The 57,671-nt window shown below is 57.5% G+C and carries 45 protein-coding genes (1 of these 45 running past the window's edge); 37 read left to right on the top strand and 8 right to left on the bottom strand.

Annotated features, from left to right (window positions below; all coding sequences use genetic code 11):
- From RB620_RS26770 to RB620_RS26730, 9 genes are all read left to right on the top strand, one after another.
- A protein-coding gene (locus RB620_RS26770) for a hypothetical protein (protein WP_308099759.1) crosses the window boundary here: on the top strand, positions 1-1,541 show its 3' portion. The gene continues 1,699 nt to the left of window position 1, outside the view; only the last 1,541 of its 3,240 coding nucleotides appear in the window; the start codon falls outside the window, past its left edge; it ends in the stop codon at positions 1,539-1,541.
- 63 nt (positions 1,542-1,604) lie between these two features.
- The gene (locus RB620_RS26765; RefSeq protein ID WP_308099758.1) at positions 1,605-2,231 is read left to right on the top strand and encodes a CIS tube protein; all 627 of its coding nucleotides are present in this window, start codon (positions 1,605-1,607) and stop codon (positions 2,229-2,231) included.
- A 5-nt stretch (positions 2,232-2,236) separates the two neighbouring features.
- On the top strand, positions 2,237-3,316 hold the full coding sequence (locus RB620_RS26760; protein WP_308099757.1) for a phage late control D family protein: 1,080 nt from the start codon (positions 2,237-2,239) through the stop codon (positions 3,314-3,316).
- Positions 3,313-4,038, top strand: a complete 726-nt coding sequence (locus RB620_RS26755) for a phage baseplate assembly protein V (RefSeq protein ID WP_308099755.1) — start codon at positions 3,313-3,315, stop codon at positions 4,036-4,038. The genes RB620_RS26760 and RB620_RS26755 overlap by 4 nt, the downstream gene beginning before the upstream one ends.
- A 38-nt stretch (positions 4,039-4,076) precedes the next feature.
- Positions 4,077-4,478: a GPW/gp25 family protein gene (locus tag RB620_RS26750; protein ID WP_308099754.1), complete on the top strand. Its 402-nt coding sequence runs from the start codon at positions 4,077-4,079 to the stop codon at positions 4,476-4,478.
- An 18-nt stretch (positions 4,479-4,496) separates the two neighbouring features.
- Complete coding sequence (locus tag RB620_RS26745) at positions 4,497-7,601, top strand: baseplate J/gp47 family protein (RefSeq protein WP_308099753.1); 3,105 nt, start codon at positions 4,497-4,499, stop codon at positions 7,599-7,601.
- 19 nt (positions 7,602-7,620) lie between these two features.
- Positions 7,621-9,843, top strand: coding sequence for a putative baseplate assembly protein (locus RB620_RS26740; RefSeq protein ID WP_308099752.1), 2,223 nt, complete (start codon positions 7,621-7,623; stop codon positions 9,841-9,843).
- 126 nt (positions 9,844-9,969) lie between these two features.
- Positions 9,970-12,027: a phage tail protein gene (locus RB620_RS26735; protein ID WP_308099751.1), complete on the top strand. Its 2,058-nt coding sequence runs from the start codon at positions 9,970-9,972 to the stop codon at positions 12,025-12,027.
- Between the two features lie 29 nt (positions 12,028-12,056).
- Positions 12,057-13,724 carry a hypothetical protein gene (locus tag RB620_RS26730; RefSeq protein WP_308099750.1) on the top strand — a complete coding sequence of 556 codons (1,668 nt, stop codon included), beginning with the start codon at positions 12,057-12,059 and terminating at the stop codon, positions 13,722-13,724.
- A gap of 160 nt (positions 13,725-13,884) precedes the next feature.
- On the opposite strand, the gene RB620_RS26725 is transcribed toward RB620_RS26730, so the two are convergent.
- On the bottom strand, positions 13,885-15,741 hold the full coding sequence (locus tag RB620_RS26725) for an MORN repeat-containing protein (RefSeq protein ID WP_308099749.1): 1,857 nt from the start codon (positions 15,739-15,741) through the stop codon (positions 13,885-13,887).
- A gap of 1 nt (position 15,742) precedes the next feature.
- Positions 15,743-16,129 (bottom strand): DUF4280 domain-containing protein, encoded by a 387-nt coding sequence (locus tag RB620_RS26720; protein ID WP_308099747.1) that lies wholly within the window; start codon positions 16,127-16,129, stop codon positions 15,743-15,745.
- Between the two features lie 193 nt (positions 16,130-16,322).
- On the opposite strand from RB620_RS26720, the gene RB620_RS26715 reads away from it, so the two are divergent.
- The 4 genes from RB620_RS26715 (at position 16,323) to RB620_RS26700 (ending at position 25,236) form a co-directional block, all read left to right on the top strand.
- A complete protein-coding gene (locus tag RB620_RS26715; protein ID WP_308099746.1) occupies positions 16,323-19,091 on the top strand; it encodes a HAMP domain-containing protein in 2,769 nt (922 codons plus the stop codon).
- Positions 19,092-19,123: 32 nt separating this feature from the next.
- Positions 19,124-19,621, top strand: a complete 498-nt coding sequence (locus tag RB620_RS26710; protein WP_308099745.1) for a GNAT family N-acetyltransferase — start codon at positions 19,124-19,126, stop codon at positions 19,619-19,621.
- Positions 19,622-19,631: 10 nt separating this feature from the next.
- Positions 19,632-22,661, top strand: a complete 3,030-nt coding sequence (locus RB620_RS26705) for an Npt1/Npt2 family nucleotide transporter (RefSeq protein ID WP_308099743.1) — start codon at positions 19,632-19,634, stop codon at positions 22,659-22,661.
- Between the two features lie 520 nt (positions 22,662-23,181).
- Positions 23,182-25,236, top strand: a complete 2,055-nt coding sequence (locus tag RB620_RS26700) for a GxGYxYP domain-containing protein (RefSeq protein ID WP_308099742.1) — start codon at positions 23,182-23,184, stop codon at positions 25,234-25,236.
- Between the two features lie 97 nt (positions 25,237-25,333).
- Here RB620_RS26700 and RB620_RS26695 read toward each other — a convergent pair whose 3' ends face one another.
- Positions 25,334-25,645 carry a hypothetical protein gene (locus tag RB620_RS26695; RefSeq protein WP_308099740.1) on the bottom strand — a complete coding sequence of 104 codons (312 nt, stop codon included), beginning with the start codon at positions 25,643-25,645 and terminating at the stop codon, positions 25,334-25,336.
- Between the two features lie 32 nt (positions 25,646-25,677).
- The gene (locus RB620_RS26690; protein ID WP_308099738.1) at positions 25,678-27,057 is read right to left on the bottom strand and encodes a Glu/Leu/Phe/Val family dehydrogenase; all 1,380 of its coding nucleotides are present in this window, start codon (positions 27,055-27,057) and stop codon (positions 25,678-25,680) included.
- A gap of 166 nt (positions 27,058-27,223) precedes the next feature.
- Here RB620_RS26690 and RB620_RS26685 point away from each other — a divergent pair, with 166 nt between their 5' ends.
- Entirely contained in the window at positions 27,224-27,619 is a 396-nt protein-coding gene (locus RB620_RS26685; protein ID WP_308099736.1) for a gamma-glutamylcyclotransferase family protein, read from the top strand.
- An 84-nt stretch (positions 27,620-27,703) separates the two neighbouring features.
- Here the strand turns inward: RB620_RS26685 and RB620_RS26680 are convergent, their stop codons facing one another.
- Entirely contained in the window at positions 27,704-27,862 is a 159-nt protein-coding gene (locus RB620_RS26680; RefSeq protein ID WP_308099734.1) for a hypothetical protein, read from the bottom strand.
- A 156-nt stretch (positions 27,863-28,018) separates the two neighbouring features.
- Between RB620_RS26680 and RB620_RS26675 the strand changes: the two genes are divergently transcribed.
- From RB620_RS26675 to zapA, 6 genes are all read left to right on the top strand, one after another.
- Positions 28,019-29,356 (top strand): copper resistance D family protein, encoded by a 1,338-nt coding sequence (locus RB620_RS26675; RefSeq protein WP_308099732.1) that lies wholly within the window; start codon positions 28,019-28,021, stop codon positions 29,354-29,356.
- A gap of 25 nt (positions 29,357-29,381) precedes the next feature.
- Positions 29,382-30,239: a sensor histidine kinase gene (locus RB620_RS26670; RefSeq protein WP_308099730.1), complete on the top strand. Its 858-nt coding sequence runs from the start codon at positions 29,382-29,384 to the stop codon at positions 30,237-30,239.
- Positions 30,240-30,307: 68 nt separating this feature from the next.
- A complete protein-coding gene (locus tag RB620_RS26665; RefSeq protein ID WP_374121467.1) occupies positions 30,308-30,949 on the top strand; it encodes a LuxR C-terminal-related transcriptional regulator in 642 nt (213 codons plus the stop codon).
- Between the two features lie 445 nt (positions 30,950-31,394).
- Positions 31,395-32,429, top strand: coding sequence for a phenylalanine--tRNA ligase subunit alpha (gene pheS / locus RB620_RS26660; protein WP_308099726.1), 1,035 nt, complete (start codon positions 31,395-31,397; stop codon positions 32,427-32,429).
- Between the two features lie 22 nt (positions 32,430-32,451).
- On the top strand, positions 32,452-34,893 hold the full coding sequence (pheT, locus tag RB620_RS26655; protein WP_308099724.1) for a phenylalanine--tRNA ligase subunit beta: 2,442 nt from the start codon (positions 32,452-32,454) through the stop codon (positions 34,891-34,893).
- 194 nt (positions 34,894-35,087) lie between these two features.
- Entirely contained in the window at positions 35,088-38,291 is a 3,204-nt protein-coding gene (gene zapA, locus RB620_RS26650) for a cell division protein ZapA (RefSeq protein ID WP_308099722.1), read from the top strand.
- Between the two features lie 101 nt (positions 38,292-38,392).
- Here the strand turns inward: zapA and RB620_RS26645 are convergent, their stop codons facing one another.
- The 3 genes from RB620_RS26645 to RB620_RS26635 form a co-directional block, all read right to left on the bottom strand.
- Complete coding sequence (locus RB620_RS26645) at positions 38,393-39,073, bottom strand: SDR family NAD(P)-dependent oxidoreductase (RefSeq protein ID WP_308099720.1); 681 nt, start codon at positions 39,071-39,073, stop codon at positions 38,393-38,395.
- Between the two features lie 219 nt (positions 39,074-39,292).
- Positions 39,293-39,685: a cupredoxin domain-containing protein gene (locus RB620_RS26640; RefSeq protein WP_308099718.1), complete on the bottom strand. Its 393-nt coding sequence runs from the start codon at positions 39,683-39,685 to the stop codon at positions 39,293-39,295.
- A 212-nt stretch (positions 39,686-39,897) separates the two neighbouring features.
- A complete protein-coding gene (locus RB620_RS26635; protein WP_308099770.1) occupies positions 39,898-40,257 on the bottom strand; it encodes a phage holin family protein in 360 nt (119 codons plus the stop codon).
- A gap of 200 nt (positions 40,258-40,457) precedes the next feature.
- On the opposite strand from RB620_RS26635, the gene RB620_RS26630 reads away from it, so the two are divergent.
- From RB620_RS26630 to RB620_RS26550, 17 genes are all read left to right on the top strand, one after another.
- Positions 40,458-42,830: an endonuclease MutS2 gene (locus RB620_RS26630; protein WP_308099717.1), complete on the top strand. Its 2,373-nt coding sequence runs from the start codon at positions 40,458-40,460 to the stop codon at positions 42,828-42,830.
- A gap of 14 nt (positions 42,831-42,844) precedes the next feature.
- Positions 42,845-43,270 carry a DUF350 domain-containing protein gene (locus RB620_RS26625; protein ID WP_308099716.1) on the top strand — a complete coding sequence of 142 codons (426 nt, stop codon included), beginning with the start codon at positions 42,845-42,847 and terminating at the stop codon, positions 43,268-43,270.
- A gap of 446 nt (positions 43,271-43,716) precedes the next feature.
- On the top strand, positions 43,717-44,262 hold the full coding sequence (locus RB620_RS26620) for a hypothetical protein (RefSeq protein ID WP_308099714.1): 546 nt from the start codon (positions 43,717-43,719) through the stop codon (positions 44,260-44,262).
- Positions 44,263-44,382: 120 nt separating this feature from the next.
- Positions 44,383-45,579 (top strand): MFS transporter, encoded by a 1,197-nt coding sequence (locus RB620_RS26615; RefSeq protein WP_308099713.1) that lies wholly within the window; start codon positions 44,383-44,385, stop codon positions 45,577-45,579.
- 27 nt (positions 45,580-45,606) lie between these two features.
- Positions 45,607-46,527: a cysteine synthase A gene (gene cysK / locus RB620_RS26610; protein WP_308099712.1), complete on the top strand. Its 921-nt coding sequence runs from the start codon at positions 45,607-45,609 to the stop codon at positions 46,525-46,527.
- A gap of 105 nt (positions 46,528-46,632) precedes the next feature.
- Positions 46,633-47,733 carry a GerAB/ArcD/ProY family transporter gene (locus tag RB620_RS26605; RefSeq protein WP_308099710.1) on the top strand — a complete coding sequence of 367 codons (1,101 nt, stop codon included), beginning with the start codon at positions 46,633-46,635 and terminating at the stop codon, positions 47,731-47,733.
- On the top strand, positions 47,714-49,249 hold the full coding sequence (locus tag RB620_RS26600; RefSeq protein ID WP_308099707.1) for a spore germination protein: 1,536 nt from the start codon (positions 47,714-47,716) through the stop codon (positions 49,247-49,249). The genes RB620_RS26605 and RB620_RS26600 overlap by 20 nt, the downstream gene beginning before the upstream one ends.
- On the top strand, positions 49,246-50,406 hold the full coding sequence (locus RB620_RS26595; RefSeq protein WP_308099705.1) for a Ger(x)C family spore germination protein: 1,161 nt from the start codon (positions 49,246-49,248) through the stop codon (positions 50,404-50,406). The genes RB620_RS26600 and RB620_RS26595 overlap by 4 nt, the downstream gene beginning before the upstream one ends.
- Before the next feature lie 339 nt (positions 50,407-50,745).
- Positions 50,746-50,967, top strand: a complete 222-nt coding sequence (locus tag RB620_RS26590) for a hypothetical protein (protein WP_308099703.1) — start codon at positions 50,746-50,748, stop codon at positions 50,965-50,967.
- A 43-nt stretch (positions 50,968-51,010) separates the two neighbouring features.
- Positions 51,011-51,400 (top strand): spore coat protein, encoded by a 390-nt coding sequence (locus tag RB620_RS26585; protein ID WP_308099701.1) that lies wholly within the window; start codon positions 51,011-51,013, stop codon positions 51,398-51,400.
- A 99-nt stretch (positions 51,401-51,499) separates the two neighbouring features.
- Complete coding sequence (locus RB620_RS26580; protein WP_308099698.1) at positions 51,500-51,991, top strand: Lrp/AsnC family transcriptional regulator; 492 nt, start codon at positions 51,500-51,502, stop codon at positions 51,989-51,991.
- 17 nt (positions 51,992-52,008) lie between these two features.
- Positions 52,009-53,223, top strand: a complete 1,215-nt coding sequence (locus RB620_RS26575) for an aminotransferase class I/II-fold pyridoxal phosphate-dependent enzyme (protein ID WP_308099696.1) — start codon at positions 52,009-52,011, stop codon at positions 53,221-53,223.
- Between the two features lie 95 nt (positions 53,224-53,318).
- Positions 53,319-53,909: a cob(I)yrinic acid a,c-diamide adenosyltransferase gene (locus RB620_RS26570; RefSeq protein ID WP_308099694.1), complete on the top strand. Its 591-nt coding sequence runs from the start codon at positions 53,319-53,321 to the stop codon at positions 53,907-53,909.
- 9 nt (positions 53,910-53,918) lie between these two features.
- Positions 53,919-54,896 carry an RluA family pseudouridine synthase gene (locus tag RB620_RS26565; protein WP_308099692.1) on the top strand — a complete coding sequence of 326 codons (978 nt, stop codon included), beginning with the start codon at positions 53,919-53,921 and terminating at the stop codon, positions 54,894-54,896.
- A gap of 73 nt (positions 54,897-54,969) precedes the next feature.
- Entirely contained in the window at positions 54,970-55,344 is a 375-nt protein-coding gene (locus RB620_RS26560; RefSeq protein ID WP_308099690.1) for an arsenate reductase family protein, read from the top strand.
- Positions 55,341-56,570: an aminotransferase class I/II-fold pyridoxal phosphate-dependent enzyme gene (locus tag RB620_RS26555; RefSeq protein WP_308099689.1), complete on the top strand. Its 1,230-nt coding sequence runs from the start codon at positions 55,341-55,343 to the stop codon at positions 56,568-56,570. Before RB620_RS26560 ends, RB620_RS26555 begins: the two co-directional genes overlap by 4 nt.
- A gap of 72 nt (positions 56,571-56,642) precedes the next feature.
- Entirely contained in the window at positions 56,643-57,509 is an 867-nt protein-coding gene (locus RB620_RS26550; protein ID WP_308099687.1) for a 5'-3' exonuclease, read from the top strand.
- Positions 57,510-57,671 lie beyond the last annotated feature (162 nt).

Here is a 57,671-nt window from a genome sequence, read left to right as displayed (position 1 = left end):
GCCAGCGTTCGGCAACAGGGATTACGCCAAGCGTGTCCGCAGCGGATGTGTATTCGCGGACGAGCATCCGGGACTTTCTTCCCTTGATAGCAGCGCTGAAGCAGCGTCGCGGCCATTCGGCGGCACCTCGTTCGCAGGGCCAAAAAAAGATTGGCCCGGACGCGTTCGCCTCGAGCTTGGACCGGCAAGCATCGCTGCCGATTGCGGCGCGTCGCTCGGCTGCGCGGCCGGATAAACCGGGTGCGGCGAACGAGAGCGGCGCGGCCGCGCCGGTCAGCGGGCGCCCAGGATCAGGCGCGGGGACGATTCAGCATGTTGCTGTTACTAAGGGATTGGAACCGGCGCATCTGATCGCACGGCGGCACGGCGGTACGGCGGATGCGGCATCCGCCGTCAAGCCTTCCCGAAGCGGCATGGGCAGCGGAGGTTCACTGATCCTAGCGCCCAACAATGGACAAGCACCCGGCGTGAGCGAGCAAGGCAACAGGCGCCGGAATGGCCGATCGTTCGCTGCGGCCCATTTGGTTGCGGCTTCGTCCGGCGTCTTGCAGCAGCAAGGGAATTCGGAGAGGAACGTTCCGATCCGCCGGGCCAACGCGTTTAAGCCGATTGGACTTGTCCTTCGAAGAATGCCGGAGAACCTGGGTGCAACATTAGTCCGCTTGACTCGCTCGAATCGCGCCATAAGCGGCTCCCCTGCTTCGGCAAGCACGTCGGGAGAGTCACCGCGGGGCGAAGCGTTGACCGACAACCGGAGAACGCAGTCTTCACACCTTCATCAAGCTTCGGCGAATCCGATCGGATTGCGGCGTTCAACCATCCCGGCGACGGAAGTCAAAGCCGCTGGTGCTTCAGTATCCGCAGATTCGGCGGGCATCGCTTTCATAGTACCAACGGGGACGCGTAGAGACGACCGCCTTAGGCCGTCAACGCCGTTCTTGAGCAAGTTGCGCCTGCGGAGCGCAGGGAAGGCAAATGACGGAGCCAAACGGCAGCCGGCATTCGTGCAGCGATCCGTCGGCATGAGGCAAGAGGCAGCGGCCTTCGCGAAGCGGCAAGACGGTGTGGTCCAAACAGCGGCCAACTCGCGGACATCACGCGACATTCGGCAGTCGCCGCTAACAGCAAAGCCATTCGCCGCCCGCAGCCAACAGCCAGCCAGGCATGGCATGAACGGCGGCGGCATCAGCCTCCGGTCCGACGGCAGCGGCATCACCGTTCCTTCGGCGCTCGCGTACAGCCGGGAGAGGGCGAATAACGGCGCCGTCTACGGATCGGCGGCTTCGCGGCAATCGTCCGCGCCGGAAGGCCCGGGCATAACCAGCGGAGCGCAGCTCGGCCTGACGCACCGGACTCCCCCGTCCGCTCCCGCGGAGCCGCCCCGGCAAGTTCAGGTGGAGGCGCCGCGCGAGCTGGAGCCCGAGAAGCTGCAGCGGATGATTATGAAAATGCCGCAGCTGAATCCGGAAGCCATTGCCGACCGCGTATATAAGGCGCTGGAGCGAAAGATGAAGCTGGAGCAGCGCCGGAACGGATTTTGACCCCGGCTCGAATGGACCGGGATGCACGAAGGTAAGGAATGACGGATGAGGAGGACGGGGAGCGTGGCTTTAAGCAAAGCGCAGTTCTGGATATACAAGAGCAGCGGCACGGAAACCGTGGACGTGTTGTTCAACCCGACGGAATACGAGCTTTCGGCCGGCAACCAATATGCCGAGAACGACGTTCCGGGACTACAGTCGCCGACGACCCAGTTCGTAGGCGGGGACGCTTCTACGCTGTCTCTTAATCTGTTTTTTGATACATATGAAGCGGGGACCGACGTGCGAGCGCACACGTCCAAAATCGTGGGCATCCTTGACGTCGATTCCGATCTGCATGCTCCTCCCGAATGCCGGTTCGTTTGGGGCTCGCTCGACTTTAAAGGCGTTATCGTATCGATTAAGCAGAGGTTCACGATGTTCCTGGAATCCGGAGCGCCCGTCAGGGCTACGCTGGACGTCGAGATGAGAAGCACGCAGACGATGAAAGAGCAATACAAGGAAATTCCGAGGCAATCGGCCGACCGGACCAAACGCAAGACGGTCAAGCAAGGCGACCAGCTCTGGAATATCGCGGCAGAGGAATACGAGGATCCCGGCGCTTGGCGGCATATCGCCCAGGCGAACGGGATTGACAATCCGAGGATGCTTGCCGCTGGCAGAAACTTGACGATTCCCAGACTGGAGTGAATGGAATGCCGACTTATAATATAAGCGATCTGGAAGCGAAGTACGGCGATTTCCACTCTCCCGAAGGCGATGTCGTTATTGAAGGGGAATCCGCCCGAATGGCGGAAATGGCGATCGGCTGGATCGAAGTCGATCTGTCGACGGAATCGAAGGCCGACATTGCCAAATTCAGCATCATGAACGCGTACGAATGGAGCACCAGCACATTGTCCTGGGTGAATTCCAAAATCGCGCCGGGCAAGAAGCTGGTCGTCAAGCTGGGTTACGCGGACAAAAAAAGCCAGGTGTTCGACGGGCTGATTACGGGATACGCCGTTGAATATCCGTCGACAGGCAGCCCGGTCGTAACGGTTACCGCGATGGATCGCTCGTTCCTGATGATGAAGACGTCGGGGTCCAAGGTATGGAAGGAAATGAAGGACAGCGACGTCGTCAGGACGATCGCTTCCGATCATGGACTGACGCCCGACATCGACACGCTTACGGTTCAGAAGACGACGATCGAACAGATCGGAATTAGCGATTTTCATTTCGTGCAATCGCTGGCGCAGGACAACGACTACCGGTTTCACGTGACGGGCAGCAAGCTCCACTTCCGCAAACATCAGACGAGCGGCACGCCCGTTGCCGACCTGAAATACGGCATCAGCCTGCGCGACTTCACCTTCGCGGTGGATGCAAGCGGGCAAGCTTCACAGGTCAAAGTAAGAGGATTCGATACGAAGACGAAGCAAGCCGTAGAAGGAACCGCAAGCAGCGTGACGGCGATCAGCGGCAGCAAAAGCGGACCGAGTCTGGCGGCGGCGCTCACGGCGAAGAAGATCGAGACCGTCTATACCGGCGTGGAATCGGTGGATGAAGCGAACCATCTCGCGAAAGCCATGCTGAACCGGATGGCGAGAGATTTGGTCAAGGGGCAAGGCACATGCGTCGGATTTCCCGAATTGCTTCCCGGCGAATTGATCGCGATTTCCGGGCTCGGCTCCGCGATAGACCGCAATCTCATGTTGACGAGAGTGATCCATCGTCTCGATGCCTCGGACGGATACCTTGTACAGTTCGAAGCGGAGGGGAACGCCTTATGAGAAATATGTATCCCGGATTCTTCGATCCCTATCAGCGCTCCATGCCCTCCGAACAGTTGTCCGGCGTATGGAACGCCATCGTTACGAACACCAAGGACCCGGAGAATCTGGGCCGCGTGAAGCTGAAGTTTCCGTCCCGCGAAGGTGAACTCGAAACGGACTGGGTACGGGTCGCGACGTTAATGGGCGGAAGCGGCAAAGGCAGCTTGTTTATCCCCGACGTCAATGACGAAGTGCTTGTCGCCTTTCTTATGGGACGGCTAGACCAACCCGTCGTCATCGGCTCGTTATGGAGCAAGCAGGACAAGCCCCCTCCCGGCGACACGAACAACGAAATCAAAAAAATCAAAACGAAATACGGCCATGAGATTACGTTCAACGATAAGGAAAGCGAAGGTTCGATCACGATCAAAACCAAAAAAGGCCACTCCATCATCCTGTCCGACAAAGATGGCAGCGTCAAGGCGGAATCGGCCGACAAACAGCATTCGCTGGAGCTTGACGAGACAGGGAAGAAGGTAACCGTCAAGTCGGGCACTTCGAAAGTGGAGCTGACTTCAAGCGGCAACGTCACCATCAGCGGCACGCAGTCGCTCTCGGTCAAAGCGCCCGAGGTAAAGCTCGAAGCGTCTGCCTCCATGTCGATCAAGTCGACCGGCATGCTCGACATCAAGTCGGATGGCATGATCAATATTAAAGGATCCATGGTCAAAATCAATTAACAACGAAGTTCAATTTGATGCCGGAAGGGGAGACCGTAATGTCAGCGCCGTTCTTGGGAAAAGGGTGGAAGTTTCCCGTGCAGGTGGACAAAACGACAGGCCGCATTACGATGTCCGAAGGCGAAGAAGACATCGAGGAAGCGATCCGAATCATTATTCGCACCTCGAAGGGCGAGAGGCTGATGCGTCCCGATTTCGGCTGCGGGCTCAAAGGATTTGTGTTCGGCACGATGGATGACATGTCCATGCGGCTTATCGCCAGCGACGTGAAGGAAGCGATCCAGGATTGGGAACCGCGGGTGAAGGACATCGAGGTGTCGGCGCGTCCGGATCCGGCTTCGAACGGCCGAGTGCTGCTGGAGGTCGGATATACGGTAAGATCGACAAACAATCTCTTTAACCAGGTCTATCCTTTTTATTTGGAGGAAGGCACGAAATAACGGGAGCGGGCATCGGACATGAAACAGTCGGGAACGGGTGGCGGGCAGCGACGGCCTCCGAGAATCAATACAAACAACTTGTCCTCGTATATGGAGAAGTTCAAAGAGATGGCGCCGCATTATACGCCGGAGTGGCGATTCTCGCTAGACGCGCCGGATCCGGGTACGGGACTTGCCTATATTGCGGGCGAGATGCTCGAGGAGACGGTTCAGCGGCTGAATTCGGCGCCCATGAATCATCTGCTTTCCTTCCTCGATCTGATCGAGGTGAAGCTGGGGCCGCCCCGTCCCGCGAGGGCTAGGGTCGTATTCCGGCTTAGCGAAGGTTCGACGGAGCCGGTCTTCGTGCCGGCCGGGCTCAAGCTGACCGCCGCGAATCCGCAGGGCGGGGAGCCGCTGATCTTCGAGACGGAGGGACCGCTTGCAGCCACGCCCGCGAAGCTGACGGAGATCGTCAACGTGAATCCCGCCAGGGATGAGATCGTCACGGTTGCCCGTTCTTACGACGAGAAGCTGGAGGTTGGCAACGCGGATCCAGTCCCGCTGTTCGATACGCGTTCGGGAAGCAACGAACAAGAGCATGCATTGTTCATCCGCCACGACGATCAATTGCTGGTGGATCGGCCATGCCGAATCTACTTGAACGTGTTCCATGGCGAGAAGCGTTACGCCGAACCGGAGCTGGCTGAGGCTCTCGCTTCCGGGCAAGTGGAGTGGAGCTATCCGAGCGGCGGGGAATGGAAGCCGTTTCAGTCGGCGATTGCCGCCGGCAATATGATCATCCTGCACAAGAGCGAACCCGGAAAGCTGGATACGACGGAACACCAGGGAATTATGGGCCGGTGGATCAAGTGCGCGGTGAAATCGCTGGACGGCGCGGCTTCGCCCATTCTCGCCAAAGGGCTCGAGATGGACAAGCTGCGGCTGCGTGTCTCTCATGACGCCGCGGGCGATCCGGAGAGGATAAGGCCCGACTCGATCTATTTTAACGACATGGCTCTGGCGGAGGACGGCTGTTATCCGTTCGGCGAACACTTCGTCCCGTATTCGGTCTTCTACTTGTCCAGCGAAGAAGCGTTCAGCAAACGGGAGAGCAAGCTCGAGCTGACGTTCTCGGCGATGGCCAAGGCCAATCGGCTGCGCATGGCGCCGGACCCCGAGGTCAAATGGAAGATGGTGATGCGCACGTCGGAGTTCGAGGAGAAGGATCCTCCGCGCGTTCGCATACGCCAGGTCGTCTGGGAATATTGGAACGGCAGCAACTGGAACGTTCTGCCGGGCAATGAACGGTACGCTACGTTCTTCGAAGAACTGCCCGAGCAAGGCGCGAAGCCGTTCACGCTGTCGTTCGAATGCCCGGAGGATATGGATCAGACGTACGTGAACGGGGATTACCAGTATTGGATCCGCGCCCGAGTGCTGCAGACGGACCCCGTTATTGCGCCAATTATGCAATACATGTCTCCGTGGCTCGAATCTCCGAAGCTCTCGTACGCCACTGGCTCCCAGACGGTGTTCGTACCGGAGAACGTGTTTACGAGAAACAACGCGGACGATCGCGACCGCGGCTTGTCCGCCGTGCAAGGGACAGAGCCGTTCAAACCTTTTGAACCGATACCGTCTTTGGGACCGTCCGTCTATCTCGCGTTCGATCATCCGCCGGCGAAGGGGCCAATCCGGCTGCACTTTGAGCTTTCGCAGCGGTTCGCTTCGGGAGGCGAGCGCCCATTGCTGGATTGGGAGGCGTTATGCCGGGAGAACGGACGTCTCCTCTGGAAACCGATCAAGATAGAAGATGGGACGGACGGCCTCGGCATAAGCGGAGAATGGCAATGGGCGGGCCCGAGCACGATGGCATCCGCGCGCCTGTTCGGTCATGACAGGTACTGGATCAGGGCGATAAACCGGGACAGCCGGATTAGCGATGCTTTTCCCTACCATCCCATTGCGGAAAGTCTTCGCATCAATACGGTTGCCGTCACTCAGCAGATCAGCCAGGAGCGGGAGCTGGCGATCCCTGCCGACGGGCTGGTGCATCTGTCGCCGACCGCGTTCGTGGACGAACAGGTGTGGATGGACGAGCTGGATACGCTCTCCCCTGCGGAACGGGCTTCGCTGCTGGAGACGGATCCCGACAATTGTTATGCCCAGGTTGACGGCGAAGGCCATACGCTCAGGTTCTGGATCAAGTGGCAGGCCGTGTCGTCGCTGGCGGATTCGGGACCGGACGACCGCCATTATTCGCCGGATCGGGCGGGAGGTTCGCTCCAGTTCGGAGACGGCATGAAGGGCAGCGCGCCATCGGCCGAACGGGATCGGTTGGCACGCATCTCCTACCGAACGACGGCAGGCGCAGCCGGACGGGTGGAAGCGAATCAAATTACGGGCATGCAGTTGCCGATCGCTTACATCGACAGCGTCAGCAACCCTAAGCCGGCCATCGGAGGCAGCCATACGGAATCGATGGAAGCCGTGCTGCTTCGCGGACCGCAGCGCCTCAAGAACCGGAATAGGGCCGTAACGTCCAGGGACATCGAGTGGATCGCCCGGGAAGCCTATCCGGGCATCGCGAAGGTCAAATGTCTTAGCAACCGGAATTCCTTGCTGGAGCGGGCTCCGGGCTCCGCTACGCTGGTAGCCTGCGCGGACGGCGGTCTTGCCGACGCGGCCCAATTTCCCGAGCTTCGCAGAACGGTGGAATCGGAGCTGCTTCGCCGGGCGGCTGGGGTCATGTCGGTCGGAGGCGGCATTCGCGTCATCGAACCGGCTTATTTGGAAATATCCGTACACGCTACGGTAGCGGCCGAATCCGCAGGAGGCCTGCTCCCGCTGGAGCGGGCATGCATCGATAAATTGACGGCGTTCCTGAACTTCATGCACGGAAATACCGGCGGACAAGGATGGAATATCGGCGAATCGCTGCATCTGTCGCTGCTCTATTCGCTGCTCCACTCCGTTCGGGGGCTGCTCTATATCGATAGGCTTTACGTGCATGTCGCGAGAATCGAGGGCGGGATTCGCACGGAATGGGATCCTGCAAAAATGAACGAAGTGATGCACGGCCTTGTCATGAGCGGCACGCACCGGATAACTGCAGTGCCGGCCGAAGGAGCGTCACGCTAAGCGGGAAGGAGGGACAATGATGTTGCCAAGGCTGCCGCTTGACGATCGAACGTACGCGGAGATCGTGCAGCAAACCAGAAAGCTTATACCAAAGCGATTGCCGGAGTGGACCGACGAAAACGCGCATGATCCCGGCATCACGATGCTGGAGCTGTTCGCATGGCTCACGGAGATGCAGCGTTATTATTTGAGCCGGGTACCCGACCGGAATCGGAAGAAGTTCCTCGACCTGCTGGGAGTTCAGCCTCGCGATACGGCTTCGGCCGAGGCGCTTGTCCGCTTCTCCGGGGTGCGCGAACACGTAACCCTGCCGAAAGGGACGAAGCTCCTGGCGGAAGATCAGGTGTTCGAGACGCTTGCGAAGGCAGAGCTCAGACCGCTCATGCTGGAGCGGATCCTGTGCCGGACGGAGCGGGAAAGCAGCGACGTAACGGCGTCCAACGACCATCTGCACGTGTCGTTTTATCCGTTCGGGTCGGACGCCAAGTCGGGCTCCAAGCTTTATATATCGTTCGATAGGGAGCTGCAGCCGGATGTCCCGGTCGCGTTGACCTTCAAACTGCTAAGATCGGATGAATCGCTTAAGGATATTTACGACTCCGCGAGCGAAGATGAACTGACGCTGCTGGCCCCGTCGGCGAAGCTGTCTTGGAAGGCGTACGGCTGGGACGAAGCTGCGGGCAAAGCCGCTTGGACGCCGCTTGAGGTTCTGTCGGACGAAACGCGCCATTTGACAGTGAGCGGGACGGTGAGAATCGCCCTCTCGTCGCCGATGCGAAGCGTGACGGTGCATCCGGCGGGAGACCGGCCGCGATTCTGGTTCTGCTGCACGGTCGAAGAAGAGGGTTACGAAATGCCGCCGAAAATAAGCAGCTTGATGCTGCATACGGCACATGCCGTTCAGCGCGATACACTGTGCGAATATGTAGAGGCGGAAGCTGCCGGGGAGGAACTCGAAGCTTTTGTTATGGATTCGTACTTGGCCGCTTATGGCGATGTTCGGTTGCAGATTGAAGCCGACGGCGGCGGCTGGATTGAACAATCCGCGCAGTCGTTCGCGGTGGATCGATCGGGTGCGGGGCATGCGACGACCGTGCGCTTGATGTCGGGCAGCGAGCGGCGTGTTCTGCCCGCGGGCCGCAAGATCAGGCTGATCGCGAGCACGCCGGATTTTTACCGTTATCGCATGGCGGGCAGAAGCAACGGTCTTCCGAATCAAAGCTTCGAGCTGTACGAGCTGCCGTGCCGGAAGCGGAACGCCATCGGCTTGCAGGTAGGGCGGCTGGATTCCTCCGGCAAGATGGTCTGGGAGGATTGGAGCGCCGTCGACGGTTTCGACCGTTCCGGTCCAGGCGACCGGCATTACATATACCGACCGGAAGAACGAACCATTACGTTCGGCAACGGCGAACGCGGGGCGATACCGGAGGCTTGCCCTGATGACAATATCAGCCTGATCGCCTGCGAGCTCGGAGGCGGGGAGCGCGGCAACGTGAAGCCGGGGCTGATTCGGGAATGGGCGCACGAGGATCAGCGGAAACTCGGGATCGAGGTGTCCAATCCGTTCTACGCCGCTGGCGGTTCGGAGGCGGAGACGCTGAACGAGTCGCTGACGCGGGCAGCGTCTGAGCTGAAGGTGGCCTTCAGGGCCGTAACCGACGAGGATTACGAAGTCATCGCGAGACAGACTCCGGGAGTCGAGGTGGCAAGAGCCAAGGCGATTCCGCTCTACAAGCCGGGGTTGTCCGATTATCCCAAGGAAAAGGCGCATGGCCAACTATCGCTAGTCGTCGTGCCCGAAGGGTTGTCTCCGACTCCGATGCCGAGTCCGGGCTTTCTGCAGACGGTGAGCAGCTATCTCGAGCCTCGCAGACTCGTGACGACGGAGCTGCATGTCATTCCGCCCGTCTATGTCAAAGTCACGGTCCATGCCGTCATCGTCGTGGAGCCGCCGTTCGCGGACGAGACGGAACGTTTCGCGGCCCTGCTGAAGGGATTGCTCAGACCGCTCGACGGCAAGGACGGAGAGAGGGGCTGGACGTTCGGAAGAACGGTGTACAAGGGCGATATTTACGGCGCGCTGACCAAGGGAAGCGGCGTCGTGTTCGTTCAGGATTTGTGGCTGGACGCGGAGGGGCCCCATGTAAGCAAGTCGGCGGGCGGCGATATCGTGCTGCCGCCGCACGGCTTAGTCTACTCCGGCGAACACGAAATCGAATTAATCAGCAGAACCCGCTTATAGTGCGTGTTCAAAAAGTCCGGTTTTTAGCACGGCTGAGGCATTGCCGGGAGGGCAATCGGGGGCAAAGGAGGAATTCGACTGAAGGAGCATAACCAATATTTCTCCGTCAACCGCCGGGAGGATTGGTTGAAGGGTACCGCTTACAATCTGGAGACTGGGATGGCGGGGCTGGGCATTCGGAGGGACAAAAGATACGGTATCGCCGCAACGCTCAGACTGGATGCCTTAAGCGGCCTGTCCGCAGTCAAAGAGATGGCCGTCGGCGAACACGACTGCCTCTACCTGCTTGACGACCGGGCCGACCTGTGGAGCTACGATTGGCGGATCGGCGACCACAAGCGGTTGTTCCCGCAAGGCCATGGGCTGTTCGGCAGCGATACCAGACTTGCGGCTTCGGGACCGTTCCTGTTTGCCGCCGATCCGTCGGGGGACAGCTCCCTATCGGCTTACCACGCCGGCAACGGGCAGACGATGTGGTCGTGGCAAGGCGGCCATATCGAGGGTTCCGTCTTCCATCCGCTGGCCATTGCAGCGGATGCTCGATACGTCTATGTGCTGTCGCCGCTGGAGATCGATACGGGCGGTGACGAACCTGCCGTTCCCGAAGGGGGCAGTCTGGGCATCTACGCGTTCACGCATGCCGGCGTACTTGCCGATACGATTCGGCGACCGTCCCTTCGGCAGCCGGTGCGGGCAAAGCTTATCCATATGAAAGGCGCTTATTTCTTGACGATTGCGCCGGACGGAACGATTACGATGCTCGATACGATCTTCGCCAAAGCGACGATTATGGGCCGAGGCCGCGAGGACGTCGTCCGGACGCTTCCGGCACGGACGTACGCGGGGCTTGCTTGCGACCGGAGCGGCATGCTGTATATCGGCGATGCCAGAGGGATCGAAGGGGATGACGAGGACGACCGGTTTATTCTTTCGCTGGGACCTGACGGCGAAGCTGCAGGTGCCATTACGAGTTATCGGGGGCAAACGTCCATGCTTCTGACGGACGTTTCCGACCGGCTGTACGCGCTTGGCGGGGGAGAAGAAACGACGATTACGCTGCTGCATCTGCAGCCGCAGACGCTGTCCATGCCGGAGACGGGCGTGCCTGAAGGATTATGGCTTTCCAAACGGTTCGACAGTACGGAGAGCGGCACCGTATGGCATAAGCTGACGGCCGACGCGTTCGTTCCCGAAGGGACGCAGCTTCGCGTTTCCTACTTCTGTCTTGACCACGAAAGGGCGGTTATCGCGGGGGAATATCGCTCCGTCGACGATTGGATTGCGGATCCCTCCATTCCCTACAAGGAGAAGCTGGAGGGGCTGGCGACGTTCTGGTCGCCATCGATTCCGAATCCGAAGGATGCCCTCTTTATGGGGGCGAAGGGCCGTTACCTGTGGCTGAAGCTAGAGTGGAACGGTACGGAAAGGCATACGCCTACGGTCGAGAAGCTGAGGCTTTATTTTCCGAGGGAAACCTATCTGGACTATTTGCCCCCGGTCTACCAAGAAGACGAGGAAAGCCGCGATTTTCTGGAAAGGTACTTATCGATCTTCGGCACCGCCTTCACGGAGCTTGAGGAGGAGATCGGCGACCTGTCCCGTTATATCGACCCTTACCGGGCAACGGGAGAACATCTGCGGTGGCTTGCAACCTGGATCGGACTCGAAACGGACGATTATTGGACGGACGAGCAAGTGAGGTCGTTCATTCTCGCCGCTCCCGAGCTGTACCGCTATCGCGGGACGAAGCGGGGCATAGGAGCCGTCATCGAAATGTATACGGGCGTCCGGCCGATTATCGTGGAGCAATTCCAAACTAAAGCCATGCGTGACCACGCCGAGCTCCGCAATCTGACGGACGCGCTGTACGGCGACAATCCGTATTCCTTCACGGTGCTGCTGAGACCCGAGCAGGCGCTGAACGAGAAGCAGCGGGTTGTCATCGAGGGGCTGCTGGAAGAGCAGAAACCGGCTTATACGGAAGCGAAGCTCGTCCAGCTTCAGCCGTGGATGTACTTGGACCTGCATACGTACTTAGGCATCAATACCGTATTGACGGAGCCGTCGCTGCTCATGCTGGGGCCGGAACGCAGCATGCCGAACGATACGCTTATCGTCGAGATGGGCATGGAGAAACGAATGGACGTTCATACAAGGTTGGAGCTGGATTCCGAGCTTGAATAAACCGGACAAACGCTAAAGGAGTGGTTGGTGTGAAGAAGTCGAGGCTGTATCCGTTCGAGAGAAACCGTTATTTCTACGGCAAGCTGCTTACCGTGAGGGATTTCGAGTCGGAGCAGAAATATTTTAATGACAAAAGAAGGTTGCTCAACCGGCTGCTGTTCGGCAGCGGCGTCTTGTCCGGCATGTCGGTCGTCGCCGTGGACGACAAAACCGTGTCCGTCGAGATGGGCGTGGCGATCGACTACATCGGACGCGAAATCGTTATTCCGGCTCCCGTCACGATGAAGCTGTCGATGATCGAAGGTTTCACGAACAACGAATACAAGAAAAACGTCTACCTCTGCGTCGCCTATGACGAGAAGGGCAAGGAGCCGGTCCATTCGGTCGGCAATTCCTCGGTTAATACGGGCGAGGTCAGCGAATACAACCGGGTGCTGGAATCCTATCGTCTTTTCATTAACGAATCGGCGCCGGCGCCGTCTTCGTTCGAGTTCGCGCAGTTAATGGAGAACATCGTGACGCTGTACGAAAAGGACAATGTGCGCATTACGCAGCGCATGCCGAAATACGTCGTTCCTGGCGAGGTCTTGGACGTGAAACTAGTCGTAGAGAAGACGCTGCAGACGCCTCGGATTGCGTTCTCGTACGCATACGAGCTGAACGGCTTCAAGGACGTCGGCGATTCGAGCGGAGCCGTCTCCTTCCTGGAGCCCGGCGATGCGCAGGATACGGAATATACGGTCACCTACCAGCTCAAAGCGCCGCTGGAAGGAGGCGGGTTCGCGGAGCTTGCCGTGCCGTCGCAGCTGGCGAAGCTGACGATCGGCGACGCTCCCGTCCCGATCGACGCGAGCGTAAAGCAGACTATCGAGGTCGTCGACATTCCGGTCGCGGAGCGCATCTTGCAGGATTGGCATAACCGCAGCTTAGAGCAGGCGGTCGAAGGTTCGGCGGACAAAAGCATCTGCCTGGCGAAGATCAGCCTGCTGCAGCTCGGTCCGACGTACATGATCGAGAAGGTCGACCGCATGCCGTTCGACGAATACATCGAAAGCGCGACGCTGACCCAGCGGCTATCCAGGAACGGCGGCTCTGCGGCGCTGCATCGTTTCTTCGCCAGCGCGGAAGCGCATGACCTGGAATACGGGGCGCGTCCTTCGCTTGACGTGCAATACTATCCAGAGCGCAACGAGTTCGACTTCAAGCTGGGCATCCCGCGTCCGCAGCATCTCTACGACGAGATCGCGACGGGCACGATGGAGGTCGCGCTGGAGTCGATTGGCAAAACCGGCGGGTTTTTCTTCTCGCGGGGCAAAAAAAATTACGTCTCCGATGAAATCGCCCATGGCCTCGGCGACGGGCATATCACGGTCGTCGTCGGGCTGGAGGAGACGGACGAATCCGGCCACGCGGCGGGGAACGGCGCGCAGAAACGCGTCTACTTCGGCCAAAACGACGTCTTCAAAGGGACGGAGTTCGAGCCGGATATCCCGAATGTCTCGCTCGGCACGATCGTTTATCCGGATCGGGGGACGTTCCGAATCGGCATGAAGCTGCAAGGCGATACGGAGACGACGGCTTCCGTCATCGCGGTCCGCTGGTGGGCGTTCAAGAGCCTCGGCGCGGCGCCGAAAGCGGCGATCCAGGCTCAATCGGGCTTCGCCCTGTCCGAAGCAGCCGCGGGATCCGCGGATTAGCGGCAAACAAAAAATAAACGCCAACCCTCTGTTCGAAGCAGAAGGTTGGCGTTTTTATTTAAATATAAGAAAGTATAAGTTTTCTCTATACTGTGCTTATATTTCTCGGAATGAAACGCGCTGCGCCTCCAAAGAACGGCGACAGCCGTTTCACCTTGGCTTACTCGGGCTGGATCTGGTCAAGCTCCATGCGAACGAGCTTGTCCTTGTTGAAGATGAAAGTCAGGAGCACCTGGCCGGAGACGAAACGGACGCTCGTTCTGCCGTTCGCCAGCGTTTCCTTGACCGAGACGGCTTTGGAGTCGGTCAATCGCTTGTAGGCGGGCTGCATGATCGTTTGGTTCCAGGTCGACAGCTTGGTGACGGCGAACGATTCCGGATTGTCTTCGTCGGCGGTTAACAAGAAGGACATGCCCATGGAGCCATACGTCAGCAGCTGAGTCGCGGGCATCGTCGGCAAGGCATCTTCCGCAAGCGGTTCGCCGGCCGAATCGTTTCCGCCCGTTGTCCCTCCGGAGGCTAGGCTTTCATTGCCGCCGGCAGTCGAGTCTCCGCTGCCGTTCTCAGCAGCGTTGCCGCTTGCGCCGCCCGTCGAAACGCCAGACGTCGAGCCGTCGCCGCTTGCCGCCGCGGCTCCGCCTGTTGCAGAGGCGGAGCCGGTCGGGGTCCCGCCCGTTCCGCCCGTTGATGTCGAGTCTCCGCCCGGTTGAAGCGCGCCGCCTGCACCGCTACCAGATGCCCCCGCATCGGCGCTTGCGCCTTCTTCGTTCGCCGGCGCGCCGGATTCGCCCTCGGGAGGAAGCTCCGGCAGCAGCGGTTCATCGGCCGGAGGCGCGGGATCGGCCGCGCCAAGCGTTTCTTGCAGCTTCGCCAGCGAGATGCCGACGAATCCTTCGGCCCACGCGGCTCCGCCGCGGAAAAAACCTTTGTACGCGATCGCGCCGTCCGCGTCGAACAACGTGCCGACGCCATGGTATTGACCCTGCGCATATTGGCCCGCGTAACGAACGACCCCGGCTTGGTCGTAGGTCTCGCCGGTTCCGCTCTTCGCCCCGCTAAGGAAAGCGCCGACGTAGACGGGTTTCCCCGTCTCGTCGAACAACGTTCCCGCGCCATGGTACGCGCCAAGCAGAAATTCGCCTTCGTACTTCACGAAGCCGGACGGGTACAGCTCCTTGCCGGTTCCGGACGCCTTGCCTGCGGCGAACATGCCTTCGTAGGTCACGGTGCCTTGCGGGCCGAAGAGCTTGCCCGCCCCTTCGTAGACACCCGCCGCGAAAGCCCCCTCGTAGACCGGCTTTCCGTCCTCGCCGGAGAGCTTGCCTTCCCCTTCGTACATGCCTTGGGCGAAGCTTCCCGCGTACAACACGGTCCCGTCCTTGTTATACGCGACGCCTTCGCCGTCGAACTTGCCGGACAGGAATCCGCCTTCATAGCTGACCGTACCGCCGGAAGCGTATAGAACGCCGCCGCCATTGTACGCGTCGTTCGCGAATTGTCCGCGGTAAAGCAGCGTTCCGTCCTCGGCGTACAGCTCGCCGTCGCCGGTCATGAGCCCTTTGTCGAACGCGCCTCGATAGCGGAGCGCGCCGTTCGGATAATACAGCTTGCCTTCGCCCGCATATAAGCCGTCGGCGAGACCGCCTTCGTAGAGAAGGCAGCCGTCTTCTCCGTTCACGGTCGCCGTGCCGCTGAAGCCGCTGCCCGCAAGGGCGGCCGCCTCGAGTTGCGGCGTCTTGCCGAGCCATTTGTTCAGGAAGCCCGGCGGATTGATGAAACCGAAATAAACGATGATGAGAGAAAGGACGACGACCAGCGCGATCAGCTTCTTCGCGATGTAATAGCTGCCCAGCCGCAAGTAGTTGTCGAGCGAGCGGAGCGGGCCGAACAGCGCCGTGACGAGAAACTTCCGCAGCATGACGAGCAGGCGCTTGGGCAGCGTCTTCGCTTGTTTGATCGGCCGGATGATCATCCGCTGGATCGGTTTGAAGATCGGCTTCAGAATCGCTTCGATCATGTTAGGGCACCTGTATCGTCATTTGGCCGGGATTGGCTACGGAGATGACGCCGCCCCAGTTGCACATGCATTTGGACGAATTGTTCAGCGCGGGCATGTTGCCGATGAGCACGGTCGGCGAACCCGGCGCCCAAGGCGCGGCGGTAACCGGGATGCAGGGCATCGGGGTAAGCGCTCCTAGAGCGGCGGCCGTTGCCGACGCCACTGTCGGATTGGCCAAGGAATTGCACATGCCGAAGGGCAAGATGTTCACCATTGGCTTGTTGTCCATAATATTGGCCGCCGGCATGGCATTTACGACCCGGTTGGCCGGCAAGGTGACGAAACTGCTTGGAGCGGCTCCGAAGCTGCACTGCAGCATGGCCCCGCCGCACACTAATTGTCCCATGACGATCCTTTCCGTGAGCAGGGGGCCCTAAGGCCCCCTCTCTCTACTATGAAATATCTGCTAATTCTCATAGTACTATAAGCCTCTATCGCGCTCAACATAAACCTGCAAGGGTCGCTAGCAATCGCCATAAAATTCATAGGAAAAGGATGCCAATCTATTAAACATATAGTACTATAGAAATAGAAAATTCATGCAATCGAAAGCGATGGTGTTCATGCGAAAGTCACCGATCATATTGTTGCTGCTCGCGCTCGCGGTCGGCCTGGGCTGGCTCGTGTCCGCGAACCGGACGCATTTGGAATCTATGCCGTTCGAGCGGGATCGCCCGCTGACTTATCTGTCCAAAACTTCGATAGGACCGAACGGTCTCGTCCATGCCATCGCGGATTCCCGAAAGGAGCTTATCCAGCTCGGCGCGGACAACGTTCTGCGGCAGGATGTGAAGCTGGGCGAGGAGGAAGGCGGCAGCCATGGCTTCACGGAGGTGGCGGCGGCGGACGACGGCAGCATGATCGCGCTCGACACGGTGCTGGACGAATACGGGCTGTACGTACAGGAAGAAAGACTTATGCGCTACGCCCAAGGAGATATTGACGGCTTGCTGTTGTATGCTCACGAAGGATCTGGCAGCAATAAGCGGATCGGCCAGATCAAAGGCGTTCAGTCGGCTGGGGACTACGTTTATTTCTACGTCGACGAGGCGGAGGCCGGCATAGGCTTGTTTCGCGTCCCTCTGACGGGCGGGGAAGCCGAAGGGATGCTTCGGTTCGCGCTGCCTGAAGACCGTTACTTGTCGGAAGTCGCGGGTTACGAGAAGGGCGAAATCTACTATTCCACGCGTCGAGGCGCGATTTATCACGTGACGGCGGAGGGGGAAAGCGAGAAAATTTATCCGCTGCCGGAATCGGAACGGACAAGCCGCAACTTCCCCGAGGTGCTTCAACTGCATGAAGGACGGTTGTATTTTATCGACAGGCTGGTTAACGCGGTCTCCAGTATTAGCGTTTCCAACCCGGCAGACATTCGCACGGAGTTGACGGAAGACGAGTTGTCCGAACGATCGGGCGGCGCCGAATATTTGGAACTGATGGATCTCGCGATCGATCGGCAAGGCGGAATGCAGCTGGCGCTGGACGACAGAATCGTAACCGTGCCGCCGGACAAGCAGAGCTCCCGCGTAACGTCCGCGCTGGCTTACGGCAAGTCGGAGTTCCGTCAGGGCTGGATCGCGTGGTCCGCCGCGTTGCTCCTGGCCGTCGTGCTTGCGGCTATGCTGAGAATGATCTACGTGCATTGGCTGAACCGGCGCGTATCGTTATTCTTCAAGCAAGTATTCGCCATCGTTCCGATTCTGGTCGTATCGATGATCCTGCTTTCCAACTTTATCTATGACAGCTTCTCCGGGCGAATGGAAGAGGAGATGCAGCGGCAGCTTTCGCTGCTCGCGCGGAACGGGCAATCCATCATCGACGGGGATCAACTGAGCCGGCTGAACTCGCCGAGCGACTATGGCAACGCGGATTACGAGGCGCTGCGCGCGAAGATGGGCTTCCTGTACGAGAACGAGGAGCCGTCCGTCCGGCAAGGGCTTTACAGCACGTTGTACAAATACGAGAACGGCGAGTTTTTCGTCATTATGGACGATGACGACGGCGTGAACATGTTCAAGCCGTTCGCGCTGAGCGAGACCAACAAGCCGGTCGTGGACAGCGGAGCCATCGTTTCCGACCGCTGGGAAGACGCGACGGGGAAGTGGCTGTACGCGATCGGACCGGTCTATGATTCCGCCGGCAAGGTTGTCGGCGTTTACGAGACGGGCAGCGATTTGAACGTGCTATACAAATCCAATCAAACGATCTACCAAAACATTCTGCGCAATATCGGGCTGATAAGCCTCGTCATTATCGCGCTTGTGCTTGGCGTCACGTATTGGCTGCTCCGCTCGCTGAGGAAGCTGCGCCGGAGCGTCATGGAGATGGCCAGCGGCAATTGGGACGTCAGGGTGAATATTCGCTCGCAGGACGAGGTCGGCGACTTGGGCGAGCAATTTAATCGGATGGCCCAGCATATCCGGACGTATATCAAGGACATCACGACGTTCAGCGAAGCGTCGCACCGGTTCGTGCCGCAGCAATTTTTCAAATACTTAGGCAAAAAAGGGATCACCGAAGTCCATCTCGGCGATCAGGTTCAGGGCAACATGTCGGTCATGGTGGCCAACATTCGTTCCTTCAACCAGCTGTCCAAGCAGCTGTCCCCGAAGCAGAATTTCGATTTCATGAACGGCTTCCTTAAGCGGTTCAGTCCTTTCGTGCGGCAGGAGGAAGGACTCGTCAGCAAATATTTGGGGGCGGGCTTCATGGCGCTGTTCCCCGGCAGGGCGGAGGACGCGATCCGCGCGGCCATTGCCATTCGCAGGGAGCTCGCGGCTTATAACGACAGCTTAATAGCCGCTGGTTACCGGCCCGTCGACATGGGCATGGCCATTCACAAAGGGCCGCTCATGCTCGGGATCGTCGGCGAGGATCAGCGGATGGAGGGCAACGTCATCTCCGACGACGTCAACGTCACGACCGCGCTGGAACGTCTGTCCGACACGATGGGCGCATCGGTGCTGGTCACGAAGTCGTTCTTCGACCAGCTGCGCGCGCCCGAGCGAATCAGGCACCGGTATTTGGGCCGCGTCGGCATGGAAGGCAAAGACGAATCGGTTGAGCTGATCGACGTCTACGAAGGCGATACGGACAAGGAACGCCAGTTGAAGGATCGTACGAAGGCGATGTTCGAGAAGGGCATTCGCTTATGCCAGGAGGGCCGGTTCTTCGACGCGCGGGAGACGTTCATCGAAGTGATTAAGGTCAATCGGTTCGACAAGGCGGCCAAGCTCTACTTCTACTTATGCGACGAGTATTACCAGAAGGGATCATCCGAAGGCTGGAACGGAACGCTTGCCGTATAGCGGATGAGATAGAGAAACGGAGGCGGGGAAGCATGCTGGTTCAATCAAGTCTGATCGAGCTCCTTGCGGATAGGCAAACGGCGGAGGAGATCAGCGAGTTTCTGCTGTCGGACAGCTCGTTTGACGATACGCACTACACGCCGGGCGAGCTTAAACATTTTCGAGAGCTTCCATATCGGGCTTTGCAGGGGGACTGCACGTTCTGGTTCGCCCGCAACGAACATGGAAAAATCGCGGGCATCAACTGCATCGCCCAGAACGAGCAAGGAACGGGCGGGTATAACTGGGATTATCTCGTCGTTCACAAGGATTACCGCAGAAGCGGACTCGCGGCGAGGTTCATTGAAGAGATGTTTCGTTATTTGCAAGAGCAGGATGCCCGTTACATCGTAACGTACACCTGCGATCTGCCGGAATACGCCGCGATTCAGAGGATGTTCCTGAAGCTTGGTTTTTCTTTGGTCGGGCGTTGTCCCGACTATTATTACGATGGGGAAGACCGGCTCATCTATCACCGCAAGCTGATTTAAGGAGAATATTATGAACGGATTTTTGCGTGCCGTCGGTGCCCGTCCGGAGGATCAGCGTAAGCTGCTCTTGATGGCACCTGTTTTTTTTGTGTGCGGCATCGCGGAGATGCTGAACTACAATAGTTTCATGACGCTGTTCAACCAAAGGTTCGGCAGCGAATATTTGCCCTACGTGTACGCGGCGGAGGCGTTCGTCTTGCCGCTCGAAGCCTGGCTTCTGTCCTGGCTCGCCGCCAAACTTCCGAAGCCGAAGCTGATGCGGGTCATGTACGGCCTCATGATCGGCATCGTGGGCGCGAACGCGGCGATCCTGCTCGCGCTTCAAGGGTTCGGCATGGATGCCCGCTGGTATTATCCGGTGCTCTTCATCGCGTCAAACTTCGTGGTCCGGCAGCAAACCTTGCTGCTTTGGAGCCTGGCGATCGATCTATGCTCGACTCAGCAAGCGAAACGGCTCATGCCGGTGTTCGTCGGATCGGCGACGCTCGGCGGCGCGACGGCCGGCTTGCTGGCTCAGCTCATTAGCCTGGCCTTCGGTCCCGTGGCGATCTACGCGGCGGGATGTTTGCTTCTTCTGCTCGTATGGCGCCGCTACCGGAAAGTGATCGACGACTATTTGGTCCCGATCTCTTTGCGACTCGAAGCCGCCAGGGATGAGCTGGAAGTCGGAGCGGGCACGGTGTTCAAGCAAGCGATGCGGTCGCCGTTCCTGCTTATGGTCATTCTGCTGATGACGTTAATGCCGGCGCTTTATTTCCTAATGGAATACGAGTTTCTGAACGTGGCCCGAACGGCCTACGACAGCGAGCAGTCGTTCAGCCAGTTTTTCGGCATGATCACCATGATTCTGTTCGTGCTCGCGTTCTTGCTCCAGCTCGTCTCCGGCAAGCTGATGGAGAAGCTTGGCGCCAGCCGAATGCTGACGATCATCGCCGGCGTATACGTGTTGTCGTTCGCGGGGGCGGTTGCCTTCGCGGGCGGCACGGCCGCTTTGCCGATGATATCGCTCGGGTACATGCTGCTCTACTTGCTGCTCTATTACTCGGCGGAGCCATCCTATCAGCTATTCTTCAAAACGCTTCCTCTCGCGCAGCGCGACAGCTACCGGTACGCCGCCCAGGGCATAGCCGCTTCGGCGGGCATCCTGCTCGGGGCCGGCATGCAGTTCCTGCATTCGGGCTTTGGCTTCTCCTGGCTGCTGCTCTCCTTGATCGGACTGGCGGGTTCGGCGCTCCTGCTCGCGCTTGCATGGTACGGACGCAGGCTGTATATGCGCGAGCTCGTTCATAGCGTCGGTTCGATGAGCGCCGCGGATATCGAGGAGTCGATCGAAGAAATCAGCCTGAACCCCGCCGCGATGGCGGAAGTGCGGCGCATGCTTGGGCATCCGTCGGATTCCGCGAGGGAGATCGCGATCCAGTTGGTCGGCAAGGTGAAGGACCCGAAAGATTTGCCCGCCCTGCTCGGGCTGCTGGAAGACGCGAACGACCGCATCCGCGTGGCGGCAATCAGGGCGATGACGCTCGAGAAAGCCGATTTGCAGACGATGGCCAAAATCGCGAGGTTCCTGGAGGAGCCCGACGATGCGCTCCGAACGGAAGGCGTGCGGGCGATCGCCAGAATGAAGCAGCTGGAGGAGCAAGCCTTTTTCTTCCTGCGCCAAAAATTGTTGGATCGCCATCCGTCCGTCGTGGCCGAGGCGGTCAAGGCGATGTATTCCCTTGGCCGCGAGCAAAGCTACGAAGCTTGCAAGGAGGTCATCGACCGGATTCTCCGGGAAGGCGGCGAAGCTTCGGTTTATATGTGCGGGGCGATCGCCGAGCTCCGTCTGACGGCTTTTATTCCCGCCATTATGAAACTGGCGGATGACCCTCATCCGGCGGCCAGGGTGTCCGCGATCCGTGCGCTTGGACAGCTAGGCAGCGTAGCGTTGATTCCGCTATTGCTCGCCAGGCTTCCGCTAATGGACGAAGAAATGTTAACGGCATCTACGAAGGCGTTCGTCGACATCGGCGCGCCTTCCGTCGAACCGCTGCAAGCGAGCTTGCCGAAGGCGTCGCCGAAGCTATGGAGTTCCGCCGTCATCGCATTGTCCGAGCTTCTCGGCGAGGAGGACATTCGCGGCGCGCTGGCGCAAGAGGCGATAAGCCGCCTGGCAGAGCTTGGGAAGGCGGCCGATTATGGCGCTGCCTTGCGCGCTTATGGCGAGGAAGAGCTGGCCATGCTTGCGGATATGCGTTGGAGGGAAGTGCGCGCTTTCGTATTCAGGGGATTGTGGAGCATGCTGGCCAAGCTGACGGATGAACGCGCCGTCGACGTGATCCGCGCCGGAGTGACGCATGCCGAAGAAGAATATAGGAGCAATGCGCTCGAAGTGCTTTCGGAAGGATTCGGAGACCGCAGAATATCCCAGGCGATGGTCGTCTCGCTGGAGCAGGAATCTTCTTCTCTGCCGATGCTGGAGCCGGAGCAGGCTAGGACGCTCCTCGAAACGGCGCTCCAAGGGACGGACGATTGGTGGAAAGAGATGGCGAGCGAAGCGTTGACTGCATCGAAAGGGGGGATGGCCGTGACGAACGAAGGACTGATGATGAGCCGGTTGAACAAAGTCGTATTTCTGAAGCAGGTTCCGTATTTCTCCGATCTGTCTCTCGAGGAGCTGGGATTGATCGCGGGCGTGGCGGAGGAGCAGACGATTTCGGACGAAGACGCGCTTCTGAAGCGCGGCGAAGCGCATCCGGCCATGTATGTCATCGTCGAAGGCAATGTCGAACTCACCAGCGTATCCGCCGCCGGTTGGGAGGGGACGATCGGCGTCCTGGGTTCCGGCGACGTCTGCGGCGTAACGTCTGCGCTCGACGGCTCGCCATCGACGGTAACGGCTCAGTCGCTCCTGGGAGATGCACGGGTGCTCAAGCTGTCCGGGGACGACGTGTCGCGTCTGGTCCGGCTGTATCCGGAGATCGGCATCGGATTGCTGCGGGCGTCCTTCGCTCGGATTCGGCTGCTGGAAGAGATGATGATGCGGATCGACTCATAAAGTTGATACTAAAGTCCTTCCATCCCTTCGGGGAGGAGGGGCTTTTTCTCAAAATATAAGAAAGTATAAGTTATCTCTATACTGTGCTTATATTTCTCGGAATGAAACGCGCTTCGCCGTCAATGGACGGCGACAGCCGTTTCACCTTGTGCCGAAACCTTCATCGTGATGACGAGTCGAATGGTCCACGCGGGTTCTCAGGCGATTCTTTGTATATCCAATCTAACGACATTGTTTATATATAATATATTTTAACTATGGGGCGAAGTTATTAGCTCGTATGGATTAGTTTGCGGCTAAATTGTCAAAGTGTGGAGATTCGCTTCACGATAAACCTAGAAATTTAAGAGATAATCCGTTTCCATAGGAAGCTTTGTCGAAACAATTGAAACTCCATAAAAAATATATTAAACATATATACAGGAACGGCGTTTCCAAACATAACCAAAGAGGGAGGAGGTCCGAAACGAAGCAACGCCAGCCATAAGCTTCACCATTCCACTAAAAGAGGTGTAATGATTTGATTCGAAAATTGACCGCGATCAGCATGGCCTTAGTCTGCACGTTGTCCTTATCGGCCGGCGCGTATGCCGAACCTGCTCCGGAGAAATCGCACGCGAACACGATTTCGTGGCCCAAAGATCAAGCGCTTCCATCCTTCGCCCGCGCCAAGCAGCTTGAAGTCGCGGACATTTATGACGCGCCTGGTGACGTCAAGCTGTTATTCTCCTCCTTGCAGGGCATCGTGAACAGGAAGGAGCCCCGGATCTACTTGCTGGAGAACAAAGAAGAAGGCAAGTTCAAATGGCTGAACGATCTTGACGTCGACTACAAGGTGCGCGACGACTACTGGGATATACTGAAAAAATTCAAAAAGGAAATCAAAGGACTCATCATCTACGATCCAAACGTGCCGGATTCGATTAACGTCGCGACAACGCTCGCGGGGCTTCGCGACGGCTTGGCGGTAAGTCCGGAGCTCGTGGAGCAGCTGAAAGCCGCCCCGTACGGCCTAACCGTCATCGAAGACCTGCAGGGCAAATTCAAGGATCGGATCGACGCGTATACTTGGCAGTACGAAAATCTATGGAAGGAAACGAGCCACCGGATGCTGATTGGCTTAAGCCCGGAAATTACCGCTCGTGCGCCGATCGATCAGCCGAACCGATTCGAGACGGTGGCGCAGGAAACGACTGAAGAGCGAGAGGCGGCTAACCGCGACGTTTATGACATCGGCTTATCCGATTTTCTCGGCAAACCGGATGTGTACGTTCGGTTCGAAGACGCTTTCACGCAGGACGGTTGGGGTACGGCGCTCCATGAGCTTACGATCAAGGCGGACGGACAGACGATCGCCCACTTCGTCCCGGGTACGCCTGAAGAGGAGGCGTTCCTGTACGATCCGCAAAGCTCTCAGCTGTCGACCGGCAGCGGAGGCCACCGCTTCGCCGATAACGGCCGCTACTTTACGTACAAGTTCACGCCTCCGGCAGGAACCAAGGAGCTGGTTCTGTCCGCGGATATGTGGAATCAATACAAAGTAAGCGCGGGCAACGACAAGCCGTTCTCCTCCAAAACAAAGGAGCCTTATGGCTATTTGCGCGACTATGCCGTCGCGAACAAAGCGATGGTATTCTGGCTCGAGTCCAACGTGCCGGAGGAGAAGGCGCTGTTCGAGAAAATATTGTCCGGCGTAAAGCCGGGCACGCCATACCTGGGCTGGTTCAGCAATGATTTCGAAGGCGAATTCAGCGGCGTCGAGATCGCGTCGAGCCATGGCGCTTACGTACTCGCGGCGGACTGGTTCAGCAATTTGACCGTGTTCTCCGGAACGAAACCGGAATCTTATAAATCAAAAGCGCCAAAACCGGTGAAGCTGGAAAATAAAATCTACGTCACGTATACGTTTAGCGAAGGCGACAACTTCCAATACAACCAGCATCGGCTGCGGGTGCTGTGGGACGATCCGAGCCGCGGCAAGGTGCCGATCAACTGGACGTCCAGCCCGCTGCTGTACGACGCCGCGCCCGCCATGCTGAATTATTTCCGCGGCACGGCGACGGCGAACGATCAAATCATCGCAGGGCCTTCCGGAGCCGGCTACTTCTATCCGGATGCTTGGCCGGACAGCTCGTTCGCGACTTTCCTGAAGGACACCAAAAAGTATTTGAAGAAAACGGGGATGGATATCCCGTACGTGCTCAACCGCGTCGACGGGCAGAACATTCCGCTCAGCAAGTCGAAGAACGCGGCTTACCGCGACGTGTACGAGGCGCCCGGCATCTTCCTAAGCTGGGACAATTACACGAAAGTCGAGATCGTTGACGGTCTTCCGACTTCCACCATTCAAGGCATCAGCACGGCGAACGACGGCAAAAACGTGCTTGCGGAGGCGAAGAAAAACTGGGACGGCAAGTCGCCTCTCTTCTTGTCCCTCGGCCTGCTCGCTTGGAGCATGACGCCGTCGGATGTCGTGGAAGTTACGAAATCGCTTGGTCCGGAGTACGAGGTCGTGCTGGCCGACCAATACTTCTCGCTGATCCGGCAAGCGAACGGCCTTCCGGCCAAACCGTAAAGGGCGGAAAGACAAAAAAACAATCCTGCGCAACGCGCGGGATTGTTTTTTTTGGTTGTTGCGTTCCGTTTAAACGGCTCGCGTTATTGTTGCCCGTTTACAGCCCCGCAAGCTCTCCGTCCCCGCGAATGGCGGCGGCGAGATGGTATTCGTTCGGGTGCAAGTACCCCGTCCCCGTAAGCATGCGGCCGTTCCGGTCGGTCGCCTCGACATCCACGCGGATATCCTCGCTTCGGCCGAACCAACGCAGAAGCTCCTCGTCGCCGATGCCTTCGGCGTCGACGTACCAATGCCGGTCGCCGTAATCGGTCACGACGACAAGCTCGGCCTTCCCGAATGCCAGGCTTCGGGAGGCATGCTCCCCGTAGCTAATCCGCAAGGCTTCAAGCGGAATTCTGATCATTTCCATCCGTTTTCTCTCCTCCGTACAATTAAACTCGTCTAATACAGCTTGCCTTGCCTATACAGCACCGACGACAGCTTCATCACCGCATGGACGTAGCAGTTCTGGCGAAGCGGCAGCGGATCGCCGAAGTAGGCGGGAAGGATGCCGTTCATCGTTTTTTGCATCTTGGCGAAGAGGAGCTTGTAGATCTCCTCCTCCGTATAAAATTGCGTCTCCCGGCCTTGCAGCCATTCGAAATAAGAGACGATGACGCCTCCCGCGTTCGCAAGGATGTCCGGAATAATAATCGTGCCGCTCTCCGCGAGCGCGGCGTCGGCTTCTCCGGTTATCGGCGCGTTCGCGCCCTCGACGATGATTCGCGCTTTCACTTCCGCAACGTTGTCCGCTCGGATCTGGTCTTCCAGGGCGGCGAGGAACAGCACGTCGACGCCAAGGTAGAGCACGTCTTCACGCCCGAGCACCCGTGCCTTCAGGCCGATCTCCTCCAACGTTTCGGGCGAAGTCGGCAAATCGCCTTTATTGGCTGCCGCGAACGCGAGCAGGGCGGGGATGTCGAGCCCTTCCTCGTTGTACAAGGTGACGTTGCGGTCGCTGACGGCGACCACCCGGTTGCGCAGGGCGGAGCACTTGTACGCTTCCAAAGCCGCGACGGAACCGACATTGCCGAAGCCTTGGACGGCGACGGACATCGGTTTGCCGGCATAAGAGAGCGCCGTCTTAGCGAAGGGGTTGTCGCTGCCCGACAGTGAGCCGCTGTGCTCCTTCAGGAAATCGTGCAGCATGTAGCGGAACGTAAAATAGACGCCTTTGCCGGTCGCTTCCCGTCGTCCCAGGGAGCCGCCGCTGACGATGCTTTTGCCGGTGAAGCTTCCTAAATACGGAGAGCCGGGATTGATGTTTTTGTATTCCGCCATCATCCAATCCATCTCGCGTTCGCCCGTACCCATGTCGGGAGCGGGGATGTCCTTGTCGGGACCGAGCACGTCGCTGAAGTATTGGACGTATTTCTTGCAGATGAGGTACAGCTCCTTCTCGGAGTAGCTTCGCGGATTAATGACGACGCCGCCCTTGCCGCCGCCGAAGGGCACTTCGTGAAGCGCGTTCTTGAGCGTCATAAGCGCTGCAAGGTTGGTAACCTCGTCCTCGTTCACGGTTTCGTGGAACCGGATGCCGCCTTTGTAAGGGCCGAGCGCGTCGTTATGCTGAATCCGGAACGCGGGAATGCGGACGACGTTGCCGCCGCCGAGCGCGATGCGCAGGAACGCTTTATGGACTTTGTTCGGCGTGGACAGAATCGCGGCAAGCGATTGGAACGATTGCTCGCGAAGCTCGCCTCGCAGCTGGGGCAGGAAGGCGGGATCGCCCATCAGGGCATGCAGCGATTGCTGCACGATTGCGCCGGTCTGGCTAGCCATACGGAATCAACCTCCTAGCAAGCTGAATGTGAATGATAACGATAGGGTTTCCTCATTGTACCATATCTTGCATCCCTCTTCGAAATGACCGATAATGTGAATAAACCTAACACGCTGCAAAACAACTATTGCAATTCTCACATCATTCAGGAAGCGGGCGATTTCAATGTCAGTTATTCGGGTATTCATCTACGGTTCGTTGCTGCCTGGCCACAGCAATCATCATGTCGTTTCGGATTTCATCCGACATAGCGTCGAAGGCGAGATCCAAGGCAGGCTCGTCGATTACGGCCCCTACCCCGCTGCGATCCGGGATGCCGAGGCGGCAAGCAAAACCATTCGCGGCATGTGGATTGACGTCGATCGGGATGGGCTCGCGTCGATGGACGTGCTGGAGGGGTTTATCGGCATCGAAGAGTCCAACGATTATGACCGGGTATGGGCTGCGGACCTCCAAGATTGCTCGCTCGCGGGCTGGGTATACGTATGGAACGAAAGCCGAGGCTACCCGGCGATTCCCGACCGATATTGGCCGGATTATTTCGCCCGCAAGACGGGATAGAAGCTCGGAAGGAATGCCAATAGGCCCCTGCGCAAGCACTGTCTTGCTCAGGGGCCTTCCTTATGTGTTCGCATGTTGCTTGGTTTAGTTCTGGCCGTTCTGGTCCTGCTCGGCAGCATAAGCAACCAAAGCGATATCGGAGCCGCTCCGCTCGCTTAATTGCTCTTCCAGCCGCTGAATAGCTTCCAGCGCGTCGGGCTGATCCCGAAGCTCGGCCAGCCGATAGCGGTTATCCAGCGTCAACACATCCTTTCCGGTAGAATCGGGCTTACCTCTACATCATGATCGTTATCGATAAAGGCTATTCATGCGAAAGGCCGTTGAGAAAGCCATGAATTGTTCTTTCTTCTACCGTTTAGTAAACTTATCCTGAATCGATAGGAAGGATGAGTGATCCGATTGCGCCATTATTATCATTTGTTCAAATACCCCGCATGCGCGGTCATTGCGATGATCGCGTCTGTGTTCTTCACGCTGCCGGCTGCCGAAGCTTCGGGCATTCAAGCGGCTTCTCATTTGCATGACCCGAACGGAGGCTCGTTATCGTCCCTTATTATGGACGTGCTGATCTACGGTCTGCGAGCGGTCTACTACTTTCTATTGCTAACGACCGCGGGAGCGATGCTGCTGTTCATGGCCGTGCCGCAAGACGAACAGAGGCAGCGGCAACGGACCCTGATGAAAAGCTGGACCGGCGTCGCCATGAAGGCGATGCTGCTCGTCGTCCTTCTCCATGTATTCGTTCAGTCGAACAGGATTGCTAAGGGGCTGGACGGCGGATTCGCCGATTGGCTTCGCGTCTTCACGGAGACATCGTCCGGACAAGCTTGGCTGGCGCTCGTCCTGCTCGCGATGATCGGTCCCGCGGCGCTCCGTTTGCCCGATGCGATGAAAGCCTGCTGGGCGCTGCTGGCGCTTTCGGCCGAAAGTTTCGTCGGCCATGCGGCCGCCGCGGACAAGCTTACGCTGACCGTCGTATCCGATTTCGTTCATCTCGCTTGTTCGTCCGTCTGGGCATCCGGCGTCGCGCTGCTGCTTTTGTTCTGGAAGACGGATCGGAAGGAAGCAGGCCGTTTCTCGGAAACGTTCTCCCAAATCGCTTGGCTTACGATCGTTTTGCTAGCCGTTACCGGCTCGATCCTGACATGGTCGCTGCTGGAGGATTGGGTATACGTTTGGTACACCGACTGGGGGAGATGGCTAATTGCCAAGACGGTATTGGTGCTGGCCGTCATCGCGATCGGTGCCTTGCTGCGCGGAAGCGCCAGACGGCGCGAGATGCCTCGCGGCATCCTGCTGAAGCTGGACGGCGCGGCAATGGCTGCAATCCTGATTATCGTAGGCATCTTCACCGCCGTCAGCCCGGCGCTGCATGGCGATCCGGTCAACTACCATCGGATGGGGGGCGACATGCATTACACGCTTCGGGTCGAGCCGAATACGGTAGGTCCTAACGACGTGTCGCTGCAAATCTGGCTGCCGGAGAGCAGCGGCAGTCCACGGAGCGTCGTTCTTCAACTGATCCGGGGGGATGACGGCAAACGGGTTATCGAGGTGCCGCTTGAGGAACGACCGACCGACGCTGCCATTGCATTCCCGGGATACCAGGAATTCCGGTATACGGCGAACGAATTGGTGCTCGAAGGGATCGGAAGCAGCTGGACGGCGCGAACGGTCGTTCAGCTCGCAGGCGGCGAGGAAATCGTCCGCGAAATGACGTTCGAAAGCGGCTATTAGCGCAGGGAAAGAGAGGGAAAGCTCCATGTCATACAAATGGCTGCGAGGATTGATTTTATGGATTCCGACCGTTGTGATCGGCTTGTGGGAATATGCCCGTCACGCTTTCTTGCTCCCGTACGTCTCGATGGAGCTGGGCAACCTGCTTGCCCCGATCTTCGTATTCCTCGTTACGCTGACATTGCTGCGACCGTTGTTCGGGAAGCTGGAGGCGATGCAGGAATCGCTGAAGCGGGAGCAAGTAGGGAAGTCGGCATTGGAAGAACGGGAGCAGCTTGCCCAGGAGCTCCATGACGGCATCTCCCAATCCTTGTTCATGTTATCCGTCAAGCTCGATAAGCTGGACCGGGCGCGGACGGAGGAGGAAACAAGGCTTACGATGGAAGGCATACGGCATACGGTTCGTCATGTGTACGACAACGTCAGGCAATCGATCGCGAGCTTGCAAGAGCCGCCGAAATCGGCGGAATTGGCGTGGCTGCAGAGCGCGCATCAGCTTGCGGAGGAGATGGAGAACGCGAGCGGAACGGTTACCGAAGTGGAGTGGGGCATACCCGAGAGCTGGCTGGGCAACAAAGAGAAGGTCGAGCTGCTCGCGATTATCCGCGAAGCTTTGATGAATATCCAAAAACATGCGGGGGCTGGCCATGCCTTGATTCAAGCGACAGCAGAACGGAGCGAGGACGGCAGCCCCGCCGGTTTCCGCTGCGTGGTGGAGGATAACGGCGCGGGTAACGAACCGGAGTCGCTGACGGCCAAAGGGAAATACGGCGTGAAGATGATGCGGGAGCGGGCTTCGTCCATGGGCTGGAGCTTGCGGATCGGACCGGGCGGTTCCGCGGGTACGAGAATCGAAATTACGAGGAGGTGCAGCTCGACGTGAGAAGAGGTTTTTCCAAAGAAGTGGTCAGCGTGCTCATCGTGGACGATCATCCGCACGGGCGGGAAGGGATGCGCGATATTTTGTCTGGCGATTCGTCCTTCGCCGTTGTCGGGGAAGCGACCAGCGGCGAAGAAGCGATCGCGAAGGCGGCGGACCTGACCCCTGACTTGATTCTCATGGATATTCGAATGCCGGGCATGGGCGGCCTGGAGGCGACCTATCGGCTTAAGCTTTTGTTTCCTGCGGTCAAGATCGTCATGGTTACCGTCTCCGACGACATCACGCATCTATTCGAGGCGATCAAGCGCGGCGCGCAAGGTTATTTGCTCAAAAATTTGTCGCCTTCTTCCTGGCTTCAATATTTGCGGTCGGTGTCGGTGGACGAAGCGCCGATGTCAAAGGAACTGGCTTTCCGGCTGCTCCAAGAGTTTTCTTCCGGCGCGGGCCAGGAGAAGTCGGATGCCGGCGCGGGGAATCGGGCAGCTTCCTGGTTCGGGTTACCCGCGAGCCAGCTTACGGCCAGGGAGAAGGAAGTGCTGGAGCATGTGTCGACTGGCGCTTCCAATCGGGAAATCGCGGAGCGGCTGAATTTGTCGGAGCATACGGTCAAGAACCATTTGAAAAACATTCTGCAGAAGCTTCATCTGGATAACCGCGTCCAGCTTGCCAGATACGCCCTTGAGCACGGCCTGCAGCGGACGAAGGAGTAGTCCATTGAAGTTTTGATTGTGCGTCATGAATCGGCCGATTCGTTTCAGGTGTTGCATCGCTTCAAATCCTTGCATATAATAAAGATTAATGTTTAATTTTTATCTCTTTTAGCAATAACATAGGATATCTGCCAAGATGGAGAAGAGTACGCAGTGCCTCCGCACAGGGAGAGGACGCCATGGATTGAGAGCGTCCTTATGGAATCAGGCTGCCGAAGTTCGCTCCGGAGCATGCGCTTGAACGGATGAGGCGAAGTTGATGCCTCGCGCCAGTAGGGCCGCACGGTTCCCGCCGTTAACGGGACTAGAGGGATTGCGATGCCGCTCGCGTATGCGGGTCCGCGGTCCGAATTAGGGTGGTACCACGGTTCTTCCGTCCCTTCGGGGAGGAGGGGCCTTTTTTTGTTGGCAGCAAGTTGGTTATAAACATATGGAGGCGATGAAAATGAAGGCAAGGCTGGAGGAGCTGCGCGCGGAGGCGCTGCGGGAGCTGCAGGACGTGACGTCTCAGGGTGCACTGAATGATCTGCGCGTCAAATATTTGGGCAAGAAGGGCGCTTTGACCGAAATTTTGCGCGGCATGGGCGCGCTTAGCGCGGAGGAACGTCCCGTCATCGGCGGCGTGGCCAACGAGGTGCGCGGTGCGATCGAAGCGGTCATCGAAGAGAAACAAGAGGCGTTCCAGCGCGAAGAGACCGAAGGACGTCTGCGCGAGGAGACGATCGACGTGACGCTGCCCGGCAGGAAGCTGCCGACCGGCTCCGTTCATCCGCTGAACAAGGTCGCCCAAGAAATCGAGGACGTATTTATCGGACTCGGCTACACCATCGCGGAAGGACCCGAAGTGGAAACCGACTACTTCAACTTCGAGGCGCTGAACCTGCCGAAGAACCATCCGGCGCGCGACATGCAGGATTCGTTCTACGTGACCGACGATATCCTGATGCGGACGCATACGTCGCCGGTGCAGGTCCGGACGATGCAAGCGAAGGAAGGGTTGACGCCGGTCAAGGTCATCTGCCCGGGCAAGGTATATCGCCGCGACGACGACGACGCGACGCATTCGTTCCAATTCAACCAAATCGAAGGCCTCGTCATCGGCAAAGGCATCCGGATGAGCGACTTGAAAGGCACGCTGCTGCAATTTGTGCAGCAAATGTTCGGCTCGCAGGCGCAAATCCGACTTCGTCCGAGCTTCTTCCCGTTCACGGAGCCTAGCGCGGAGGTCGACGTAACCTGCGTGCAATGCGGCGGCGACGGCTGCCGGATGTGCAAGCAAACGGGCTGGCTCGAAATTTTGGGCTGCGGCATGGTCCATCCGCGCGTGCTCGAGATGGGCGGCTACGATCCGGAGGAAGTGAGCGGCTTCGCGTTCGGCATGGGCGTGGAACGGATCGCCTTGCTGAAGTACGGCATTGACGACATCCGCCATTTCTACACGAACGATCTGCGGTTCTTGGGCCAATTCGCGAGAATGTGACGAAAGAAGGGACGGAGAAGACATGAAAGTATCCTATCAATGGTTAAGCGAATATATCGATTTGTCCGGTCTGACGGGCGAAGAGCTGGCGGAGAAAATGACGCGCGGCGGCATCGAGATTGACGGCGTGGAATCCCGCAATAAGGGCGTATCCGGCGTTGTCGTCGGGCATGTGGTCGCCAAGGAAAAGCATCCCGACGCCGACAAGCTGAACGTGTGCAAGGTGGACGTGGGGACGGGCGAAGAGCTGCAGATCGTATGCGGCGCGAAGAACGTCGACGCGGGCCAGCTCGTGCCGGTGGCGGTCATCGGGGCCGTATTGCCGGGCGACTTCAAAATCAAACGCGCCAAGCTGCGCGGCGTGGAATCCCAAGGGATGATCTGCTCCGCGAAGGAGCTTGGCCTGAACGACAAGCTCCTGCCGAAGGAGCAGCAGGAAGGCATTCTCGTGCTGCCGGAGTCGACGCGCATCGGGGCGCCGATCGGCGACGTGCTCGGCATCGACGACGAAGTGCTGGAGCTCGACCTGACGCCGAACCGTTCGGACTGCCTTAGCATGCTGGGCGTCGCGTACGAAGTCGGCGCGCTCACCGGGCGCGAAGTGAAGCTTCCGGACAACCGCGTGCTGGACGCGGAGGCGAAGACCGACGGTCTCGTCTCGGTTAGCGTAGAAGCGGAAGAACAATGTCCACATTATACGGCGCGTTACATCAAAGACGTGAAAATCGGCGTATCGCCGGCTTGGCTGCAGAACAGGCTGATGGCCGCGGGCGTCCGCCCGATCAACAACGTCGTCGACGTGACGAACTACGTCATGCTGGAATACGGCCAGCCGCTTCACGCATTCGATGCAGACCGTGTTCTGGGAGGCCGGATCGTAGTGCGCATGGCGCGCGAAGGCGAAACGCTGGTCACGCTGGACGATCAGGAGCGCCGCTTGGAGCCGCATATGCTGGTCATCACGGACGGCAGAGAGCCGATCGCGCTCGCCGGTGTCATGGGCGGAGCAAGCACGGAAGTGACGGCGGGTACAGTCAACATTTTGCTGGAATCCGCGAGATTCGACGGAGGCACGGTTCGCAAAACATCCCGCCAGCTAGGCCTTCGTTCGGAGTCGAGCATCCGGTTCGAGAAGGAAGTCGACCCGGCGAACGTCATCCCGGCGCTTGACCGTGCGGCGGCGCTGATCGCGCAGCTTGCCGACGGACTCGTGACCGACGGCATCGTTCAAGCGGCGGCGGGGCAGCCCAAGCCTGCCGTCGTCGAGGTGACGCTCGATCGGGTCAACGGCTATTTGGGAACGGAGCTTTCGAGCCTTGAGATCCGTTCGATACTCGGCCGTCTGCAATTCGCTTATGAAGTAGGCGCGAACGATTCGTTCCGCATCGAAGTACCGGCTCGCCGCGGAGATATTACTAGAGCGGTGGACATCATCGAAGAGGTAGCGCGTCTGCACGGCTATGACAATATCCCGACGACGCCGATCCATGGCGACGTCATTCCAGGCTCGCTCACGAAGCCGCAGGCGATCCGCCGCGAGCTGCGCAAGCGGCTTGCCGATTCCGGAATGAACGAAGTGATCAGCTATTCGTTCACGAGCCCGTCGCGCACAGAGCTGTTCCCGGCATTGTCGGAAGGCGCGCGCGCGGTTCGACTCGCGATGCCGATGAGCGAGGAGCGCAGCGTGCTTCGCACGACGCTCGTTGCCCAGCTGGTGGAGACCGCGGTGTACAATCGCAACCGCAAGAACGAATCCGCGGCGTTGTTCGAGATCGGCAGCGTATTCCATACCGATGAAGAAACGTTGACCCGATTGCCGCAGGAGAAACACCGTTTCGCCGCGCTGCTGACGGGCAATCGGACGGAAGCGAGCTGGAATGGCAAAGCGGCCGCCTACGATTTCTACGATGCGAAAGGGATCGTGGAGACGATCGCCAGCGTGCTCGGTCTGGATGGCAAGCTGTCGTATGAGCCGGCGCAACCGGAACACTTCCATCCCGGACGTACGGCTGCAGTCGTGCTGGAGACGGAAACAGGCCCGCAAGTCATCGGATACGTAGGCCAGCTTCATCCGGCAAGCCAGCTGGAGTGGGAGCTTGCGGATACGTATGCGATCGAGCTTGAGCTCGGACCGGTCTACGAATACGCAGACTTCGATATCGTCTATCGTACGCTTCCTCGTTATCCGGCCATGGAACGCGATATCGCGGTGGTCGTGAACGCGGACGTGGCAGCGGCCAGCTTGACGGAAGCGGCGTCACGCACGGCGGGCGATCTGTTGGAGTCGATTCGCGTATTCGATGTTTACACGGGCGAGCGTCTCGGAGCCGGGAAGAAGAGCGTGGCTCTATCGCTCGTCTACCGCCATGCTGAGCGCACGCTTACGGACGAAGAGGTGACCGCGCAGCATGCGGAGGTTGTCCGGATTTTGGAGCAATCTTTTGGCGCGGAATTGCGTAAGTAGGCAGGAAACCATCGGAGCCGCATCGAATTAGTTCAAATACGAACTTCGATGCGGCTTTTTTTGGCCTTTTTGATAGGCAGGACGGGCTGCATTGGAGGGAATTGAAGTCATTTCGGTCAGGCCGATCGCGGGCAAATCAGAATTTGGATTCGGATAAGTAGCACGACTTGGAAACGATAGGAGGATACGACACAGTGGATGCAGATCAAACCGTTGTAACCGTTGATATATATGGTGTTCAATACAAGCTTAAAGGTCATTCCAATGTCGAATATATGAAGAGGGTTGCCAGCTCCATCGACGACAGCATGAAGAAGCTGGCCAAGACGTATCCTCGTTTAGATATGCAAAAGCTTGCCGTACTGTGCGCGATGCAAATTACGGAGGACGTATTCAGGCTCAGACGCGACAACGCGCGCCTGCAAGAGGAGGAAGCGCGTCTTCAAGCGATCAGCCAGCAGCTGGAGTCGGAGAAACGCAAAAGCGCGGAGCTGGAGTCCGGTCTCGCCGAGCTCAGAGAATCCGCGGAAGCCAGTCTGCTTGATGCGAGGGAGAAGGCAGAGCAGGAGCTGGCGGCGCTTCTCGCATTGACGGAGGAGCAGAAGCAGGCGGACGAGGCTGCGCTGGCGGAGGCGTTGGAAGCCGCCGGGAAGCGGCTCGAGTCGTTGCGGGGAGAGCATGAATCGGAGCTGGCGCGCGTTAGCGAAAGTCTGATCGCGGAGAAGAAAGCGGAAATGCTGCAGCTGAAGAGCCGATTGGAAACAGAGCTTGCCAAGCTGGAGGCGGATCGCGATCAATCGATCGCGTCATTGATGTCCGAGAAGGAGCAAGCGGTTGCAGCGCTTCTTCAAGAGAAAGAGCAGGTCGTCGTCGAGCTGAAGAACGAGCAGGAGCAAGCTTTGGCCGCGCTCGCGAAGGATCAGGATCGGCTCGTTGCCGAGTTGAAGGCTCAGCAGGAGCAGGCCGTCGATCGGCTGCGAACCGAGAAAGCGCAGGTCGTGGCTAGGCTCATGAGCGAGAAAGATGCCGTTCTGCTCGAGCTGGCGGATATCTCGGCCGCGAAGGAACGGGCAGCGCTGGAGCTGGGCAACGAACGCGAGCTGGCGCTTGCCGATTTAGCAGTCGCGAAGGACGAGGAGCGGGAACGCCTGTTGTCCGAATGGCAGCTGAAGTGGGAACAGCGGGAGACCGAATGGTCTGCGTCCGCCGAAGCGGCGAACGCCGATCGGATCCGCCAGGCGGAGGAACGTGACGCTTTCTGGAAGGCGGAGCTCGAGAAGGTCGATCAAGACAGCCGCGCCGAGCTTGAGCGTCGCCGCAGCGGCTGGCTCGAGGACCGCGATAAGCTGTTGGCCCAAATTGCCGAGCTGGAGCAGAAGCGTCTTGCCGATAAGTCGGCGCTCGAGCAACGGATCGCCATGGCGGACGAAAGCATTATGGCCGCTATGGAGCAGGAAGAAATTCTTCGCTCTTCTCTGTCGCAGCTTCAACAGGAGCGGGAAGAGTGGATGGAGCAGATGGAGTTTGCCGGGGCGCGTCTGGAGGAGCTGTCTCAGGAGAAGGAGTCTTTGGCTGCCGGACACGAGAGCAAGCTGATCGGCCTCGCGCAAGAGCACGAATCTGCGACACAAGCGAGCAGGCAAGAGATTTTGCGGCTAGAAGAGACGCTTGCGAGCATGGGGCAAGCGGAGGAAGGTTACTTGGAACAGCTTGCGGCTCTCGAGAGCAAAGTGCAATCGCTAGCCAGCAAGCTGAAGGAAGCGGAAGCGAGCGGCGAGCATTTGGCGGAGCAGCTCGAGCGCAAGCATGCGGAAGAGCAGGAGCGGCTTGCGAAGCTGGAGCAATCAGAGCTCGAAGCGCTTGAGCTGGCGGAACGGCTTGCGCAGCGGGAAGAACGCGAACGGGAGCTGTCCGAGCAATTTGCGTCGCTGGAGTCGAATGAGCAATCACTGGCTGCTCAGCTTAAGCAAGCGGAAGAGAGAGCCGAGCATTTGGCGGAGCAGCTCGAGCGCAAGCTCGCGGAAGAACAGGAGCAGGCGGCGAAGCTGGAGCAATCGGAGCTCGAAGCGCTGGAGATGGCGGAACGGCTTGCGCAGCGGGAAGAACGCGAACGGGAGCTGTCCGAGCGTTTCGCGCAGCTGGAGTCGAATGGGCAATCACTGGCTTCCCAGCTTAAGCAAGCGGAAGAGAGAGCCGGGCAATTGGCGGAGCAGCTCGAGCGCAAGCTTGCGCAAGAACAGGAGCAGGCGGCGAAGCTGGAGCAATCGGAGCTCGAAGCGCTGGAGATGGCGGAACTGTTGACGCAGTCGGAGTCGAAAGAGCAATCGCTGGCTGACCGGCTCAAGCAAGCGGAAGCGAAGGCCGAGCAATTGGCGGAGCAGCTGGAGCGCAAGCTCGCGGAAGAGCAGGAGCAAGCAGCGAAGCTGGAGCAATCGGAGCTCGAAACGCTGGAGCTGGCGGAACTGTTGACGCAGACGGAGTCGAAAGAGCAATCGCTGGCTGACCTTCTTAAGCAAGCGGAAGCGAAAGCCGAGCGATTGGCGGAGCAGCTGGAGCGCCAGCAAGCGGAAGAGCAGGTGTGGCTGGATGAGCGCGATGCGCGCGAACATGAGCTGACCGAGCAGTTGGCGGAGCGTGACGCCCGCGAACGTGAACTGGTCGAGCAGTTAGCGGCAAGAGGAACGCTCGAACATGAGCTTTCCGAGCAGCTGGCGGAGCGTGACGCCCGCGAACGCGAGCTGTCCGAGCGACTGGAAGAAGGCGACATACGCGAACGCCAGTTGAAGGAGCAGCTGTCCGAGCAGCGCGAACGGATTGAGCTAGAGTCCATGGAGCTGGCTTCGGAGCTGGAAGAGCAATTGATCTCGGCTTCGTCAGAAGCCAAGGAATTGGCGGATCGCCTGAAGCAGTCCGAAGACAGACTCTTGCAGCTGACGTCGGAGGCGGGCGACCGCGCGACGAAGGAACAAGAGCTGATCGGTCAGCTCGAGCTGCTTGCGGCTCGCGAACGAATCGCGAGCGGCCATATGGAAGCGGCGTTGGAGCGCGCCGAGCAAGCGGAGATGCAGTTCGAGAAACGAGAGCAGTCGATTCGGGAGCTGGAGGAAGAGCTAACGCGCATGGAGCAAGCGAAAAAAGAATATGCCGCCATGGAAGAAGAGCTGCGCGAGCGGATGGAGCTTGCGGTTCGGGAAGCGGCGGCTTCCGTCGACGTGCAAGACGATTGGCAGGAAAGGCTGGACGAGCTTCAGAGGGAGCGGGATCAAGCCGCAGAGTCCGCCGAAGCTTTGTTAAATGATCATTCCGCGCTCCTCGACGAACATAAGAAACTAAGCACTGAATATTCGAAGCTTCAATCGGAATTCAACGAGTGGATCGAATTGATCGAGAAGAGCTGACGAGTATAAATGACCATAAGCCAACACGAAAAACGCCTATACTGCATCGCCGCGAAACCGCGGCGGATGCGAAGTATAGGCGTTTTTTTTTCGACCATGAATTATCCGTACGAATGGATCGTCCCGGTCGGGCCGCCGAACGACAGGCTGGCAAGCCGAACGATGTCCGGCGTGACGACGGCAGGATCTTTGCCTGTCGCGTGCATCTCGGTCCGCAGCGTCCCCGGGTTATATAAATTGACGAGAATGCCATGCTCATGCTCCTCGTCCGCAATCGTGCGCGTAAGCGACTCGAGTCCCGCTTTGGCGGCGCTATAGGCCGCGTAACCGCCTGCTCCGTTCTTCGATAGGCTGGAAGTAATGTTGATGATCCGCCCGTACTTGTTCTTGCGCATGGCCGGGAGGACGGCTCTCGTCAGCAAGAAAGGGCCAGTGAGATTGGTCGAAATTTGTTTCTGCCAGTCGTTGGAAGTGAGCTCCATGACGGAGCCCGGCTCCAAGATGGCGGCATTATTAAGAAGCACATCGATTTTCCCGTGACGCTCGAGCGCCGCTTGTATCGCGTCTTCGACCTGCTTTTCTTCGGTAATATCGGTCTGCAGGATCAGAGCGTTCTTGCCTGTTCGGCCGAGCACCATGGCAGCCGTTTCATCCAGCTTGTCGAGTCGGCGTCCCAGCAATACGACTTCCGCGCCTTCCGCCGCGAAAGCGATCGCCGTCGCTCGTCCAAGCCCCGTCCCGGCACCGCTAATCATGGCAATTCGAGAATCCAAAGCTCCCATTATGCATTCCTCCCATGCAGTTCGTGTTGAGTTCATCTTATCAAAGCCCGATCCGCATGGGAAGGCAACAAGCTATCAGACTTTTTTACCTTCCTCTTAAGGATTGCTGATAATAGATGCGATAAAACAAAACGCCTGAATCGACTCGAGCAGCCATAGGGGCATCGTTGTCGTTTCAAGCGTTTTGGGAACTTTGGTTTACTTGATTTCGCCCGAGCGTTACGTAACGACAAGCGTCGCTTTCATTTTGCCATGGCCGACGCCGCATTGAATGTTGCAAATGATTTCGTACGTGCCAGGCTCGTCGAATTGAACCGTCACGGTCTTGTTGTTGCCGATTTTATAAGCGGTTTTCAAAATTTGCACGCCATGTACGCCGTCAACGGATTTGAGCGTTAGCGCAACGGGTTCTCCCGCTTTTATCTGGTATTCTTGCTGATCGAATTCCCAACTGGATGCGGTAAGTACGACTTCGGAAGTCGGCTCGGCGCCCGTATTCACCGCTGCTCCGGCATTGTTGCCGCTATTGTTGCCTCCGCTGCTGTTCGCCCCGCAAGCCGCGATGATCAACGTCAACGCCATGACGGAAGCGAATGCAATCCACTTTTTCATGAGAAATCCCCTCCTGGCCATAATGGTTATAACTAAACTTACCCTATCATTGTATCCTAATTTTGGACATGATAAAGAAGGTCGAGGTGACAACTCCTTGACAATCGAATGTGGAACTTGTAATGAACACTTAATTCGGCGCAAAAAAGGAACCCTTGCCCTCCATCTTCCGACGGGGCAAGGGTCTGTCATCCGGCTGCATGCGGGCCGTCTTAATCGTGATGATTTTTGCCGGCTTCGTATGGCGTGCTGACCGGGATGAACAAGTCGATGATCCCGATAACGAGCGCGGCCAGGATGGCGCCAAGCCAAGTCACTTCGACTCCGCCGACGACAAACTGGGCGATCCAGATGACGACGGCGCTGGCGATGAAGCCGACGATGCCTCTGCCGAACGGGGTAACCCGCTTGCCGAAGATCCCTTCGATAATCCAGCCCAGCGCGGCGATGACCAGAGCCAGGAAGAATGCGCTCCAGAAACCTCCGACGCTGAATTGGGGAACGATGAACCCGACAAGCATCAGCACGAGAGCAGAGACGATAAACCTTACTACATGTCCGAGAAATGTCAAATCCATAACCTCCTTCATGGTGTGGTGAAGCCATGTAAAGTTTGCAGGCAAACAGAGTTGGAACAGTTGTTGCCATCTTAGTATGATCATGATTCCCCTAATTCATGTGAAGCGCCAAACAACCATTCGTGAAGTCCGTCCGAATCGTGCATCGCGTCCAAGGTTCGGCTATAATATAAGGGCGAGAGGAGTGTTCATCGTTGGATTCCAAAATATTGACGACACTTGAATATCCAAAAATTATAGATAAATTAATCAAACATGCCAGCACCTCTTTGGGCAAAACGACCGCGGAACAGCTGAAGCCTGTGACGGAGCTCGAAGCCGTGAAGACGCTTCTCCAAGCGACCGATGAGGCGTACGCGGCCGACCGGCTGAAGGGAAGCGCGCCGTTCGGCGGGGTCGTCGACATCCGCGCTTCCTTGCATCGGGCGCGGATCGGAGGCACGCTTAACCCGGCCGAGCTGTTGGACATCGCCTCGACTTCGCGCGGCAGCCGCAGGGTGAAGCGCCATGTGGAGACGATTCACGGCGAGCATCCGCTGCCTATGCTGTCGACGATCGCGTCGGGCATCAGCGAACATAAGCCGCTGGAGGACGCAATCTTCGATTGCATCGACGAGAACGCGGACGTGCTCGACAACGCGAGTCCTGAGCTCGCTTCGATTCGAAGGGAGCTGCGCAGCGGCGAAGGACGCATTCGCGAGAAGCTAGAGAACATGATTCGTTCGTCGAACGTGCAGAAGATGCTGCAGGACACGCTGATCACCCTGCGGAACGATCGTTACGTCATTCCCGTCAAGCAGGAGTACCGGTCAAGCTTCGGCGGCATCGTTCATGATCAGTCGGGCTCGGGCGCGACGCTGTTCATCGAACCCGAAGCGATCGTGGCCATGAACAATAAGCTAAGGGAAACGAAAGCGGCCGAGGTTCGCGAGACCGAAAAAATATTGCAGAAGCTGACGGCGCTGGCGGCCGACCATACCGAAGAGCTGCTGATCGATCTGGAACTGCTGGGCGATCTGGATTTTGCGTTCGCGAAGGCAAGGCTCGCGCACGAGATGAAGGCGACGCAGCCCCGGATGAATGATCGGGGGTTTCTTAAGCTGAAGCGAGGCAGGCATCCGCTAATCGATAAGGACAAGGTTGTGCCGCTCGACGTGGAGTTAGGCAACCAATACACGGCCATTATCGTGACGGGGCCGAATACAGGAGGCAAAACCGTCTCCTTGAAAACGATCGGACTGCTGAGCTTGATGGCGATGTCCGGCTTGTTCGTGCCTGCCGAAGAAGGCAGCCAGCTTTGCGTCTTCGATGCGATCTATGCCGACATCGGCGACGAGCAGAGCATCGAGCAAAGTCTGAGCACGTTCTCGAGCCACTTGACGAACATCATTCGCATCCTTGGCTCGATGACGGCCAAAAGTCTCGTGCTGCTTGATGAGCTCGGAGCGGGCACGGATCCGGCCGAAGGTTCGGCGCTCGCCATTGCCATCCTGGAGCATATCCACGCGCGCGGATGCCGGATCGTCGCGACGACCCATTACAGCGAATTAAAGGCTTATGCTTACAATCGCAAGTCCGTCATTAACGCCAGCATGGAATTCGATATCGCGACGCTTAGCCCGACTTACCGACTGCTCGTCGGCGTGCCGGGGCGAAGCAACGCGTTCGCCATCGCGGAACGGCTAGGCTTGTCGCGTTCCATTATCGATCACGCCCGCGGCGAAGTCAGCGAAGAAGACTTGCGCGTGGAAAATATGATCGCATCTTTAGAAGAGAATCGGATCAGCGCGGAATCCGAACGTCAGAGCGCAGAGGCCCTTCGCAAACAGATGGAGTCGCTGAGGACGAAACACGAGGAAGAGCGGCTTCGCTTCGAGGAGCAGAAGGAGAAGCTGCTGCGCAAAGCGCAGGAAGAAGCGCGCGAAGCGGTCGCAAAGGCGAAGAGGGAAGCGGAGGAAATTATCGCGGACCTGCGCAAGCTCGCGATGGAGGAAGGCGCTTCGGTCAAGGAGCATAAGCTGATCGAGGCTCGCCGCAGGCTGGACGAAGCAACCCCTCATTTGGAAACGAAAAAAACAAAATCCGCCGCGAGCGGCAAAACGGACAAGATCGAGCCCGGCGACGAAGTCATGGTGTACAGCCTGAACCAGAAGGGCTCCGTACTCGAAGTTCACGGCTCGGACGCCACGGTGCAGCTCGGGATCATGAAGATGAAGGTCTCTCTTGACGATATGGAGCTTCTGAAGGCGAAATCCGCCGCGGCGAAGCAGTCCCCGGCGAAACAAGCGGGCGGCGCGAGCTTGAACCGGACGCGCGACGACAACGTCAAGATGGAGCTGGATCTGCGCGGCGAAAGCCTGGAGGAAGCCATTATGGAAGTGGATCGTTTCCTGGACGAGTCGTTCCTGTCCGGCTTCGGGCAAGTGTATATCATTCACGGCAAAGGAACGGGCATTCTTCGGACCGGCATCCAGCAATATTTGCGCAAACATTCACACGTGAAGAGCTTCCGCAACGGAAATTACGGCGAAGGCGGCATCGGGGTAACGGTCGCCGAGCTGAAGTAGGAGGATAGGCATCCATGGAATCCGGAATCGATAAGCTGCTCGACCATCCGTATGCTTCGTCGCTCGTCTTCGTATCCGTGACCGTCTTGTCGCTGATCGTATTTCTGTCATTGTTCGAGCTGGTGGCCAAATACAAGTGCTGGAGCGAGATCAAGCGGGGCAACATGGCGGTGGCGATGGCGACCGGGGGCAAAATATTCGGCATTTGCAATATCTTCCGCTTCTCGATCGAAGCGAACGATACGATCTATCAAAGCTTGATATGGGGAGCTTACGGCTTCGTTATTTTGCTGGTAGCCTACTTCATTTTCGAATTTCTGACGCCCGTGTTCCGGATCGACGAAGAGATCGCCCGCGACAACCGCGCGGTCGGTCTGATCGCCATGGTGATCTCCGTTTCGTTGTCCTACGTTATCGGGGCGACCGTCATTATTGGTTAGAGGAGGCGCGAAGTGAAATATTTGTGGAGCACGCTGCTTGTTGTTGCAATTTTATTTTTTGTAGTTGGCATTATCTATGTTATGAATACTTAATGAATACTCCCACCACTTATTTGAGCTAACGCTCCGATAGAAGTGGGGGTTTCTGATGTATCAATTTGACCGAAATCAAAATGCTTAACACCAGTGGAGCTGACACATTGACGGACTGGTTACCGTCCAGCCCCTCTATCCCATTGGAAATTCCTTTGGGAATACGTTTGCGCTAGGAGGTAGATTCCTACGAATCTCAAGCGCATTGGTGGCTTGAACATTTTACGTAGCAGAGCCAAGTAGTACCTGCTACAACCGCATATGTTCAGTTATCAAAGAACATGTGTTCTTGTTCAAATCTTAACACATTTTTATTTCCAAAGCCATTCACTTTATAGAGGAGCGTTTCAACGATGGAAGAGCAACAAATTTGCCCGTGGTGCCTGACGGAAATTACATGGGACGAAGAGATCGGGCCGGAATCCCATTGCCCGCATTGCGAGAATGAGCTGGGCGGTTACCGAACGATGAGCATCGGGCTTGACGGCGGCAAGGAACGCGGAGGCTACGACTCGGAGGAAGAAGACGACGAGGATATGGAGGAATGGAACGACACGGGCGCGGACGACAGCGAAGCGGACTGGGCTTCCGAGCAAGAAGGCTACAGGGGCGCAAGCAGCGGCATGCTCGCGGCGGAGGGCGTCATCCAGCGCGTGATCGACGAACAGGATGAAGCGCCGGAATGCCCGAATTGCCGCGAGTATATGATGGAAGCCGGTACGCAGACCGTAGGCGGCGAAGGCTTCGTACCTGCGGTTCCCAAGGCGATAGGAACGCCGCTATTGCCGAATCCGTTCCGCATGGTATGGTACGTTTGCCCATCTTGTTTCACCGTGTCTTCGCAGCTCGCTTTCGGAGACCGCGAAGCGTTAATCGAAAAGATGTCAGAGGCGGAGTAAACCGACTGGATTTGAGCGGCGTTTCCAATATTGGACGGGCATAGGGGTTAGGTTTCAGGGCATCTTACAAAACATATTTCGCAAGCCGCGGCCGCATTAGCCGCGGCAGGAGGTCATGTTTTGGCTAAATTAGACAAGCAAGCTGTCCTGCTCCTTCTCGTGCAAGCGTTGTTCGGAGTCGCGAACGCGCTCTCGGGCACGTTCGTCCCGGTTTATCTATGGAAGGCCAGCGAATCGTACATGCTGATCGGCTGGTTCACGTTCGCTCAATATGCGCTTAGCGGCTTGACGTTCTGGGTCGCGGGCAAGTGGGTCAAGGAGCATAACAAGATGAATAGTCTGAGGGTCGGCATCACGCTCTCGGGCGTATTCTATTGCGCTGTATTATTGCTAGGAGAAGGAGCCAAAGCTTGGGCGATTCCTCTCGGAGCGATGAACGGCATTGCGATGGGCATGTTCTGGATTGCCTTTAACGTCGTCTACTTCGAAGTGACGGAGCCGGATACGCGGGATCGCTTCAACGGCTGGGCCGGCTTGCTCGGCTCCTCCGCCGGCATTATCGCGCCATGGATTTCAGGCTTGCTTATTACGACGATGCAAGGGGAGAAGGGCTACCGCCTTATTTTCACGATCTCGCTCTTCATCTTCTCGGTAAGCGTCGTTCTTAGCTTCTGGCTCAAGAAACGAAAGGCCGAAGGGCATTACAATTGGAAACACGGCATTCAGCAGCTGACGAGGAAAGGAAATCCTTGGCGCCGCATGTTCGCGGCCATTATGGCGCAAGGCGTGAGGGAAGGCGTGTTCATGTTCCTCGTCGGGCTTACGGTCTATATCGCCACCAAAAACGAAAGCAAGCTCGGCGCATATTCGCTCATCACATCCTTGGTCGCTCTGATCAGCTTCTGGGCGGTGGGCAAGTGGCTGAAAAAAAGTCGCAGACTGGTTTCCATGCTGATCGGCGTCATTATGATCGGCGTCGTCATTCTGCCGTTGTTCTGGAACGTATCGTATACGACTCTTCTGATGTTCGGCATCGGCACTTCCTTGTTCATGCCGCTGTATATCATTCCGATGACATCGAGAGTATACGATCTGATCGGCGAGTCCAAGGAAAGCGCGAGCGAACGAGAGGAATTTGTAGTATTGAGGGAAGCAGGACTGACGATCGGCCGCATCATCGGATTGTCGGCCTATCTGATCGTGTTGCCGATCACCGATTCCCCCAGGGCGATTACATGGCTGCTGCTTGGTGTTGGGATCGTGCCGATCGCCGGCTGGTGGCTCATGCGCCCTTTCTTGAAAATGAAACCTTCATAAGCTGCGTGACCGGAGAGGGGAAAAGTTATGGCAAGAGCAGTAACGGATATAACAAAGTTAATCGGGGAGACTCCGATCGTGCGGCTGAATCGCATGGCGGAGCCGGGCATCGCGGAGGTATGCGTAAAGCTCGAGCGATTTAATCCGAGCGGAAGCGTGAAGGATCGCGCGGCATTCGCTTTGATCGAAGCCGCCGAACGCGATGGTCGCATTCAACCCGGAGATACCATCATCGAACCGACAAGCGGCAATACGGGCATAGGCCTGGCCATGAACGCGGCCGCGAGAGGCTATAAGCTGATCCTTGTCATGCCCGACAATATGTCGGCGGAGCGCATCAAACTTCTGCAGGCTTACGGAGCGGATGTCGCGCTGACGCCGGCCGCCGAGCGCATGCCGGGCGCAATTCGCAAAGCCGAGGAGCTTCGCAGGCAGCATCCGGGGAGCTTCATTCCGAACCAATTCGAGAATGCGGCGAATCCCGATATCCACAGGCGCACGACCGCGCTCGAAATCATGGAACAGACTGGCGGGGAGCTGGATGCGTTCGTTGCGACCGCCGGCACGGGCGGAACGATCACCGGAACCGGAGAGAAGCTGAAGGAGCTGCTTCCCGGACTGCACGTTGCCGTCGTTGAGCCGAAAGGATCACCTGTCCTCTCCGGAGGGCAGCCAGGACCGCATAAGTTGGTCGGCACGAGTCCCGGCTTCATCCCGGCTATTTTGAATACCTCCGTTTACGACGAAATCATTCAAGTGGCGGATGAAGATGCGTTATCGACGATGCGCGCCCTTGCGAGACGGGAGGGCTTGCTGCTCGGTCCGTCTTCCGGCGCTTCCGTCTGGGCGGCGTTCCAGATCGCCCGGCAGCTTGGCGAAGGCAAACGGGTCGTCTGCATTGCACCCGATACGGGTGAACGTTATTTAAGCATGGGTATTTTCGAATAAAGAACAAAACGACGCATCGCAATCACTCTCCTCTTTTTTCCTCCCTTTCATGCATTTGGCCATTCACTTCTGGGCAACCTTTGGTTGTGAGGAAGTGAATGCCAAATGAAAATCAAACCTTTCGGTATACTGCCCGCTATCAGCATCATGATTTTATCCGTCGGACTCGTAAACCATGTGCTTGTCGTCCCCTTGATTCTAAACGGCGCCAAGCGCGATGCGTGGATGGCCGTGCTAGCGGCTATGCTTGTCATCCTGCCTTGGACGGCCATCCCGCTATACGGATTATTGTCCAGGATGAAAGGCAAACGGATCGACCATTGGCTCCGGGAGCGGCTGCCTCCCTTCGCCGTTTGGATCGTCATGGCTTATTGTCTGCTTACGATTTTTTTCGTCGCGACGGAATCATTGATCATTACGACCTCTTGGACCGAAACGACCTATTTGAATAACACGCCGCCGATCGCGGTACTGCTTGCATTTGTCGGTTTATGCGTGTACGCGGCTTGTTTGGGGCTTCGTACGATCGCCTTCGCGAGCTGTCTGCTGCTTCCGTTCGTCGTCATCTTAGGCGATTTCGTCATGTCCGCCAATATGCCGCACAAGGATTACCGGTACCTGCTGCCCTTGCTGGAGAGCGGCATGCAGCCGGTATTAAAAGCTTCGCTCTATTCCTTAACCGCCTTCGGCGAATTATTTATGCTTTTGTTGATCCAACATCACTTGAAGGGCAGCTTCAAACGATGGCAGCTGATCGTTCTCGTTATGTTTCTGGCGCTTCTGGCCATCGGTCCGGTCACAGGCGCAATTTCGGAATTCGGCCCCCTCGAAGCCGAAAAGTTGCGCTACCCCGCGTTTTCCCAATGGAGGCTCGTCACGATCGGGCGCTACTTCGAGCATGTCGATTTTTTCGCGATCTATCAGTGGTTATCCGGCTCAATGATCCGAATATCTTTTGGGATCTACCTGCTTGCGGAATTTAGCCCGTTAGGCAGGATGAAGAGGAAGTGGATCGGCATCTCCTTGATCGGAGCGATCATGGGCGGCATCGCGTGGTATTGGGTATTCCATATGATCGAATACCGCCAAGTCTTGCATTTTGTTTATACATACGGGGGGATTGCGTCGATCACGATGGTACTACTCGTTTACATTTCGAGCTTTCTGAAGGCAAGGAGGGTGCAGGATGGGCGGGCAAGAGCTTGACCAGCAGGCGGAGATCAGCCGGACCGGAACCGGCGAGCGAATATCCATCGCGGAGTTCAGGGAGCGCGTTGATCCCTGCAAGGACGTGTTCCACCACGTCGTACAGCTCAATGCCGGGGACGGCGAACGCGAGCTGCGCGCGATTCTTTATTATTGCGACGGCATGATCGATGGCCAGATGTTTCAGCTCGGCCTTCTGCCCATGCTGGAAAACTGGAAGTCGCACACCTCGAAAGCATGGATCGGCAGCGACATTCGAGGCGAGACCGGGAGCAAGGAAACCGGCGAAGGGAATGTCGGCGAAGAGGATCGCGGCCGCCGGCATCCCAGCGACTTGTTCAACCGCATGGACGGCGTGGAGGAACATCTATTCGAGCGGCTGTTCGCAGGCAGCGTCATCATCGTCTTCTCGGATCGGGAGTCGTTCTACGAGTTCAATATTGCCAGCCAGCCCGCAAGAAGTCCGGAAGAGTCCACGATGGAGCTGTCCTTGAAAGGACCGCGCGACGGCTTCGTGGAGAAGTTGTCGGTTAACGTGGCGCTCGTGCGCAAGCGCATGCGTACACCGAACATGCACGTGGAGTATTTCATTATCGGAACGGAATCCAGAACGGAGGTCGCTCTCATCTACATGGCCGACCAAGCGAGGCCGGAGCTGGTGGAAGAGGCGAGGCGAAGGCTGCAATCCGTCCATATCTCGAGCTTGAAGGGAGCGGGGGAGCTGGAGGAGCGCATCGGCGACCGGCGAAATTCGTTGTTTCCGCTGATGGATTACGTAGGCCGTCCCGATTTTGTCGTGCAGTCGATCATGAAAGGAAGAATCGCGGTGCTGACGGACGGCACGCCGGCGGCCTTGATCGCTCCGGGCAACTTGACGCTGCTTGTCAAATCGCCGGAGGATGCCCATCTGCCCTTCTATTACGTGACGCTTGAGCGGCTGCTCCGGTTTCTGGGTTTGTTTACGTCTATGTTCCTGCCCGGATTCTGGGTGTCGTTATGTTCGTTCAATACCGACCAAATTCCGTTCACGCTGCTTGCGACCGTGACGATGTCGAGAATCGGACTGCCGATCTCCGCGACGATGGAGATGTTCCTGATGCTCGGCATGTTCGAGCTGTTCAGGGAAGCGGGCGTGCGGTTGCCGCGTCCGGTGGGGCAGACGGTATCGGTCGTAGGCGGCTTAATCATCGGCGATGCCGCCATCAGGGCGGGCATGACGTCTCCGACGATGCTGGTCGTGGCGGCCGTCTCGGCCGTTTCGACGTTCACGCTCGTCAACCAGTCGCTTGCCGGATCGGTCAGCATTATCCGTTTTTTTGTGCTGATCTTATCGTCCATCTTCGGCATGTACGGTTATTTTGTGGGTATGTTCGCGGTAATCCTCTACATGTGTTCGCTGGAGTCGTTCGGCCAGCCTTACATGGAGCCGCTGGCCCCCCTTCACCTGAAGGACGTGGCGGCCGCTTTAATCCAGAAGCCTTGGCATATGTACAGGAGCAGGAGGCAGCGGCCATGAAACGAATGCGAAAAACCATTTCCGTATGGGTTCTCGCGGCTTTATTAATCTTGCTTCCCGGATGCTGGGACGAAGTGAACCTGCAGGATGTCAGCTACGTATCGGCGATCGGCATCGATTATCAAGACGGCCAGATGATTTTATACGGTCAAATGCTCAACTTCGCTTCCATCGCAAAAAGCGAATCGCCGGCAAGCATTCCCGCGGAGACGTGGCTCGGGAGAGGTAAAGGAAAATCTACCCTGCTAGCCCTCTACGATTTGATGCGCGGGGGATATTCGTCCATCAATCTCGAGCATCTAAAAACGGTGATCATCCATGAAAGGGCCACTGGCAAAATCGACGACGTACTCGACGCGCTCAACCGGCAACGGGCATCCCGGTATACGTCCTTAATTTTCGGGACGACCAGTCCGATCGAAGATATTTTCACGACGGAAAATTTCTTCAACCAATCGCACTTGTATAGCGTGATGTACGCTCCGAAGCCCCATGAAGACCAATACACGTTTATTGAACCGCTCCAGATGCAGCTGGCGGTGCAGACGATCAAGGAACCTTGCGAATTGACGTTGCTTCCTGTCATCAATAGCAGTCAAACCTACTGGAAAAAAGGGAAGAAGCCGATCAGCACTCAGCTCATTTCAGGGTTGTTCGTGTTTAAGGATTATAAGTACTTGGGTTATTTCGCCGAAAAATCGGTCATCGGGCTGCGATGGCTGAACGAGGATTTCCATAAAGTGTATTTGGAAGCCAATGCCGACGGCCATACCGGCACAGTCTCGATCAAAGACGCGAAGTACGGCGTAGATATCGACACGGCAGGGGAAGAGCCCCGCTTCCGTTTGAACGTCTCCCTCACCGGAAGCCTGATCGAACTCGACGGCGAGATGACCGCGGGACAAATCGAATCCTCCATCGAAGAGACGGTACGCGGACAAATTCAATCGTTGTACGAGATCGGAATCAAGAAGGGCGTCGACTTCCTGGAGCTGGAACATAGGCTGTATCGGTACCATAACCGATTTTGGCACTCGCATATCAAAGATAAGGATTGGGTGCCCGATCCGAAATTCCTTGCGGAAATCGACGTGAAGTTCCAATTGTCCGACTCTGGCAAATATGATTTGCAGGCCGCACATAATTTGCCGGATTAAGCTCATAATACGGAAGGCGCGAAAACGCGAAAGCAAACCTAGAAGTGTATGTTCAAAAAGTCCGGTTTTCAGCTGAGCGTATGCTTACGATGCTGCGTTTTTTCAAAAAACGCTGTAGAAGATTGGATGAAGCTAGAAAATGAGGAGCGGAGCGTAGTGTAAGCTACGTGAGCACCTGCAATGTTTCCGGAGGAAACATACTTCGTAAGCATTCGCTTAGTTTCGGCTAAATTCAATATTCGATGTCGAATATGCTACTTGGTATACTTCGTGATCAAAAGTGGACTTTTTGAACAACCTCTAGAAGGCATACACCAATATAAAGGGAGGAACCTCACCTTGCTACAGCCAATGACAGCCAAAGAACTCGAGTATGCGGTTGATTCCATGTCTAACGAAGACCTGCTCTTGAAGCAATGCGCGGCCACTGTATCCGTGGCGACGACGCCGGCGATCCGCAACGTCTGCTCGCAGATGATCCAAATGCACCAGCAGCACTACGATTCGCTCATGCACGCCATCACTCATCATCAGCAAATGGCGCCTACGCAGCCGCAATAAACCGTCGCAATTGCCGTTAACTTACTTTGTGGAGGGATTACGAATGTATCAACAGCAAAACCAGCAGATTCTGACGGAAGAAGACCTGGCGTCAACCGTATTGGCCGATCTGAAGCGCGTCGTGCGCGAATACGCGACGGCGGCGACCGAATCGACTTGCCCCGACATGCGGCAGCTGTTCACCAAGCTGATGAACAATACGCTAACGGCGCAAGGCCAGCTGTACCAGGCAATGCAGCAGAGCAACATGTACACCGCGTCATCTCCTGCGCTGCGACAAGAGCTGGACAAGCAGGCGCAGGAGTACAAGCAGACGCAGCAAAAGACCAAACAATTCCTGCAGCAGAACCTGGGCAACCAGCCTCAGTCGATGTATGTGCCGGCCGGCCAGCACCAATCGGGCCAATCTTCGCATCAGCCACACTTCATGTAAAGACCCCTCGGGGTCTTTTCTTTTTTCTCTTTGCAGGAACCGCTAATTTCTTGTAAAATATTCGTTATAACCTAGAGGCGAGCCGGAAGGAGTTTTGGGATGACGGAACTACAATTGAAAGTGTTGGAGCTGCTGAAGGAAGACGCCCGAAGGGACGCGGAGCTGATCGCGACGATGCTTGGGGTGCCGACAGCGGACGTGAAGGAAGCGATCGCCGCGATGGAAGATAACCACGTGATCGTGAAATACGCGACCGTCGTGAACTGGAGCAAGGTGGATGACGAGAAGGTAACCGCGCTGATCGAGGTACAGATTACCCCGGAACGCGGCAGAGGCTTCGAGGGCATCGCGGAACGCATCTATCTCTATCCCGAAGTGAAATCCGTTTACCTGATGTCCGGCGCATACGATCTGCTCGTGGAGATCGAAGGGAAGAACCTGAAGGAAGTCGCCTCTTTCGTATCCAACAAGCTTTCGCCGATCGATGCGGTATTGTCGACCAAGACCTTTTTTATCCTTAAAAAATACAAACAAGACGGCATCATCTTCGAGGAACACGAAGGTGACCATCGGTTGATGGTTTCGCCGTAACATAGAAGGTGGCGCTTATGATGAAAGAGGAGCTGGAAGGAACCTCGGGCCTACTGCGGCGGCAATCGATGAGCGAGTATTTGTCTCCGCTGGTCAGGGGCATCAAACCGTCGGGCATCCGCCGGTTTTTTGATTTGGTGAGCACGCGCAAGGACGTCATTACCCTTGGTGTAGGAGAGCCGGATTTCGTTACGCCTTGGCATGTCCGGGAAGCGGCGGTGTACGCGCTCGAGACGGGAAAAACGCAATATACGTCGAACGCGGGCATGCCGGAGCTGCGCGAAGCTATTTGCCAATACTTAAACTACTCGTTCGACGTTGAATACAACCCGGCGAGCGAAGTGATCGTAACCGTGGGCGGAAGCGAAGCGATCGATCTCGCTTTGCGCGCTTTGATTGCGCCAGGCGACGAGATACTTATTCCCGAGCCGTGCTACATCTCGTATTCTCCGATTACGGCGCTTAGCGGCGGCGTTCCGGTCGGCATCGAGACGTTCGCGGCCGACGAGTTCAAGCTGACGGCCGAAGCGCTTCGGAAGGCGATCACGCCGCGTTCCAAAGTACTTATCTTATGTTATCCGAGCAACCCGACCGGCGGCATCATGACGTACGAGGATTGGCTGCCGATCGCGAAAGTCGTCGAAGAAAACGACCTCATCGTCATCTCTGACGAAATTTACGCCGAGTTGACGTACGGCTCCAAACACGTGAGCTTCGCGGCCGTTCCCGGCATGAAAGACCGCACCATTCTCGTCAGCGGCTTCTCCAAGGCGTTCGCGATGACGGGCTGGCGCCTCGGGTACATGTGCGGACATCCCGAGCTGCTGTCCGCGATGCTCAAGATCCATCAGTACACCGTCATGTGCGCGCCGATCATGGCGCAGTACGCGGCGCTCGAAGCGCTTCATCACGGCTTAGAGGAAAAGGACCGCATGGTGGAGTCGTACAACCAGCGGCGCCGGCTCGTCGTGAAGGGCTTCCGTGACATCGGGCTTGAATGCCATGAGCCGCAAGGCGCCTTCTACGCGTTCCCTTCGGTTGCTTCGACGGGGCTGAGCAGCGAGGTATTCGCGCAGCGCCTGCTGGAAGAAGCGGGAGTCGCCGCTGTTCCGGGCGACGTGTTCGGCCTCGGCGGGGAAGGGCATCTACGGTGCTCGTACGCCACTTCCGTCACCCAGCTGACGGAAGCGATCGAACGCATCGGCAATTTCGTTTACAAGTTGAATCGATGATAAAGGCTTCAGCAGGTCAGGACGCGCGTCCGGCCTGCTGTTTGTTGTAACAATGTATGTTCAAAAAGTCCAGCGGGCTTGGGAGGAGCGGGGATATGCAGTTGTATACGAAGACCGGAGATAAGGGAGAAACATCGCTTATCGGCGGAAGAGTCCGCAAGGACGATTCGCGAGTGGAAGCCTACGGCACGATCGACGAATTGAATAGCTTCGTCGGATTGGCCGCGGCGGAATTAAATAGGCATGAGCCACTGCGCGAACTTGCCGGCAGACTCGTCGACATCCAGCAGGAGCTGTTCGATTGCGGCTCCGATCTGGCTTATGCGAAGGAAGGGGCTCCCTTCAAGATGGACGGAATCCCGGCGGCGCGGCTGGAGGAGTGGATGGATGGTTACGTTGCGGAGACTCCGGAAATTACGAGATTTATTCTCCCGGGCGGAAGCGCCGCTTCTTCCATGCTTCACGTTTGCAGAACGGTGTGCAGGCGCGCCGAGCGCCGCGTCGTGACGCTCGCAGGCGAACATCCGATCAACGGGGACGTGCTCGTTTATTTGAACCGGCTGTCCGACTTCTTGTTCGCGGCTGCCCGGCTGGCGAATGCCAAGCTTGGCGAGCCGGACACGGAATATATCCGGAGCGCGGAAGTGTTCCGCAAGGGAAAAGGAAAAAAAGAACGGAAGAAATGAGTGTCTCGCATGGATGAATTCGCAAACGCGGAAGCGTTAAGCTTGCGCTATTATGATCCGCTCGTCGCGATCGTCTCCGCCCAAGATCACGGCAAGGATGTAAGGACGGTACTCGAGAGGCGCCTCGGCGTCTCCCGCAAGCTGCTGTCCCAGGTGAAGCTGACGGAGCATGGCCTGACCTTGAACGAATGCCGGGTATACACTTCCGCGAAGGTGTCGGAAGGAGATGTTATCCGGCTCCGCATGGAACGCGAGGAGTCAGACGATATTTTGCCGGAGGCGCTTCCGCTGGACATTGTCTTCGAGGACGACAGTCTGCTCATCGTCAACAAACCGGCCGGTATCGTCGTCCATCCGACGCACGGGCACTATACGGGCACGCTCGCGAACGCGGTCGTCCATCACTGGAAGTCGCGAGGCGAACGTGTGCGGTTCAGGCCGATCCATCGGCTGGACGAAGACACGTCCGGTCTGGTCGCGATCGCGAAAACCGGTTACGTCCACCAGCAAGTATCGGAGCAGTTGCAAGCCGGGGAAGTGGACAAGCTGTACCGGGCTTATGTTTACGGGTTGCCTGAGCCGCTCCGCGGTACCGTCAACGAACCGATCGATCGGGATACGGATCGGCCGCATTTGCGCGTGGTGAGGGGGGACGGTTATCCCTCGGTGACGCATTACGAGGTGGTAGAGTCGTTCGAGTCGGAGGGTAAGCTGGCAGTGGCCGTTCGGCTAAAGCTGGAAACCGGGCGAACCCATCAGATCCGCGTCCATATGCGCCATATCGGCTGCCCGCTGATCGGCGACAAGCTGTACGGACCGGATGACGGCGGAGCGGAAAGCTGGGAGCAGGCCGCGGGGAGGCAGGCGCTGCATGCCGAGACGCTCGGATTTACGCATCCCATGACACGGGAACGGATGGAATGGCATGCGCCGCTCCCGCCGGAGCTGCTGAAGCTGGAGCGGCTGCTTCGCGGCGAAGGCATGTAGTTTCGAGCCGCAACAAAATAGATTGAAACAAGCCAATCATGGGAAAGGTTAGAAGAAGGGAGTTACATCTAAATTGGGCAACGAACGCAAGGTTACAATTATTCAATATCCGAAATGCAGCACTTGCAAAGCCGCGGTAAAGTCTCTGAAGGCGAAAGGGAACGAAGTGACCCTGCGCGACATTAACGAGGATACGCCGACAGTCGCTGAGCTGAAGGAATTGCTGCGCATCGGCGGAATGGATCTGAAGAAGCTGTTCAATACGTCGGGTGAAGTATACCGCGAGCTTGGTTTGAAGGACAAGCTGCCCGCAATGAGCGAAGATGAGAAGCTTGAGTTACTGTCCCGCCACGGCATGCTGATCAAACGTCCGATCGTCACGGACGGCAAACAGGTCACCGTCGGCTACAAGGAAGATCAGTACGAAGCCGCATGGGGGAACAAATGAGCCGAACGGGGAAGTTGCGCTTCCGCGCGAATCGGCTGTCGTTGCTCGGATCCTCGATCTTCGCCGAAGTCGCGGCTTGGAAGCGGGAAGCAGCGGCTAACGGTCTCGATATCATTGATCTTGGAATCGGCAGCCCGGATCAGCCGCCGACCGAACATGTGCGTCAAGCTTTAAGCGAGGCTGCATTAAGGGAAGATATGTATGCTTATCCAGCGACTAGCAGTGGATTGCCGTTCCGGGAACAAGCCGCTGCTTGGATGGCCCATCGCTTCGGCGTGCAAGTCGATCCTGCCCATGAAATCGTGACGCTCATGGGCTCGCAGGACGGTCTTGCCCATCTCGCGATGGCCATCTGCGACCCGGGAGATACCGCGTTCGTGCCGGATCCCGGTTATCCGATCTATGCAGCTTCGCTGGCGTTAGCGGGCGTCGAGCCTGTATTCCTGCCGCTTCGCGAAGAGAATGCTTACTTGCCGGATCTGGACGCCATCGTGGAAGAAGTATGGGACAAGGCCGCGTTCATTCTGTTGAACTATCCGAACAATCCGTTGTCCGCCGTAGCGGATCTGGCATTCTTCGAACGGCTGATCGCGAAAGCGCGCAAGCACGACGTGCTTGTCGTGCACGATCTGGCTTACTCCGAGATGGGCTTCGACGGCGTCGAGCCGCCGAGCATTCTGCAGGTGCCTGGCGCGCTCGAACAAGCGGTCGAGTTCCACTCCTTGTCCAAAAGCTTTAACATGGCAGGCTGCCGGATCGGTTTTCTTGTCGGCAATCGGGACGCTGTCGCAGCGTTGCGGGAGCTCAAAGGAAACATCGACTACGGCGTATTCGATCCCGTGCAGGAGGCCGGCATCGTCGCTTTGCGGGATGCGATCGCGGCAGGCAATGGAGCTGCGAAGGCCGCGGACGTGTACGAACGAAGAAGGAACTTGTTTGTGGAAGCGCTTCGGAAGGAAGGCTGGGATGTCGAAGCCCCGAAGGCGACGATGTTCGTCTGGGCTAAGCTTCCTAGTCTTCGAGGACAAGACGGCGCGGTATGGAACTCCAGAACTATTTCCCAGGAAATGCTTCGACAGTCCGGAGTGGTCGTCATACCGGGCGAAGCGTTCGGCGATGAAGGTGCCGGTTACGTGCGAATCGCTTTGGTCGAGGACGAAACGAGATTGCTGGAAGCGGCGGCAAGAATCGGAAGGTTCCTTCGCGCGGCCGATGTGGTAGGATAGAAGAGCAGGTTTGGAGCGAACGATCAAAATCCCCTTGCACGGGCAAGGATAGAGTAGGAGTTGTAACCAAGCATGAACGGTCAAAAAGTATTGTTGGTCGATGGCATGGCTATCTTGTTCCGCGCGTACTTCGCGACTTCGTTCACGGGCAGCATCCGCCGGACAAGCAGCGGGATACCGGTGAACGCGGTGCATGGATTCGTCCGGTATTTTATGGACGCCGTAACGAAATTCGATCCAACGCATGTGATCTGCTGTTGGGATATGGGAAGCAAGACGTTCCGCACGGAGCAATACGACGGGTACAAATCCAACCGTCCGAACGCGCCTGAGGATCTTATTCCGCAATTCGATCTCGTGAAAGAAGTGGTGGCTAGCTTCAACGTGCCGAACGTTGGGATCGAAGGATTCGAAGCGGACGACTGCATCGGCACGCTGGCGAACCGATTCAAGGAGTACGCCGACGTATACATCGTGACAGGTGACCACGATCTGCTGCAGTTGGTGGACGAGCGCGTATCAGTCGCGATTATGAAGAAGGGCATCGGCAATTATATGGTGTACTCGCCGCTCGTCTTGATGGAAGAGCGCGGGCTTACGCCGCCGCAAGTGATCGACATCAAAGGATTGATGGGCGATACAAGCGATAACTATCCCGGCGTTCGAGGCATCGGCGAGAAAACCGCCCATAAGCTGATTCAGGAGCATGGCTCGATCGACGGGCTGCTGGCGAACCTGGAATCGGTCTCGAAGACGATCCGGGCGAAGATCGAGGCCGATCTCGAGATGCTGCACCTCTCCCGCGAGCTCGCGACCATTCGCTGCGATGCGCCGCTTGATACGCATATCGACAGCTGCGGCTGGCTATACGATCGCCATCTTGTTCTCAGCAAGTTCGAGGAGCTGGAGTTCAAAAGTTTGGTGGCGTTGATCGGGTAAACAAATGAAAACGGGATGGATCAGATGTTATATCTGCTCCATTCCGTTTTTTGTGCGCTTGGCAGCGCACTCTACTAAGGAGTGAAAGTCTCCAGTACACCGCAGGTGGCGGAAGTACATAGCCGACACATAGTGCTTAGTCCGTGAGGATAGGTGCGGAGG

Origin of the sequence: Paenibacillus sp. LHD-117 (genome assembly GCF_030929555.1) — a bacterium.
Classification (GTDB): domain Bacteria; phylum Bacillota; class Bacilli; order Paenibacillales; family Paenibacillaceae; genus Pristimantibacillus.
This window is presented reverse-complemented; position numbering and strand designations above follow the sequence as displayed.

What these genes read in the sequence shown, in the direction of transcription:
- cysK (WP_308099712.1), top strand. Translation starts at nt 45,607, where the DNA reads ATGGCAAGAGCAGTAACGGATATAACAAAGTTAATCGGGGAGACTCCG.
- RB620_RS26605 (WP_308099710.1), top strand. Translation starts at nt 46,633, where the DNA reads ATGAAAATCAAACCTTTCGGTATACTGCCCGCTATCAGCATCATGATT.
- RB620_RS26695 (WP_308099740.1), bottom strand. Translation starts at nt 25,645, where the DNA reads ATGGAAATGATCAGAATTCCGCTTGAAGCCTTGCGGATTAGCTACGGG.
- RB620_RS26685 (WP_308099736.1), top strand. Translation starts at nt 27,224, where the DNA reads ATGTCAGTTATTCGGGTATTCATCTACGGTTCGTTGCTGCCTGGCCAC.
- RB620_RS26745 (WP_308099753.1), top strand. Translation starts at nt 4,497, where the DNA reads ATGAAACAGTCGGGAACGGGTGGCGGGCAGCGACGGCCTCCGAGAATC.
- RB620_RS26715 (WP_308099746.1), top strand. Translation starts at nt 16,323, where the DNA reads ATGCAATCGAAAGCGATGGTGTTCATGCGAAAGTCACCGATCATATTG.
- RB620_RS26755 (WP_308099755.1), top strand. Translation starts at nt 3,313, where the DNA reads ATGAGAAATATGTATCCCGGATTCTTCGATCCCTATCAGCGCTCCATG.
- RB620_RS26600 (WP_308099707.1), top strand. Translation starts at nt 47,714, where the DNA reads ATGGGCGGGCAAGAGCTTGACCAGCAGGCGGAGATCAGCCGGACCGGA.
- RB620_RS26620 (WP_308099714.1), top strand. Translation starts at nt 43,717, where the DNA reads ATGGAAGAGCAACAAATTTGCCCGTGGTGCCTGACGGAAATTACATGG.
- RB620_RS26750 (WP_308099754.1), top strand. Translation starts at nt 4,077, where the DNA reads ATGTCAGCGCCGTTCTTGGGAAAAGGGTGGAAGTTTCCCGTGCAGGTG.
- RB620_RS26565 (WP_308099692.1), top strand. Translation starts at nt 53,919, where the DNA reads ATGGATGAATTCGCAAACGCGGAAGCGTTAAGCTTGCGCTATTATGAT.
- RB620_RS26670 (WP_308099730.1), top strand. Translation starts at nt 29,382, where the DNA reads ATGTCATACAAATGGCTGCGAGGATTGATTTTATGGATTCCGACCGTT.
- pheT (WP_308099724.1), top strand. Translation starts at nt 32,452, where the DNA reads ATGAAAGTATCCTATCAATGGTTAAGCGAATATATCGATTTGTCCGGT.
- RB620_RS26665 (WP_374121467.1), top strand. Translation starts at nt 30,308, where the DNA reads ATGCGCGATATTTTGTCTGGCGATTCGTCCTTCGCCGTTGTCGGGGAA.
- RB620_RS26705 (WP_308099743.1), top strand. Translation starts at nt 19,632, where the DNA reads ATGAACGGATTTTTGCGTGCCGTCGGTGCCCGTCCGGAGGATCAGCGT.
- RB620_RS26725 (WP_308099749.1), bottom strand. Translation starts at nt 15,741, where the DNA reads ATGATCGAAGCGATTCTGAAGCCGATCTTCAAACCGATCCAGCGGATG.
- RB620_RS26595 (WP_308099705.1), top strand. Translation starts at nt 49,246, where the DNA reads ATGAAACGAATGCGAAAAACCATTTCCGTATGGGTTCTCGCGGCTTTA.
- RB620_RS26690 (WP_308099738.1), bottom strand. Translation starts at nt 27,057, where the DNA reads ATGGCTAGCCAGACCGGCGCAATCGTGCAGCAATCGCTGCATGCCCTG.
- RB620_RS26580 (WP_308099698.1), top strand. Translation starts at nt 51,500, where the DNA reads ATGACGGAACTACAATTGAAAGTGTTGGAGCTGCTGAAGGAAGACGCC.
- RB620_RS26570 (WP_308099694.1), top strand. Translation starts at nt 53,319, where the DNA reads ATGCAGTTGTATACGAAGACCGGAGATAAGGGAGAAACATCGCTTATC.
- RB620_RS26555 (WP_308099689.1), top strand. Translation starts at nt 55,341, where the DNA reads ATGAGCCGAACGGGGAAGTTGCGCTTCCGCGCGAATCGGCTGTCGTTG.
- RB620_RS26575 (WP_308099696.1), top strand. Translation starts at nt 52,009, where the DNA reads ATGATGAAAGAGGAGCTGGAAGGAACCTCGGGCCTACTGCGGCGGCAA.
- RB620_RS26550 (WP_308099687.1), top strand. Translation starts at nt 56,643, where the DNA reads ATGAACGGTCAAAAAGTATTGTTGGTCGATGGCATGGCTATCTTGTTC.
- RB620_RS26720 (WP_308099747.1), bottom strand. Translation starts at nt 16,129, where the DNA reads ATGGGACAATTAGTGTGCGGCGGGGCCATGCTGCAGTGCAGCTTCGGA.
- RB620_RS26640 (WP_308099718.1), bottom strand. Translation starts at nt 39,685, where the DNA reads ATGAAAAAGTGGATTGCATTCGCTTCCGTCATGGCGTTGACGTTGATC.
- pheS (WP_308099726.1), top strand. Translation starts at nt 31,395, where the DNA reads ATGAAGGCAAGGCTGGAGGAGCTGCGCGCGGAGGCGCTGCGGGAGCTG.
- RB620_RS26625 (WP_308099716.1), top strand. Translation starts at nt 42,845, where the DNA reads ATGGAATCCGGAATCGATAAGCTGCTCGACCATCCGTATGCTTCGTCG.
- RB620_RS26740 (WP_308099752.1), top strand. Translation starts at nt 7,621, where the DNA reads ATGTTGCCAAGGCTGCCGCTTGACGATCGAACGTACGCGGAGATCGTG.
- RB620_RS26710 (WP_308099745.1), top strand. Translation starts at nt 19,124, where the DNA reads ATGCTGGTTCAATCAAGTCTGATCGAGCTCCTTGCGGATAGGCAAACG.
- RB620_RS26645 (WP_308099720.1), bottom strand. Translation starts at nt 39,073, where the DNA reads ATGGGAGCTTTGGATTCTCGAATTGCCATGATTAGCGGTGCCGGGACG.
- RB620_RS26760 (WP_308099757.1), top strand. Translation starts at nt 2,237, where the DNA reads ATGCCGACTTATAATATAAGCGATCTGGAAGCGAAGTACGGCGATTTC.
- RB620_RS26585 (WP_308099701.1), top strand. Translation starts at nt 51,011, where the DNA reads ATGTATCAACAGCAAAACCAGCAGATTCTGACGGAAGAAGACCTGGCG.